Source organism: Streptomyces sp. NBC_01808 (genome assembly GCF_035917395.1).
GTDB lineage: Bacteria > Actinomycetota > Actinomycetes > Streptomycetales > Streptomycetaceae > Streptomyces.
In genome coordinates this window covers 4,820,001-4,876,290 of record NZ_CP109072.1, presented here as the reverse complement: position 1 = coordinate 4,876,290, position 56,290 = coordinate 4,820,001, and the positions used below count along the sequence as shown (strand labels likewise).

The 56,290-nt window shown below is 72.2% G+C and carries 53 protein-coding genes and 2 rRNA genes (2 of these 55 only partly in view); 29 read left to right on the top strand and 26 right to left on the bottom strand.

The annotated features are described in order from the left end of the window. A protein-coding gene (locus OG946_RS21560; RefSeq protein ID WP_326797692.1) for an enoyl-CoA hydratase/isomerase family protein crosses the window boundary here: on the bottom strand, positions 1–373 show its beginning. Its footprint begins 461 nt before the window's first position; the window shows 373 of its 834 coding nt (coding positions 1–373); it begins with the start codon at positions 371–373; its stop codon lies off the left edge, out of view. 122 nt (positions 374–495) lie between these two features. On the opposite strand from OG946_RS21560, the gene OG946_RS21555 reads away from it, so the two are divergent. Next, entirely contained in the window at positions 496–885 is a 390-nt protein-coding gene (locus tag OG946_RS21555) for a winged helix-turn-helix transcriptional regulator (protein ID WP_326797691.1), read from the top strand. A gap of 360 nt (positions 886–1,245) precedes the next feature. Here OG946_RS21555 and OG946_RS21550 read toward each other — a convergent pair whose 3' ends face one another. After that, positions 1,246–1,806, bottom strand: a complete 561-nt coding sequence (locus OG946_RS21550; RefSeq protein ID WP_173534870.1) for a hypothetical protein — start codon at positions 1,804–1,806, stop codon at positions 1,246–1,248. Between the two features lie 126 nt (positions 1,807–1,932). Between OG946_RS21550 and hemL the strand changes: the two genes are divergently transcribed. The 6 genes from hemL to ccsB all read left to right on the top strand — a co-directional run bounded on the left by hemL (position 1,933) and on the right by ccsB (position 8,585). After that, positions 1,933–3,303: a glutamate-1-semialdehyde 2,1-aminomutase gene (gene hemL, locus OG946_RS21545; RefSeq protein WP_326797690.1), complete on the top strand. Its 1,371-nt coding sequence runs from the start codon at positions 1,933–1,935 to the stop codon at positions 3,301–3,303. A 1-nt stretch (position 3,304) separates the two neighbouring features. Beyond that, positions 3,305–4,015: a histidine phosphatase family protein gene (locus tag OG946_RS21540; protein WP_442814440.1), complete on the top strand. Its 711-nt coding sequence runs from the start codon at positions 3,305–3,307 to the stop codon at positions 4,013–4,015. Positions 4,016–4,203: 188 nt separating this feature from the next. After that, positions 4,204–4,803: a TlpA family protein disulfide reductase gene (locus OG946_RS21535; protein ID WP_326797688.1), complete on the top strand. Its 600-nt coding sequence runs from the start codon at positions 4,204–4,206 to the stop codon at positions 4,801–4,803. A 9-nt stretch (positions 4,804–4,812) separates the two neighbouring features. After that, positions 4,813–5,568, top strand: a complete 756-nt coding sequence (locus OG946_RS21530; RefSeq protein ID WP_326797687.1) for a cytochrome c biogenesis CcdA family protein — start codon at positions 4,813–4,815, stop codon at positions 5,566–5,568. A gap of 3 nt (positions 5,569–5,571) precedes the next feature. Then, positions 5,572–7,491 carry a cytochrome c biogenesis protein ResB gene (resB, locus tag OG946_RS21525; protein ID WP_326797686.1) on the top strand — a complete coding sequence of 640 codons (1,920 nt, stop codon included), beginning with the start codon at positions 5,572–5,574 and terminating at the stop codon, positions 7,489–7,491. Beyond that, the gene (gene ccsB, locus OG946_RS21520; RefSeq protein WP_326797685.1) at positions 7,488–8,585 is read left to right on the top strand and encodes a c-type cytochrome biogenesis protein CcsB; all 1,098 of its coding nucleotides are present in this window, start codon (positions 7,488–7,490) and stop codon (positions 8,583–8,585) included. Before resB ends, ccsB begins: the two co-directional genes overlap by 4 nt. A 64-nt stretch (positions 8,586–8,649) precedes the next feature. Here ccsB and OG946_RS21515 read toward each other — a convergent pair whose 3' ends face one another. After that, on the bottom strand, positions 8,650–9,078 hold the full coding sequence (locus OG946_RS21515; RefSeq protein ID WP_326797684.1) for a MerR family transcriptional regulator: 429 nt from the start codon (positions 9,076–9,078) through the stop codon (positions 8,650–8,652). 79 nt (positions 9,079–9,157) lie between these two features. Here OG946_RS21515 and OG946_RS21510 point away from each other — a divergent pair, with 79 nt between their 5' ends. From OG946_RS21510 to OG946_RS21490, 5 genes are all read left to right on the top strand, one after another. Further along, entirely contained in the window at positions 9,158–10,342 is a 1,185-nt protein-coding gene (locus OG946_RS21510; RefSeq protein WP_326797683.1) for an MFS transporter, read from the top strand. A 38-nt stretch (positions 10,343–10,380) separates the two neighbouring features. After that, positions 10,381–11,259 carry an NADP-dependent oxidoreductase gene (locus OG946_RS21505; RefSeq protein ID WP_326797682.1) on the top strand — a complete coding sequence of 293 codons (879 nt, stop codon included), beginning with the start codon at positions 10,381–10,383 and terminating at the stop codon, positions 11,257–11,259. Positions 11,260–11,559: 300 nt separating this feature from the next. Beyond that, complete coding sequence (locus OG946_RS21500; protein ID WP_326797681.1) at positions 11,560–11,919, top strand: cupin domain-containing protein; 360 nt, start codon at positions 11,560–11,562, stop codon at positions 11,917–11,919. Between the two features lie 5 nt (positions 11,920–11,924). Then, a complete protein-coding gene (locus OG946_RS21495; protein WP_326797680.1) occupies positions 11,925–12,218 on the top strand; it encodes a hypothetical protein in 294 nt (97 codons plus the stop codon). 91 nt (positions 12,219–12,309) lie between these two features. Then, positions 12,310–13,101 (top strand): phytanoyl-CoA dioxygenase family protein, encoded by a 792-nt coding sequence (locus OG946_RS21490; protein ID WP_326797679.1) that lies wholly within the window; start codon positions 12,310–12,312, stop codon positions 13,099–13,101. Here OG946_RS21490 and thrS read toward each other — a convergent pair whose 3' ends face one another. The 6 genes from thrS to OG946_RS21460 all read right to left on the bottom strand — a co-directional run bounded on the left by thrS (position 13,102) and on the right by OG946_RS21460 (position 19,308). Beyond that, positions 13,102–14,349: a threonine--tRNA ligase gene (thrS, locus tag OG946_RS21485; protein ID WP_326797678.1), complete on the bottom strand. Its 1,248-nt coding sequence runs from the start codon at positions 14,347–14,349 to the stop codon at positions 13,102–13,104. A 356-nt stretch (positions 14,350–14,705) separates the two neighbouring features. Continuing rightward, positions 14,706–15,302 carry a TIGR03086 family metal-binding protein gene (locus OG946_RS21480; protein WP_326797677.1) on the bottom strand — a complete coding sequence of 199 codons (597 nt, stop codon included), beginning with the start codon at positions 15,300–15,302 and terminating at the stop codon, positions 14,706–14,708. Further along, positions 15,299–16,315: a sigma-70 family RNA polymerase sigma factor gene (locus OG946_RS21475; protein WP_326797676.1), complete on the bottom strand. Its 1,017-nt coding sequence runs from the start codon at positions 16,313–16,315 to the stop codon at positions 15,299–15,301. Before OG946_RS21475 ends, OG946_RS21480 begins: the two co-directional genes overlap by 4 nt. Positions 16,316–16,453: 138 nt before the next feature. Beyond that, the gene (locus tag OG946_RS21470; RefSeq protein WP_326797675.1) at positions 16,454–17,287 is read right to left on the bottom strand and encodes an NAD(P)H-binding protein; all 834 of its coding nucleotides are present in this window, start codon (positions 17,285–17,287) and stop codon (positions 16,454–16,456) included. Positions 17,288–17,452: 165 nt separating this feature from the next. Next, a complete protein-coding gene (locus OG946_RS21465) occupies positions 17,453–18,760 on the bottom strand; it encodes an MFS transporter (protein ID WP_326797674.1) in 1,308 nt (435 codons plus the stop codon). Continuing rightward, a complete protein-coding gene (locus OG946_RS21460) occupies positions 18,757–19,308 on the bottom strand; it encodes a GNAT family N-acetyltransferase (RefSeq protein WP_326797673.1) in 552 nt (183 codons plus the stop codon). Before OG946_RS21460 ends, OG946_RS21465 begins: the two co-directional genes overlap by 4 nt. 1,217 nt (positions 19,309–20,525) lie before the next feature. On the opposite strand from OG946_RS21460, the gene OG946_RS21455 reads away from it, so the two are divergent. From OG946_RS21455 to OG946_RS21430, 6 genes are all read left to right on the top strand, one after another. Next, the gene (locus OG946_RS21455; protein WP_326797672.1) at positions 20,526–21,275 is read left to right on the top strand and encodes an SDR family NAD(P)-dependent oxidoreductase; all 750 of its coding nucleotides are present in this window, start codon (positions 20,526–20,528) and stop codon (positions 21,273–21,275) included. Between the two features lie 108 nt (positions 21,276–21,383). Beyond that, positions 21,384–23,309, top strand: coding sequence for a glycoside hydrolase family 15 protein (locus tag OG946_RS21450; protein ID WP_326797671.1), 1,926 nt, complete (start codon positions 21,384–21,386; stop codon positions 23,307–23,309). Then, positions 23,302–23,913 carry a histidine phosphatase family protein gene (locus OG946_RS21445; RefSeq protein ID WP_326797670.1) on the top strand — a complete coding sequence of 204 codons (612 nt, stop codon included), beginning with the start codon at positions 23,302–23,304 and terminating at the stop codon, positions 23,911–23,913. The genes OG946_RS21450 and OG946_RS21445 overlap by 8 nt, the downstream gene beginning before the upstream one ends. 164 nt (positions 23,914–24,077) lie before the next feature. Next, complete coding sequence (locus tag OG946_RS21440; RefSeq protein WP_326797669.1) at positions 24,078–25,058, top strand: hypothetical protein; 981 nt, start codon at positions 24,078–24,080, stop codon at positions 25,056–25,058. Positions 25,059–25,193: 135 nt separating this feature from the next. Further along, positions 25,194–25,877 carry a DUF3558 family protein gene (locus OG946_RS21435; RefSeq protein ID WP_326797668.1) on the top strand — a complete coding sequence of 228 codons (684 nt, stop codon included), beginning with the start codon at positions 25,194–25,196 and terminating at the stop codon, positions 25,875–25,877. A 124-nt stretch (positions 25,878–26,001) separates the two neighbouring features. Next, positions 26,002–27,345: a DUF2637 domain-containing protein gene (locus OG946_RS21430; protein ID WP_326800327.1), complete on the top strand. Its 1,344-nt coding sequence runs from the start codon at positions 26,002–26,004 to the stop codon at positions 27,343–27,345. A 28-nt stretch (positions 27,346–27,373) separates the two neighbouring features. On the opposite strand, the gene lysS is transcribed toward OG946_RS21430, so the two are convergent. Continuing rightward, positions 27,374–29,095, bottom strand: coding sequence for a lysine--tRNA ligase (gene lysS, locus OG946_RS21425; RefSeq protein WP_326797667.1), 1,722 nt, complete (start codon positions 29,093–29,095; stop codon positions 27,374–27,376). 130 nt (positions 29,096–29,225) lie between these two features. On the opposite strand from lysS, the gene argS reads away from it, so the two are divergent. From argS to OG946_RS21405, 4 genes are all read left to right on the top strand, one after another. Continuing rightward, positions 29,226–31,007 (top strand): arginine--tRNA ligase, encoded by a 1,782-nt coding sequence (argS, locus tag OG946_RS21420; RefSeq protein WP_326797666.1) that lies wholly within the window; start codon positions 29,226–29,228, stop codon positions 31,005–31,007. A gap of 39 nt (positions 31,008–31,046) precedes the next feature. Continuing rightward, positions 31,047–31,304, top strand: a complete 258-nt coding sequence (locus tag OG946_RS21415) for a type II toxin-antitoxin system Phd/YefM family antitoxin (protein ID WP_326797665.1) — start codon at positions 31,047–31,049, stop codon at positions 31,302–31,304. Beyond that, positions 31,301–31,546 (top strand): type II toxin-antitoxin system RelE family toxin, encoded by a 246-nt coding sequence (locus OG946_RS21410; RefSeq protein WP_326797664.1) that lies wholly within the window; start codon positions 31,301–31,303, stop codon positions 31,544–31,546. The genes OG946_RS21415 and OG946_RS21410 overlap by 4 nt, the downstream gene beginning before the upstream one ends. A gap of 72 nt (positions 31,547–31,618) precedes the next feature. Further along, entirely contained in the window at positions 31,619–32,452 is an 834-nt protein-coding gene (locus OG946_RS21405) for an alpha/beta fold hydrolase (protein WP_326797663.1), read from the top strand. A gap of 22 nt (positions 32,453–32,474) precedes the next feature. On the opposite strand, the gene OG946_RS21400 is transcribed toward OG946_RS21405, so the two are convergent. Together OG946_RS21400 and OG946_RS21395 are read right to left on the bottom strand one after the other, a co-directional pair. After that, a complete protein-coding gene (locus OG946_RS21400) occupies positions 32,475–33,410 on the bottom strand; it encodes a DUF6924 domain-containing protein (RefSeq protein WP_326797662.1) in 936 nt (311 codons plus the stop codon). 82 nt (positions 33,411–33,492) lie between these two features. Further along, the gene (locus OG946_RS21395; protein ID WP_326797661.1) at positions 33,493–34,107 is read right to left on the bottom strand and encodes a helix-turn-helix domain-containing protein; all 615 of its coding nucleotides are present in this window, start codon (positions 34,105–34,107) and stop codon (positions 33,493–33,495) included. A gap of 55 nt (positions 34,108–34,162) precedes the next feature. Here OG946_RS21395 and OG946_RS21390 point away from each other — a divergent pair, with 55 nt between their 5' ends. From OG946_RS21390 to OG946_RS21375, 4 genes are all read left to right on the top strand, one after another. Next, complete coding sequence (locus tag OG946_RS21390) at positions 34,163–35,260, top strand: NAD(P)/FAD-dependent oxidoreductase (protein ID WP_326797660.1); 1,098 nt, start codon at positions 34,163–34,165, stop codon at positions 35,258–35,260. A 41-nt stretch (positions 35,261–35,301) separates the two neighbouring features. After that, positions 35,302–35,952, top strand: a complete 651-nt coding sequence (locus OG946_RS21385; RefSeq protein WP_326797659.1) for a class I SAM-dependent methyltransferase — start codon at positions 35,302–35,304, stop codon at positions 35,950–35,952. 165 nt (positions 35,953–36,117) lie between these two features. Beyond that, a complete protein-coding gene (locus tag OG946_RS21380) occupies positions 36,118–37,620 on the top strand; it encodes a hypothetical protein (protein WP_326797658.1) in 1,503 nt (500 codons plus the stop codon). A 15-nt stretch (positions 37,621–37,635) separates the two neighbouring features. Further along, complete coding sequence (locus OG946_RS21375) at positions 37,636–38,292, top strand: NUDIX hydrolase (protein WP_326797657.1); 657 nt, start codon at positions 37,636–37,638, stop codon at positions 38,290–38,292. A gap of 72 nt (positions 38,293–38,364) precedes the next feature. Here the strand turns inward: OG946_RS21375 and hemB are convergent, their stop codons facing one another. The 6 genes from hemB to OG946_RS21345 all read right to left on the bottom strand — a co-directional run bounded on the left by hemB (position 38,365) and on the right by OG946_RS21345 (position 44,991). Next, entirely contained in the window at positions 38,365–39,381 is a 1,017-nt protein-coding gene (gene hemB, locus OG946_RS21370) for a porphobilinogen synthase (protein WP_326797656.1), read from the bottom strand. Between the two features lie 145 nt (positions 39,382–39,526). After that, positions 39,527–41,260, bottom strand: coding sequence for a uroporphyrinogen-III synthase (locus OG946_RS21365; protein ID WP_442814438.1), 1,734 nt, complete (start codon positions 41,258–41,260; stop codon positions 39,527–39,529). After that, positions 41,257–42,303 (bottom strand): hydroxymethylbilane synthase, encoded by a 1,047-nt coding sequence (hemC, locus tag OG946_RS21360; RefSeq protein WP_326797655.1) that lies wholly within the window; start codon positions 42,301–42,303, stop codon positions 41,257–41,259. The genes OG946_RS21365 and hemC overlap by 4 nt, the downstream gene beginning before the upstream one ends. Further along, a complete protein-coding gene (locus tag OG946_RS21355) occupies positions 42,300–43,760 on the bottom strand; it encodes a glutamyl-tRNA reductase (RefSeq protein ID WP_326797654.1) in 1,461 nt (486 codons plus the stop codon). Before OG946_RS21355 ends, hemC begins: the two co-directional genes overlap by 4 nt. Further along, complete coding sequence (locus OG946_RS21350; protein WP_326797653.1) at positions 43,757–44,563, bottom strand: redox-sensing transcriptional repressor Rex; 807 nt, start codon at positions 44,561–44,563, stop codon at positions 43,757–43,759. Before OG946_RS21350 ends, OG946_RS21355 begins: the two co-directional genes overlap by 4 nt. Before the next feature lie 143 nt (positions 44,564–44,706). Continuing rightward, positions 44,707–44,991 carry a glutaredoxin family protein gene (locus tag OG946_RS21345; RefSeq protein ID WP_326797652.1) on the bottom strand — a complete coding sequence of 95 codons (285 nt, stop codon included), beginning with the start codon at positions 44,989–44,991 and terminating at the stop codon, positions 44,707–44,709. A 192-nt stretch (positions 44,992–45,183) separates the two neighbouring features. Between OG946_RS21345 and OG946_RS21340 the strand changes: the two genes are divergently transcribed. The 3 genes from OG946_RS21340 to OG946_RS21330 all read left to right on the top strand — a co-directional run bounded on the left by OG946_RS21340 (position 45,184) and on the right by OG946_RS21330 (position 48,746). Beyond that, positions 45,184–46,167, top strand: coding sequence for an HAD family hydrolase (locus OG946_RS21340; protein WP_326797651.1), 984 nt, complete (start codon positions 45,184–45,186; stop codon positions 46,165–46,167). A gap of 337 nt (positions 46,168–46,504) precedes the next feature. Further along, the gene (locus OG946_RS21335) at positions 46,505–47,311 is read left to right on the top strand and encodes an ECF subfamily RNA polymerase sigma factor, BldN family (RefSeq protein WP_326797650.1); all 807 of its coding nucleotides are present in this window, start codon (positions 46,505–46,507) and stop codon (positions 47,309–47,311) included. A 229-nt stretch (positions 47,312–47,540) separates the two neighbouring features. Then, entirely contained in the window at positions 47,541–48,746 is a 1,206-nt protein-coding gene (locus OG946_RS21330) for a DUF5667 domain-containing protein (protein WP_326797649.1), read from the top strand. 37 nt (positions 48,747–48,783) lie between these two features. On the opposite strand, the gene OG946_RS21325 is transcribed toward OG946_RS21330, so the two are convergent. The 8 genes from OG946_RS21325 to OG946_RS21290 form a co-directional block, all read right to left on the bottom strand. Continuing rightward, complete coding sequence (locus OG946_RS21325) at positions 48,784–49,950, bottom strand: lysophospholipid acyltransferase family protein (RefSeq protein WP_326797648.1); 1,167 nt, start codon at positions 49,948–49,950, stop codon at positions 48,784–48,786. After that, the gene (locus OG946_RS21320; protein ID WP_326797647.1) at positions 49,943–51,031 is read right to left on the bottom strand and encodes an NAD-dependent epimerase/dehydratase family protein; all 1,089 of its coding nucleotides are present in this window, start codon (positions 51,029–51,031) and stop codon (positions 49,943–49,945) included. Before OG946_RS21320 ends, OG946_RS21325 begins: the two co-directional genes overlap by 8 nt. A 145-nt stretch (positions 51,032–51,176) precedes the next feature. Beyond that, positions 51,177–51,275: a 30S ribosomal protein bS22 gene (locus tag OG946_RS21315; RefSeq protein WP_003948845.1), complete on the bottom strand. Its 99-nt coding sequence runs from the start codon at positions 51,273–51,275 to the stop codon at positions 51,177–51,179. A 125-nt stretch (positions 51,276–51,400) separates the two neighbouring features. After that, on the bottom strand, positions 51,401–51,610 hold the full coding sequence (locus tag OG946_RS21310; RefSeq protein WP_158691643.1) for a helix-turn-helix domain-containing protein: 210 nt from the start codon (positions 51,608–51,610) through the stop codon (positions 51,401–51,403). A 128-nt stretch (positions 51,611–51,738) separates the two neighbouring features. Beyond that, the gene (locus OG946_RS21305; protein ID WP_326797646.1) at positions 51,739–52,557 is read right to left on the bottom strand and encodes a phosphatase; all 819 of its coding nucleotides are present in this window, start codon (positions 52,555–52,557) and stop codon (positions 51,739–51,741) included. An 87-nt stretch (positions 52,558–52,644) separates the two neighbouring features. Further along, positions 52,645–53,814: an acetoin utilization protein AcuC gene (locus OG946_RS21300; protein WP_326797645.1), complete on the bottom strand. Its 1,170-nt coding sequence runs from the start codon at positions 53,812–53,814 to the stop codon at positions 52,645–52,647. 62 nt (positions 53,815–53,876) lie between these two features. Continuing rightward, positions 53,877–53,993, bottom strand: a 5S ribosomal RNA gene (gene rrf / locus OG946_RS21295). Positions 53,994–54,098: 105 nt separating this feature from the next. Continuing rightward, a 23S ribosomal RNA gene (locus tag OG946_RS21290) occupies positions 54,099–56,290 on the bottom strand; it runs 937 nt beyond the window's last position.

Here is a 56,290-nt window from a genome sequence, read left to right as displayed (position 1 = left end):
CCGTGACGAACTCCGCCCCTCCTCCGCGCGCCATCCCGGCAAGCTTGACGATGGTCACCTGGGGCTGGTGCCGAAGCAACTCCCCCAGCGCCTGGAAGACGTTGACGCCGTCTGGAAGGCCGGCCGCGAGCTTGTCGAAGGCGTCTGGCGTGTCAACGAGCGACATGTCGACGTGGGCTATGAAGAACTCCGGGCTAGCGCTGTCGAACACGATCACCCGAACCGAGTCGTCGTCGCTCAGCGCGGTCAGCAGGTGCCGTAGGTCGGCCATCATGGCGACGTTCAGGACGTTGACCGGTGGGTTGTCGAGGGTGACGCGGGCGATGCCGTCCTCAAGGCTCACCCGTAGGGTCGCGTAGGCGTCGTGGTTCATGGAGATCTCCGATCGGCACCTGGTATGCATCTAGGTTCCTGATGCATACTTACAGTGCGATGGAGGGCGACCGGCGTCAATAACGCACTTTCGGCATCGCAAGGATCGCGAAGGATACCGACATGGCCACTCCTGAAACCGGCGGCGACGCCGGCATCGACATCGTCTACCGGTCCGACTGCCCCAGCCGCCCGATCCTCGACCAGATCGCCGACAAGTGGTCGATGATGGTGATGGCAGTCCTTGAGAAGCCCACTCGGTTCAACGAGATCAAGCGCCGCCTTGAGGGCGTGACCCAGCGGGTCTTGACCCAGACCCTGCGCCGCCTGGAGCGCAACGGGATGATCGTGCGCCGCGTGCTGCCGACCTCGCCGGTCGGGGTCGAGTACTCCCTCACCCCGCTCGGCGAATCCCTGCGGGAGCCGTTCGGCCGGTTGTACGACTGGACGGTCGACCACGCGGACGAGATCCGGGCGCACCAAATGGACTACGACCAACGCGTTCAGAGCTGAGAAGGCGTGCCCGAGAACCCCATCGTCCTGAGCTGACTCGTTCCGGCACCGCTTCGGCGTCCGGGTCCCCCAGACCTGCGACGTCCAGGTGCGGGTCGAACGCGTCCGGCCGAACCGTCAGTTCCGTGGTAGCGCAGATGCCGGGAGGCAACCGGCAGTGCCATCACTTCTCATCAACAATCAACCGCCGTCGGAACCGGTGATAAACGCTGCCACTCGACATCGATGAAGCCACCGCCCTCATGCGCGCCGACGCCGGCAAGGACGAGACGGACACGACAGAGGGCACATCCCCCGGAGATCACTCCGGCGTGTGCCCTCTCTGTGCTCTGGCGGCCTGACCGCCGTCCCGGCCGGGCCTCAGGGCCAGACCAGGCAGTACGGCTGGTGGCCGGCCTCGTGGAGGCGGTCGGCGAACTCCTGCCACTCGTGGAGCATCCGGTAGACGTCGAAGGCGTCGCGGGGGCCGCCGCGGTCGGGAACCGTGGACCAGATGAAGGCGGCGGCGCCGACCTCCTCCTCGCCGATGCCGCGGAGGGGGTCGACCACCGTCATGGGGAGGCGGACCACCGCGTAGTCGGGGTGGAGGACGACGAGTTCCAGGGGCGGGACCTTGTGGAGCGGTATGCCCTCGATGCCGGTGAGGACCATCGCGGACATCGTCTCGGGCTTCACCTTGGCGAAGAGACCGCCCTGGCCGAGTTCGTCGCCGCCGAGTTCCTCCGGGCGCATGGAGATCGGCACGCGGGCCGCCGTCGCGCCGTCGGGCGCGCCGAAGTACTTGTACGTCACGCCGCCAGACCGGCCGTCGTTCTTGTTCACGCCCTCGCCGCCGTGGTTCACCCGGCGATGGCGTCCCGACCTGGCGCGCCGGGGCCCTCGGTCATCGGTCCCTTCGCCCAGTTCGCCACCGCGATGCATATCTCCACCCGACTGCTCTCAGATGTGCACTGCCCCCGCCGCGCAACCCGATCATCGTCTCAGCTACATCCCCAGCAGCGGGCCCGCGAAACACCCCGACGCGGGTCGCCTTGCGACTCTGAGACCATGGCTTGCGTGACTTATCCGTACCAGGCTCCAGTCTCGCAGAAGCTCTACGACCGTGCGGCCGCTGTGACGCCCGGCGGCGTGAACTCTCCGGTGCGTGCGTTCCGTGCCGTGGGCGGTACGCCCCGGTTCATGGTGTCGGGGAAGGGTCCGTACCTGACGGACGCCGACGGTCGCGAGTACGTCGACCTCGTCTGCTCGTGGGGACCGATGATCCTCGGCCATGCGCACCCCGAGGTGACCGCCGCGGTGCAGGAGGCCGTCGCGCGCGGGACGTCGTTCGGCACCCCCGGGACCGGCGAGGTGGCGCTCGCGGAGGAGATCGTCTCCCGGGTCACCCCCGCTGAGCAGGTACGACTCGTCTCCTCCGGCACCGAGGCGACGATGTCGGCGATCCGGCTGGCGCGCGGGTTCACCGGGCGGGCGAAGGTCGTGAAGTTCGCCGGCTGCTACCACGGGCACGTCGACGCGCTGCTCGCCGCGGCCGGCTCCGGGGTCGCCACGCTCGGGCTGCCGGACACCCCCGGGGTCACCGGGGCGCAGGCCGGCGAGACCCTCGTACTGCCGTATAACGATTTGGCAGCCGTCCGCGCGGCGTTCGAAGAGCACCCCGGGGACATCGCCTGCGTGATCACCGAGGCGTCCCCCGGGAACATGGGCACGGTGCCGCCGCTGCCCGGCTTCAACCAGGGGCTGAAGGGCCTGTGTGCCGAGCACGGCGCGCTGTACGTGTCCGACGAGGTGATGACCGGCTTCCGCACCTCCAGGGCCGGCTGGTACGGCGTCGACGGTGTGACCCCGGACCTGATGACCTTCGGCAAGGTCATGGGCGGCGGCTTCCCCGCCGCCGCGTTCGGCGGCCGGGCGGACGTCATGGCGCGGCTCGCGCCGGCCGGGCCGGTGTACCAGGCCGGCACGCTCTCCGGGAACCCCGTCGCCACCGCCGCCGGGCTCGCGCAGCTCCGGCTCCTGGACGACGCGGCGTACGACACGCTGGACGCCGTCTCCCGGCAGCTCCGCGGGCTCGTCACCGAGGCGCTGGCCAAGGAGGGCGTGCCGCACCGGGTGCAGACGGCGAGCAGCATGTTCTCCGTCTTCTTCACCGATTCCGACTCCCCCGTCGTCGACTACGAGGGCGCGAAGGCGCAGCGTACGGAGCAGTTCACGGCCTTCTTCCACGCCATGCTCGCCGAGGGTGTGTACCTGCCGCCGTCCGCCTTCGAGTGCTGGTTCGTCTCCACCGCCCTCGACGAGGGCGCGATGGAGCGGATCGCCCGCGCGCTGCCCGTCGCGGCCCGCGCGGCGGCGGAAGCGGGTGACGAAGCCGGGGGCGGGTCACCGGCCGGGGAGCAGGACGTCCAAAATGGCTGACATGCGCGGTAAAGATGAAGAGAATCTCACCGTCGTGCACGTCGTACGCCACGGTGAGGTCCACAACCCCGACGGCGTCCTCTACGGCCGCAACCCCGGCTACCACCTCTCCGACCTGGGCCGGCGGATGGCGGAGCGCGTGGCGGAGCACCTCGCCGCGCGCGACGTGCAGTACGTCGTCGCCTCCCCGCTGGAGCGCGCGCAGGAGACCGCCGCGCCCGTCGCGAAGGCGCACGGCCTGGAGGTCGCCTGCGACGACCGGCTCATCGAGGCGGCCAACGTCTTCGAGGGCAAGGCGTTCGGCGTCGGCGACGGCGCGCTGCGCAAGCCGGCGAACTGGAAGTACTTCACCAACCCGTTCCGCCCCTCCTGGGGCGAGCCGTACATCGAGCAGGTCGTACGGATGACGGGCGCGCTGCAGTCCGCCCGCGAGGCCGCCCGCGGTCACGAGGCAGTCGTCGTCAGCCACCAACTGCCCATCTGGATCCTGCGCAGCTTCGCCGAGGGCCGGCGGCTGTGGCACGACCCGCGGTCGCGGCAGTGCACGCTGGCGTCGCTGACGACGTTCACGTTCGACGGCGACGACATCGTCTCCGTGGGCTACAGCGAGCCCGCCCGCGACCTCGTGCCGCCGCACCTCCTCGCGGGGGCGCAGCGCAAGTTCGGCCGGGGCGCCATCCGCGGCGCGGCGGCCAACGCCCCGCGGGCGTAGCGCGCGGGCGGCCCGCCCGGGCCGGTACGCGGCCCAGCGGCCCGGCGTCCAGCGGCCCCTCGGCCCCGCGCCCCTCGGCCGCGCAGACCCGCGGCCCCGCGGCCCCGCTGAGCAGCCCCTCCGTCCCGTCGCGCGTCGCTAGAGGGGGGTGGAGAAGATCCCTCTCCGGGCCATGCGAAACTTTTCACATGATTTTTGCGAGGAGGCTCCACCGCCGGACCCTCGCGGCCGCCGCCGCGGCCGTCGCCGGCGCGCTGGCGCTGACCGCGTGCGGCGAGGACGCGACGTCGTCCGGTGGCAACACCCAGTTCGTCAGCGGCACGGGTCAGCTCACCGTGGTCAAGGCGAGCGACCGCCTCGCCGCGCCGGACATCTCCGGCGAGACCACAGACGGCGAGCAGCTCGCGCTCGCCGACTACCGGGGCAAGGTCGTCGTCCTCAACGTGTGGGGCTCCTGGTGCGCCCCCTGCCGCGCCGAGGCGCCGAACCTGCGCAAGGTCTCCGAGGACACCGCCGACCGCGGCGTGCAGTTCATCGGCATCAACACCCGCGACCTCGACGTGGCCAACGCCCAGGCGTTCGACCGCTCCTTCAAGATCGAGTACCCGAGCCTGTACGACCCGTCGGGGAAGCTGATCCTGAAGTTCCCCGAGAACAGCCTCTCGCCGCAGGCGATCCCCTCCACGCTCATCCTCGACCGCGAGGGGAAGATCGCCGTACGGGCCCTCAAGCCGCTCTCCGAGAAGGAGCTGCGCAAGGCGCTGGAACCGGTCATCGAGGAGAAGTGACGTAACGCCATGGAGCCGAACCAGACCGTGCTGACCGGGGCCCTGCTGCTGGCCCTGCCGGTCGCGGTGCTCGGCGGCCTGGTGTCCTTCTTCTCCCCGTGCGTACTGCCGCTCGTCCCCGGCTATCTCAGCTACGTCACCGGGGTCAGCGGCACCGACCTGGAGAACGCCCGCCGCGGCCGGATGGCCGCCGGCGCCGGCCTCTTCGTTCTCGGCTTCACCGCGGTCTTCGTCTCGACGGGCGCGTTCTTCGGCGGCGTCGGCAACAACCTGCTGGAGCACCGGGAGACGATCTCCAAGGTCGTCGGCGCGCTGACGATACTGCTCGGGCTGATGTTCATGGGGATACTGGGCCGCACCCTCGGCGGGTTCACGCAGCGGGAGTTCCGGATCCACAAGCGGCCCGCGGTGGGTCTCGCCGGGGCGCCGATGCTCGGCATGGTCTTCGGCATCGGCTGGACGCCGTGCATCGGCCCGACGCTGATCTCGGTGCTCGCGCTGTCCACGAACGAGGCCAGCGCCGGCCGCGGCGCGCTGCTCACGGTCGCGTACTGCCTGGGCCTGGGGCTGCCGTTCATCGTCGCCGCCATCGCCTTCCGGCGGGCGCTCGGGGCGTTCGCCTGGGTCAAGCGGCACTACGTGTGGGTCATGCGAATCGGCGGCGGCATGCTCGTCGTGACCGGCATCCTGCTACTCACGGGCGTCTGGGACCGCATCATCAACGAGATGCAGGTCTGGTCGTCGAACTTCACTGTGGGGATCTGAGCCATGACCACGACCGACGAGCGCGAGCTGACCGCCGCCGCGTCCCAGTTGTCCACGGCACCGGTCGACGACTCGCCGCAGAGCCCGCTGCCGCAGGGCGGCTCGTTCGGGCGCGAGCTGGTGGCGTGGGCGCGCTGGTTCTGGCGGCAGCTCACGTCGATGCGGGTGGCGCTGATACTGCTGTTCCTGCTGTCGCTCGGCGCCATCCCCGGCTCGCTGATCCCGCAGAACTCGGTCGACGAGATCGCGGTCGTCCAGTTCCACGAGCGGCACGAGACGCTGGGCCCGCTCTACGACAAGCTCCAGCTCTTCGACGTCTACAGCTCGGTGTGGTTCTCGGCGATCTACATCCTGCTGTTCGTCTCGCTGGCCGGCTGCATCATCCCGCGCTCCTGGCAGTTCGTAGGCCAGCTCCGCGCCCGCCCGCCGCGCGCCCCGCGGAACCTGACGCGGCTGCCCGCGTACACGACGTGGGAGACCGAGGCCGAGGAGGCCGAGGTACGCGAGGCCGCGGAGCGGATCCTGCGGCGGCGCCGGTTCCGCTACGCCGTGGCGCCGGCCGGCGACGAGGGCGCGATCTCCGCCGAGAAGGGCTATCTGCGCGAGGCCGGCAACCTGCTGTTCCACATCGCGCTCTTCGTCCTCCTCGTCGCCTTCGCCGTCGGGAACCTCCTGCGCGTCGAGGGCGGCAAGCTGATCGTCAAGGGCGACGGGTTCGCCAACACCCTCACGCAGTACGACGACTTCCAGGACTCCGCGTTCGGCGCCGACCTCGACTCGTTCGGCTTCACGCTGGACGACTTCACGGCGACGTTCGAGAAGGACGGGCCGCAGCGCGGCACGGCGCGCGAGTTCTACGCCGATCTGACCTGGTGGAAGGGCGCGGCGGGCGAGCAGCACAAGGCCCGCGTCGAGGTCAACCACCCGCTCCAGATCGACGACACCAAGATCTTCCTCATCGGCCACGGCTACGCGCCCGTCGTCACGGTCCGCGACGGCCAGGGCGACGTGGCGTTCAGCGGCCCGGTCGCGTTCCTGCCGCAGGACGGCAACCACACCTCCACCGGCGCGATCAAGGTCCCGGACTACCGGGACGAGAACGGCGAGAAGACGCAGATCGCCTTCCAGGGCTTCTTCACCCCGACGTTCGGCGGCTACAGCAAGGACGGCATGGTCTCGCAGTTCCCGGGACCCGAGTACCCCGCGCTGTTCCTCAACGCCTACCGCGGCGACCTCGGCGTGGACGCCGGCGTGCCGCAGAACGTGTACCAGCTCGACACCGAGCGGCTGAAGCAGTTCAAGCAGAAGAACGGCGAGCCGCTGCGGAAGTCGCTGCGGCCCGGCGACACGTTCACACTGCCGAACGGGGCGGGGTCGCTGAAGTTCGAGCGGCTGGAGCGGTGGGCCAGCTTCCAGGTCTCCCAGCAGCCCGGCAACTACTGGGCGCTGGGCGGGTCCGTCCTCGCCATCGTCGGCCTCGCCGGGTCGCTGTTCATCCAGCGCCGGCGCGTGTGGGTGCGTACGGCGCCGGGGGCGGACGGCCGTACGGTCGTGGAGCTGGCGGGGCTGGGACGCAGTGAGAGCGCGCGGCTGCCGGAGGAGCTGGCGGACCTGGCGGTGGCGCTGCAGACGGACGGGGCACCGGCGGTGGCCACCGCGGACGACGCCGAGGACGCCGAGGACGCCGAGGACACCAACGCCGAGGACACCAACGCCGAGGACACCGACGAGGCGGCGGCCGAGAAGAAGTCCGGGGGCGCCGGGGACAAGTCCGGCGCGGCCGGGGGTGGGTCCGCGGCGGCGGGTGCGAAGTCCGTAGAGTCCGAAGCCGAGCCCGCAGTCACGTCAGAAGAGACCGAGTCGCACGAAACCGACGAGCCCGAAGGGCCCGAAGCCAAGCCCGATGAAGGAGCGCGCGCGTGAACATCGCTGCCGCGACGGACCAGAACCTGGCGGACATCAGCAACGTCCTCATCTATTCGGCGATGGCCGTCTACGCCCTCGCCTTCTTCGCGCACGTCGGGGAGTGGATCTTCGGCAGCCGTAGCCGCGTGGCCACGACCGCCGCCGCGCTCACCCCGCGGCAGGCGGCCGGCGCGGACGCGCCCGCCGTGACCGTCACGGTCAAGAAGCGCGGCGGCGGCACCGCCGTGCTGGAGCGCCCGAAGGTCGTCACCCGCGGTTCCTCCGGTGCCCCGGCCGTGCCCGACGGTCCCGGGGCCGCGGGCGGCGACGAGCAGGGCGACGTCTACGGCCGCGTCGCGATCTCCCTCACGGTGCTGGCCTTCGCGCTGCACGCCGCCGGGGTGCTGACGCGCGCCCTGTCGGTGCAGCGCGCGCCGTGGGGCAACATGTACGAGTTCTCCACGACCTTCTCCATGGTCGCGGTGGCCGCGTACCTCGGCTTCCTGGCGGCCCGCAAGAACATCCGCTGGATGGGCCTGCCGCTGGTCACCACGGTCCTGCTCGACCTGGGCCTGGCGGTGTCGGTGCTCTACACCGACAGCGACCAGTTGGTGCCGGCGCTCGACTCGTACTGGCTGTGGATCCACGTCTCGCTCGCCATCGCCTGCGGGGCGCTGTTCTACCTCGGCATGGTCGCGACGGTCCTCTACCTCTTCCGCGACCGCTACGAGGCGAAGCTCGCGGACGCGAAGGGCCCGCAGCCCGGTTCGTTCGCGCGCTCGGTGCTGAGCCGGATGCCGGCGGCGTCGTCGCTGGACAAGTTCGCGTACCGGGTGAACGCGGCGGTCTTCCCGTTCTGGACCTTCACCATCGTGGCGGGCGCGATCTGGGCGGAGAGCGCCTGGGGCCGCTACTGGGGCTGGGACCCCAAGGAGGTCTGGTCGTTCATCACGTGGGTCGCGTACGCCTGTTATCTGCACGCCCGGGCGACGGCCGGGTGGAAGGGCCGCAAGGCCGCGTACCTGGCGATCGTCGCGTTCCTCTGCTTCCTCTTCAATTACTACGGCGTCAACATGTTCGTCGACGGCCTGCACTCGTACGCCGGCGTCTAGGTGTTGCGGGCCAGGAGGATATTGACGTTCGCCAGCGGTCAACCGTCCTGCCTATCGGGCGGGGTTACGCGGGTGGCGTCGTGGCCGTCGCGGGCGCTGGGGTGTGGGCCGTAGCGCTGGCGGCGGCGCGTTCGGCGACGTCTGCGGGAGCGGCGGCGATGACGTCGTCGAGTGCAGAACGGGATGTTTGCAGGTCGGTGATGGCCTGGGTGATCCGCTTGCGTTCGGTGAGCAGGTCGGCAAGGAGGTCGGAGCAGGTCGGTACCAGGCGCTCTTCCTTCTCGCGGAGGCAGGGCAGGATGGTGGCAATGGTGGTGGTGGATAGGCCGGCGGCGAGCAGGCTGCGGATGCGGCGCACGGTGTCGACGTCCGTCTCGCGGTATTCCCGGTAGCCGCTGGGGCGCCGCTCAGGGTGGAGCAGGTGCTGCTCTTCGTAGTAGCGCAGCAGCCGTTCGTGGACGCCGGTCCTGCGGGACAGCTCACCGATGCGCACGTGATCCTCCTCACGGATGCCTGGGGATGGGCAGCGCCTGTTGACTCTAACATCGGTGTGAGAGTTTAGCTTCCGATGCATGGACAAGAGCTTTGCCTCGCTCGCTGCCCTATGCGCGAGCGTCTTCGTTGTCGGCACGTCGGAATACCTGGTCGCGGGCATGCTGCCCGAGGTCGGTGCGGATCTTCAGGTGTCGCAGAGCACCGCCGGGCAGGCGGTGACCGCGTACGCGCTGGGCGTGGTGATCGGCGGACCGGCGGTGACCCTGCTGACCGCGCGACTGCCCCGCAAGGGGCTGGCGATCGCGTTGATGCTGCTGTTCGCCGCGGGCAGCGCGCTCAGCGCCATAGCACCCACTTTCGGGATGCTGCTGGCCGGGCGGGTGGTCTCCTCGCTCAGTCACGCCACATTCCTGGCGCTGGCGCTGGTGATGGCCACCAGCGTGGTGGACGAGCACAAGACCGGCTCGGCGATCGCCACGGTGGCGTCCGGGTTCACCGTGGCCACCTTGCTCGGGGTGCCCCTGGGCTCGCTGTTGGGGCACGCCGCCGGGTGGCGCGTTCCGTTCGCAGTGCTGACCGTACTCACCCTGGCCGCCGTCGCGTTGCTGGCGCTGGTGCTGCCCCGGCAGCAGGCGCCGGAGACGAGGCTGCGCGACGAGGTGCGGGTGGTGACCCGTAAGCCGGTGCTGCTGGCCATCGCCACCACCGCGGTCGGCTTCTCCGGCGTCGCGGTGGTCTTCACCTACATCGCGCCGCTGCTCACCCGCATCACCGGTTTCTCCCCGGCCGCCGTCTCCGCCCTGCTGCTCGCCTACGGCGCCGGCAGCTTCCTGGGCAACCTGGCCGCCGGCAAGCTGACCGACAAGTCCCTGTCCGCGACCGTGCGCGGGGTCTTCGGCGGCCTGACCGGCGTGCTGGCGGCCATGCCGTTCGCCGCTGCCTGGCAGCCCACAGCCGTGCTGGCCGTCCTCGTCCTGGGGCTGCTCGCCACCGCCACCATCGCCCCGCTGCAAGGTCTGATCCTGCGCCACGCCGGGGCCGCCCCGACGCTGGCATCTTCCGTCAACGTCGGCGCGTTCAACCTCGGCGCCGCCACCGGCTCCGCCCTTGGCGGGGCCATCGTGGCCGCGGGCGCGCTGCGATGGGCCGGCCTGGCCGGGGCGGTGCTGAGCCTGACCGGCCTGGCCCTGACCTATCTGATCCTGCCCCGCACCCAAACCACCCAGCACACCGACAAAACCACGGCCCCCACCACTGCCTGAACACCACCCGCCCGTTCCTGGAAGGACTCCTTTTGACCATGCGCGCTGTCCAGATCGACCGCCACGGCAGCCCCGACGCTCTGATCGTCCGCGAGGTGGCCGAACCCGCCGTCGCCACCGGCGAAGTCCTCATCCGCACCACGGCCACCAGCCTCAACCCCGTGGACTGGAAGACCCGGGCCTGGCAGGTCGGACCGCCGTTGCCGGCCACCCTCGGCTGGGACCTCTCCGGCCACGTCGTCGACGGCAACGACACCAGCTATGGGGTGGGTGTCCCGGTGATCGCGATGTCCGCACAGATCGCCACCGGCCGCGGCACCTGGGCAGACCTGGTCGCCCTGCCCAGCCACCTACTCGCCCCCGCACCCACCAGCATCTCGCTGGAACAAGCCGCGGCCCTGCCGCTGGCCGGTACGACGGCCCTGCAAGCCCTCCGCACCGCAGAGCTCGCTGCCGGTGAGCGCATCCTGGTCGTCGGCGCCGCCGGCGCCGTCGGCGGCCTGGCCGTCCAACTCGCCCGCCTGGCCGGTGCCCACGTCGACGCCCTGGTCTCCCGGCCCGAACACAAACCGGCCGCCGTCGAACTCGGCACGGAACACGTCTGGCACCGCCCGGACGACCTGCCCCGAGGCCGCTTCCCGGTCATTCTCGACACCGCCGGCGCCGAGGCGGCCGCCGCCCTCGTCCCCGGCGGGCGCTATGTCTCCATCGCCGACCATCCCCTGCCCGACCTGCCTGGCGCCCGCAAGAGCTACGTCCAGGAAAGCGCCACCGACCTCGCCCACCTCGCCAAGCTCGTCGACGCGGGCGAGCTGCGGCTTCGAGTCGCCGAGCGCTATCCGCTCGACGACATCCGCACCGCCCACGAGCGCTTCGAAGCCGGTGGCCTCCTCGGCAAGGTCCTCATCACGTTCTGACACCCATCCCGCCCCTCGGCTGCGAACGGTCACCCGCACTGCCACCTCCGCAGCCCAAGCATTCACGGACAAGAGAGACTCCCTTGCCGCACGCCAACGCACCCCTATCCACGGAAGGGCGCCGTCGCCTTATCGAACGATGCAAGAGCCGCCCAATCGCCCACGTCGCGGCGCCTGCGCGAAGGCGTAGCGAACGTCCTGGCCTCCTACATCTGGGTTCCCGTCCCGCGATACCTCCCTCTGGTTGCCGCCCTCGGCGCGCGAAGCGCACACTGGAAGGGCACAGAGGGAGGTATTGCGATGCTGGAAGTGAAAACCATCGAGAAGCCGGACGAACGACGCGACTTCCCGCGCGGTCACCTCGAAGCGGTGCACATGACCGGCCTGGATTTCGCGGTCGCGACTTTCGAGCCCGGCTGGCGCTGGTCGGAGTCGGTCAAACCCCTGGCGGGTACCGAAACCTGCATGGTGCACCACAACGGTTACGTCGTTCAGGGCCGCATGCGCATCCTCATGGACAGCGGCCAGGAGTCCGAGGTGCAGGCCGGCGACGCCTTTGTCTGCCCGCCGGGCCACGACGCCTGGGTCGTGGGTGACGAACCGGTCATCCTCTACGACTTCGCCGGCGGCATGGCGACGGAGTACGCGAAGGGAAGCTGAGGGCAATGACGTTCGTGCAGCTCATCGAGTACGAATCGGACCGCCCCGAGGAACTGGGCCGTGCCATGGACGAATGGATGACGGCCACCGAGGGAAAGCGCACGATGTCGCGGGAAATCCACGCACGGGACCGGGAAAGCAGCCGGCATTTCGTGGACATCGTCGAATTCCCGTCGTATGAGCAGGCGATGGTCAACAACGACCTGCCGGAAACACAGCGCATCGCGGAGCGGTTCCGCGAGCTGTGCACCTCCGAGCCCAGGTTCGTCGACCTGGACGTCGTGGACGACCGTTCCTGACAAGGGCACACGCCTGCACATGGACTGACGGCGCGCGCGCCGGTCGGAACGCCCTGTGGTCTCGGACGGCCCCCGCGGTCATCCTGGGGCCATGGTCACCTCCAACGGTTACGTGCTAGACGAGTCCCCGCGCCGCCTCGGCGAGTTGCGGCCCGTGCCAGACGCCGAGCGGGGTGACCGCGAGGCGCTGTGGGCACGGCTGCGGCGGGAGGGGTATCTGTGGCTGCGTGGGGTGCTCGACCCAGGCGGCGTACGGGAGTTCCGGCGCTTCTACTTCGCGCACGTGGACCCCGAGCTGCCCCGCAGCGACCAGCGCGCGGCGCTCTTCGGGCGGGTCGTGCCGGGGCCCGAGTACGCGGAGTTCTGCGCGCAGCCCGCGGTGCGGAACTGGTACGCCTGGTTCCTCGGCGGCGAGACCTTCCTGCACCGGCGCAAGATCCTGCGCCACACCCGGCCCGGCGAGGCCGGGATCGGCACCGCCACGCAGGCGCACTACGACCTCGTCTACCTCCGCGAGGGTACGGACCGGGTGCTCAGCTCGTGGATCCCCCTCGGCGACTGCCCCGTGGAGCTGGGCGGGCTGGTGTATCTGGAGCGCAGTCACGTACGGGTCCTCGCGGCCGAGGCGGCGGGCACGCTGAAGCACCCGGCCGCCTCGATCACGGCCGACCTGCCTGCGCTGGCGGAGGAGTACGACGCGCGGTGGCTCCTCGCCGACTACGCGGCCGGTGACATGGTCGTCCACTCGGCGCACATGGTGCACGCGTCGCTGGACAACACCGCGGCCACGTACCGGCTGTCGACCGACATCCGCTACCAGCGCGCCGACGAGCCCCTCGACTGGCGCTGGCAGGAGCACTGGCACGACCTCGACGGGCTCTGATCAAGCAGCGGCTTCCCCCTCGTCCGGCCACAGCTCCGGGCGCCGCGCCGCCACCGCCGCCGCGATCCGCGCCACCGCCTCCGCCGCCGGCAGCGGCGCGGGGCGACGCCCGTCGCGTAGCCGCAGCGCCGCCGCCCCGCCGGCCGCCTCCCGGGCCCCGACCACCACCTGGTACGGGGCCAGCCGCGCACCCCGTACCCGCGCACCGAGGGTGCCCCGCTCGGGCCCCGCCAGCTCCGCCCGCAGCCCGGCCGCCACGCACCGCCGCAGCAGCGCCTCCGCCGGGGCGATCTCCGCCTCGCCCACCGGCAGCACCACCGCCTGCACCGGCGCCAGCCACGGCGGGAACGCCCCCTGGTGCACCTCCACGAGCTGCGCCACCGCCCGCTCCGCGCTGCCGACGACGGAGCGGTGCACCATCACCGGGCGGTGCCGCCCGCCGTCCGCGCCCACGTACGCGAGGCCGAAGCGCGCCGGCTGGTGGAAGTCGACCTGCACGGTGGACAGGGTCGCCTCGCGGCCGGCCGCGTCCAGCACCTGCACGTCGATCTTCGGCCCGTAGAACGCCGCCTCGCCCTCCTCGGCCTCGTAGTCAATCCCAGCCGCTGCCAGCGCCTGCTCCAGCAGCGCGCCCGCCCGCCGCCACAGCCCGGGGTCGCGCACGTACTTCGCGCCGGGGCCCGGCAGCGACAGCCGGTAGCGGGCGGCGGCCAGGCCCATCGCGGCGTACGCCTCGCGGATCAGCCGCAGCGCGGCCAGCGCCTCGCCGGCGACCTGCTCCAGGGTGCAGAAGACGTGCGCGTCGTTGAGCTGGATGGCGCGTACGCGGGTGAGGCCGCCGAGGACGCCGGACAGCTCGGCGCGGTACATGCCGCCCAGCTCCGCGATGCGCAGCGGGAGTTCGCGGTAGCTGCGCTCGCGGGAGCGGTAGATGAGGGCGTGGTGGGGGCAGAGGCTGGGGCGGAGCACGACCTCCTCGCCGTCGGGGCCGCCGCCGAGGCGCATGGGCGGGAACATGTCGTCGCGATAGTGCTCCCAGTGCCCCGACAGCTCGTACAGCTCGCGCTTGCCGAGTACGGGTGAGTAGACGCGCTGGTAGCCGGCGCGGTGCTCGACGTCGGCGACGTACTCCTCCAGCGCCTGCCTTACGGCGGCGCCGGCGGGCAGCCAGTACGGGAGTCCGGCGCCGATGAGGGGGTCGGTGCCGAAGAGGCCGAGTTCGCGGCCGAGGCGGCGGTGGTCTTTCACGGTGGGGCTCCTCGCGGGTCGGTGGGGGCGGTGGCCGCCCGCGGGGGTGGTGCACGCCGAAGCCCCGGGGCGGTCGCCCCGGGGCTTCGGCTGGGTCGTGGGTCAGCGCGCCGGGACGGTGTCCGGCGTCGTCGTCTGCACAGCGCGCTTCATGCCCGGGAGGCTAGCAGGGGCGGGGGGCGGGTTCCGACCCGTTTTCCGGTGCGGGGACGGGCCCGGCGGGCCCCTCCGGTACGCGCCCAGCCCGGCGCCGGACGGCGCCCGGCACGCCTCGGGACGCCGGGCCCGTATCGTCCCCGCACGACCGCGCGCGGGCCGGCACCGTCACCGGCCGGCCCCGCGCCCCGTACGCCCGCTCACCCCGCCCAGTCCGGCCTCCTGCCCAGATACGCGACCAGCCGCTCCCCCGGTCCCGCCCCCTCCCGCACCCACTGCACCTCCGCGAACCGCGCCGGCCGGTCCTCCGCCGCCACGAACAGCGGGGCCAGCTCCAGCAGTTCCGCCGCGAGCGCCGCCGGCACCGGCTCCGGCTGCCCGGTGGCGCGGGCCAGGTCCCAGCCGTGCGCCGCCAGCTCCAGCGCACCCGTGCAGGACACCACCGCCGCCGCCAGCGGCAGCCGGCCGACCGTCACCAGCTCCCGCCGCCGCACCGCCGCCCACGCGCCGAGCAGCCGCCGGGCCCGGTCGCGTACCGCTCTGACCGGGTCGGCGAGGCTGTACGCGGCCTGCGGCTTGAGGGCGATGTGGCCCGTGTCCGCGGCCTCGTTGAGTGCCGCCATGGAGTCGCCGACGTGCGCGAGGAGCTGCCCGAGGTCCCACTGCGCGCACGGCGTGGGCCGCCGCAGATCGCCGGGGCCGATCCGGTGCAGCACCCCCAGGGCGTAGGTCACCGAGCGCTCCAGCAGCGCCACGCCGCCGAGCAGCGCCGGGGGCGCGCTCCCGTCGGGCCTCATCGGTTCCCCCCGTCGGTCAGGTCCCCGTCCGTCAGGACCTCCGGCAGGCCGGCGGTGGCGAACAGCGACGTGTCGAAGAAGCAGCCGACGTGCGAGATGCCGCGCCCGCCCGGCGCGACGGTCAGCACGTGCAACGCGAACGGATGATGGTCGCCGTCCGGGCCGCGGGTGTAAATGGCATACCCCGGCTGCCCGTTGAAGCCCGCCGGCAGCAGCCGCGCCTCCCCCGGCGCGTACGGGCACTGCACGGAGACAAGCGTCGCCACCTGGTCAGGACCGCGGAACCACTCGGGAACCGGCGGCATCTCCCAGACCACGTCCTCGGTGAAGAGGCGCACGATCTCCCGTACGTCCTTGGTCACGAACGCCTCGACGTAGCGGTCCAGCAGCTCGCGCTGCGCCGCGTCGGCCGGCTCGGCGACCGACTCCTCGCTGGGCGCGGCCTTCTCCAACTGCGCGCGGGCGCGCTGCAGCGCGCTGTTGACGGACACGGTGGAGGTGTCCAGCAGCTCGGCGACCTCCGCGGCCTTCCAGCGCAGCACGTCGCGCAGCAGCAGCACCGCCCGCTGCCGCGGCGGCAGGTGCTGCAGGGCGGCGACGAACGCGAGCCGCACGGACTCCCGCGACCCGACGACCGCCGCCGGGTCCGCCGCCGAGGGCTCGACCAGCACGTCCGGCACCGGCTCCAGCCACGGCACCTCGGGCCGCTCGGTCAGCTCTCCCGCCGGGTCGTCCCCGGGGCCGCCGAGGCCGGTGGGCAGGGGGCGGCGCCGGCGGCCCTCCAGGGCGGTGAGGCAGGCGCGGGTGGCGATGGTGTGCAGCCAGGTGCGCAGCGAGGAGCGGCCCTCGAAGTTCCCGTACGCCCGCCAGGCCCGCAGGTACGTCTCCTGCACCAGGTCCTCGGCGTCGTGTACGGAGCCGAGCATCCGGTAACAGTGCGCAAGCAGCTCGCGCCGGTAGGGGTCGGACAACCGGAGGAAGTCCTCCTCGGCCGCCGTGTTCACCGTAGCCATCGCCGCTCCGCCCTCTCTGGTCGCCTTGGCCGCACCCCGCTACGAGTACTGACTGTGTGATCCACGAAAACTCATCGCAGTCCGCACACGAGGGGTCACACGAAGGCGCAGCCGCCGGTCACAGGCGGCGGTGGCCGGTCAGGCGGCGAAGGCGTCGGCGTGGGTCCGGGCCCACTGCTCGAACGTCCGGGGCTCCCGCCCCGTGATGTCGTACACCGTCGGCAGCACCGGCGACTCGTCCAGCGCGCCGCCCCGGTAGAAGTCGAAGAAGGCGTCCACGTACTCCCGCGGCATCGCCGCGGTCATCTCCGCCCGGGCGGTCTCGTCGTCCAGCCCCTCGAAGCGCAGCGGCCGGTCCAGCACGTCGCCGAGGACGGTCACCTGCTCCCCGGGCAGCAGCGGCTCGGGGCCGGACAGCTCGTAGACCTTGCCCTCGTGGCCGTCGCCGAGGAGCGTGTCGGCGACGACCTCGCCCACGTCGTACGGGTCGATACAGGCGACCGGCACATCCGCGAAGGGCCCGCGGACGACGTCGCCGGCGCGCAGCTGGGGCCGCCAGCGCAGGGCGTTGGCGGCGAAGGCGCTGGGGCGGATCACCGTCCAGGGGATGCCGGCCGCGTGGACGGCCTCCTCGGAGCGGAGCATGTACGCGGTGACGGCGTTGCCCCTGTCGCCGCTCGCCGCGGAGCGGCCGGAGAGCAGCGCCACGCGGGCCACCCCGGCGCGTACGGTCTGGGCGAGGAGGCCGGGCATGTCGCGGTAGCCGGGGAGCAGGAAGACACCGTCGACGTCGGTGAGGGGGCCGGCGAGCGACTCGGGGTCGTCGAGGTCGCCGGCCACGGCGGTGGCGCGCGGGGGCAGCCCGGGCAGCTCGCCGCCGCGGGTGAGCGCGCGGACCTCGGCGCCCTGCTCGGCCAGCGCCCTGACCACCTCGGACCCGACATTGCCGCCGGCTCCCGCCACGAGATACATCCGGCACTCCTCCCGGCCCGACGCTGTCCGCAAGCTACGCAAGCCCACAGGGTCGCACGCCGGGACCGCCGCTGTGCAGCCCGTCTTGCGCCATGGCCGGATGCACGGACGGGCTCGCGCCGCGCACCGGCGGGCGCGCGAACGCAGCGGACGGGCGCACCGGACTCACTCCGCGGGAACCTTCTCCGGGGCGTCCGGGGTACCGGCGGTGTCCGCGGTGCCGTGCGTCGGCAGGTCCTTGACGTCACGCAGCCCGGAGGCCAGGACCCACAGGACGCTCAGCACGGCGCCCGCGGCACCGATCCACATGGTCGGCCGCAGGCCGATCGCCGCGCCCAGGGTGCCGGCGAGCACCGCGCCGACGGGGCGTACGCCGAAGTTGGACGTCTGGATCACGCCCATCACCCGCGAGCGCAGCGTCGGCGGGATGACGGCGATCAGGTAGCTGTTGGCCGCGATGTCCTGCACGGCGACCCCGCAGCCGGAGCCGAACTGCGAGACGGCCAGCAACGTGACCACCAGCAGGGTGGGTCCGTCGGCAAGCGGGAGCAGCGGCATGGGCAGGCTGAAGCCGGCGAACCCGATGATGACGGCCGGGCCGATCCCGATCCGCCGCACCACGCGCGGTGCGAGGTACGCCCCGGTCAGCCCGCCGAGCCCGAACATGGCGAACACCAGCCCCAGCAGTGCGGGAGCCAGGCCCAGCTCGTCGGTCGCGTACAGGACGAAGAGCGTCACCAGGAGCGTGCTGAACAGACTCAGCATCGCGACGCCGGCGATCAGCAGGCCCGGGGTGCGGTTGGCCGTCACCCAGTGCAGTCCGGCCGTGAGCCCGCCGCCCTCGTGGCGCGCGGGCGGCGCCTCCGTCGCCTTGATACGTCGCAGGCACACGGCCGACGCCAGGTACGTCACGGCGTCGAGGAGCAGCGCGACCGGTGCCGTCAGCGCCTGGACCAGCGCGCCGCCCGCGCCGGGGCCGGCGACCTCGGCTGCCGATCTGCTGCCGGTGAGCAGCGCGTTGCCTTCCACGTATCGGTCCTCGGCGAGAACGGCGACGTAGACGTGGTGTTTGCAGACGCGGAACAGCACGGTGAAGGCGCCGACGGTGAACACGGTCACGTACAGGTGCGTCATCGTCAGCGCGTCGAAGGCGTACGCCAGCGGCACGGAGACGACCGCGGCGAACCGGCCGAGGTCCGCGACGATCATCGCCCGGCGGCGGTTCGCCTGCCGGTCCGCCCAGGCGCCGCCGGGGATCGACAGCAGGAGCGAGGGCAGCAGGGCGACGGCGGTGAGCCAGCCCATTTCGGTGGGGCCGGCGTCGAGCAGCAGCACGGCGGCGAGCGGGATCGCCAGGAAGGTGATCTCGTCGCCGACGAGGGAGATGCTGAGCGCGGACCAGTAGAGGCGGAACCCCCGCTCCCGCAGCGGCCCGCTCCGGTTCGGTGGGTCGCGGGGGTCCACGGCGTTCACAGGGTCAGCAGCATGATGTCGGAGACGGGCTTGCCGTCCCCGGGCCGCCAACTGCCGATCCGGCGGTAGCCCCACGCGGCGTAGGCGGCATGGGCCGGTGCGGCCTCGGCTTCGGTACGCACCGCGAGCGTGACGCGCTCGACGCCGAGGCCGTCGTGGAGGTGGTGGTGTATCCGGGCGGCTATGCCCCGGCGCCGGCGGTCGGCGCGTACGGCGAGTTCGACGATGCCCAGGGTGCGGTGGCCGGTCTCGGCCGCGAACTCCGGGGTCGTCTCCTCCTCCATGGCCTTCCACCAGCCGGTGTCGGGCGGGAGCGGGTAGCCGAAGGCGTAGCCGACGGGCAGGCCGTCGGCCCGGGCGACGACGAGGCGGGCGCGGGGGAGGAAGACCTCCTGCGCGAAGCGGTCGACGAACTCGGCGATCTCCCTGGGGCCTTCGCGGTAGGGCGGTTCGACCCAGATCTCCTTGTACATCGGCAGCACGATGTCGAGCTGCGCGGCGCACTCCAGCCCTTCCCACCGCTCCACCGTGATCGACGGCTGTCCCATACGTTCCCTCCCGTCCCCCGCGACCGGCCGGACCGGCGCCGGCTAGGGCCGGACCGGAACGGCGGGAACGGACCGGCGGTTGCCGGCGGAAGGCCCGCCCTTCGCGGTGACCGCCGGCCGCACCGGGCGGCGCTCAGCGCTACCCGGGCCGCCCTTCGCGGTGACCGCCGGCCGCACCGGGCGGCGCTCAGCGGTACCCCCGCTGCCCTTCGCGGTGGCGGGGACCCGGACGGGGCGGCGGCCACCGACGCCGGAGCCGCCCTTCGCGGTGACCGCCGGCCGCACCAGGCGGCGCTCAGCGGTACCCGGGGCGCCGCCCTTGGCGGAAGCCGGGACCCGGACGGGGCGGCGGGTGCCGACACCGGGGTGGCCCTTCGCTGTGACCGGAGCGCGCACCGGTCGGCGGGTGCCGATGCCACCGCCGTTCTTCGCCGTGGCCGGAACGCGGACGGGCCGGCGGGTGCCGGCGGTGGGCCCGCCGCCCTTCGCCGTCGCCCGGCGCCGCGTGCCGGTAGTCGGGCCGCCCTTCATTGTCGCGGGGGCAGTGCTCACCTCGGGCTCAAGGAGCGTGATCATCTGTGCGGTCCTTTCGACATCGGACATCAGACGCCACACCCTCCCCCTCCCACCTGGCAGGAACCTTGTGCTCACCTGGAATCCCCAGCTCACCCCGCCCCCACCGCCCCGCCGGCACCGCGATCACCATCGGGCCCGCGGCCCGGTCCGCCCTCTCTGCTCAGCGGGGCGGAGTCAACGGACGGTGAGGTCCGGGCGCGGGAGCGAGGTGTTCCACCGTCACGGGAACCAGGCCGTTCATCCGCCGCTGCATCGCGGTCGCGACGGCCATGGACGATGCCGTGGCTGTGGCAGTCGGTCGGGCTGACGGGTGTCCTGGTCGTCATCGTGCTGATCGGGACCTGCGACGCGCTGACCGGCCCGAGCCTGTCGGCGCTGGTGCCGTCGATGGTGACCGGGCTGATGGACATCTCCAACCGGCTCTTCTGCGCGCTGGTACGCAGCCAGTTCGGCCGCGGGCGCGGGGCGAGGTGTCCGGCTGCGCCCGCGGACCGAATTGTCGGAGGGGCGGCATACCCTCTGAAAGCGTCGTTGGCCCTGCGACGACGACGGCCGGCGCCGCAGCCACCCGGAATCCGCGGCTCGCACCGCCCGCACCCTGCCCTGCCGGCACCCCCGCCCACCTGCTTATCCTGGGCCCCATGCCTACCGCAGTCGTCACCGGCGCGAGCAGCGGCATCGGCGCGGCCACGGCCCGCCAGCTCGCCGCCGCCGGTCACCATGTCGTCCTGACCGCCCGCCGCAAGGACCGTATCGACGCGCTCGCCGAAGAGCTGACCGCCGCCGGGTACGCGGCCACTCCGTACGCGCTGGACGTCACCGACCGCGCCGCCGTAGACGCCTTCGCCGCCTCCCTCGAAAGCTGCGACGTGCTCGTCAACAACGCCGGCGGTGCGCTGGGCACCGAGCAGGTCGAGGCCGGCGACCCGGCCGACTGGCGGGCGATGTACGAGGTGAACGTCATCGGCACGCTCAACCTCACCCAGGCGCTGCTGCCCGCCCTCGTCGCCTCCGGCGACGGCACGGTGGTCATCGTCACCTCCACCGCGGGCCACGCCGTGTACGAGGGCGGCGGCGGCTACGTCGCCGCGAAGTTCGCCGAGCACAGCATCGCCGCCACCCTCAGGCTGGAGCTGAACGGCCGCCCCGTCCGGGTCATCGAGATCGCCCCCGGCATGACCCGCACCGAGGGCTTCGCGGTGACGCGCATGCGCGGCGACGCGGAGAAGGCCGCCGCCGTCTACGCGGGCGTGAAGGAGCCGCTGACGTCGGAGGACGTCGCGGACACCATCGCCTGGGCCGTGACCCGCCCGGCGCACGTGAACGTCGACCTCCTCGTCGTACGCCCCCGGGCGCAGGCCGCGAACTACAAGGTCCACCGCGAGCCGTAAACCCGGCGAAGAACCCCCCGCACCCGAATGGCCGCGCCGCGGCAGCCGTCGCGCGCGCGGGGCGGGAGAGTCGACGTATCGCCGCCGCCAGGGGAAGGAAGTGCCGTCGTGACCCCGGGCCCGTACCCCCCGATCGCGGACCACGGCATCATCGGAGACCTGCAGACCGTCGCGCTGGTCTCCGCCGAGGGCGTGGTCGACTGGCTGTGCGCGCCGCGCTTCGACTCCCCCAGCGTCTTCGGCGCGCTCCTCGACGCCGAGCGCGGCGGGCGCTTCGCGCTCACCGCCGACGCCCCCGACGCCGTCCCCCGGCAGATCTACCTGCCCGGCACCGCCGTCCTCGTCACCCGCTTCCTGTCCACCGGGGGCATCGGCGAGGTGCTGGACTTCATGCCGGTGGACCATCCGGAGCAGCCCACGGACACCCACCAGGTGATCCGGCTCGTACGGGCCCTGCGCGGCCCGATGCGCTTCACGCTCGACTGCAGCCCCCGCTTCGACTACGGCCGTGACCCGCATCAGCTCGAACTCGAAGGAAGCACCGCCCGGTTCCGCTCCGCCACCGCGGACGGACACCTCCAGCTCCTCGGCCCGGTCGGCGACCTGACCCGCGAGGGCGACGACGTGCGGGCCGTGCTGGAGCTGGCGCAGGGCCGCACCGCGGCGGCGGTGTTCACCGTGTGCGCCCCCGGCGCGGACCCGCCCCCGCCCGCGTACGAGCGGGACGTGCACCGGGAGCTGAACAAGGTACGGGCCTACTGGCACCGCTGGGCCGCCCGCTGCACCTACCGGGGCCGCTGGCGCGAGGTGGTCACCCGCTCCGCGATCACGCTGAAGCTGCTGACGTACGCCCCGACCGGCGCCCCCGTGGCCGCCGCCACCATGGGGCTGCCGGAGCAAATCGGCGGCGAGCGGAACTGGGACTACCGCTACACCTGGATCCGCGACGCCTCCCTGTCCGTACGCGCCCTCCTCGACCTCGGCTACGCCGCAGAAGCGGACGCCTACCGGCGCTGGCTCGGCGAACTCCTCGGCGCCGCCCACGCCGCCCGCTTCGCCACCGGCACCGCGGCGGCCGCGGACGGCGCCGGCGACACCCCCTGCTCCTGCGGCACCGTCACCGGCGAGCCGCTCCAGGTCATGTACCGCGTCGACGGCGACCCCCACCTGCCGGAGGAGATCCTGCCGCACTGGGAGGGCTACCGCCGCTCCGCCCCCGTGCGCGCCGGCAACGCCGCCGCCGACCAGCTCCAGCTCGACATCTACGGCGAGGCCGTCTACGCCCTCGCCCAGGCCAGCCGCACCGCAGGACCCGCCGGGTACGACGCCTGGCGCTACCTCGCCGCCCTCCTCGACTGGCTCGCCGACCACTGGGACCGCCCCGACGAGGGCATCTGGGAGACCCGCGGCGGGCCCCAGGACTTCACCTACAGCCGGCTGATGTGCTGGGTCGCCTTCGAGCGCGGCATCCGCATGGCCACGGACCTCTCCCGCCCCGCCGACGTCGCCCGCTGGACCGCCGCGCGCGACGCCGTCTTCGAGCAGGTGATGGAGCGCGGCTACAGCCCGCGGCGGCAGGCGTTCGTCCAGCACTACGGCGCCGACGTGCTCGACGCCTCGCTGCTGCTGATGCCGCTCGTCGGCTTCGTCACGCCGGCCGAGCCGCGCTGGCTGTCGACGCTGCGGGCGATGGAGGCGGAGCTGGTCACCGACAGCCTGGTGCACCGGTACGACCCGTCCGCCGCCCCCGACGGGCTGCGGGGCAGCGAGGGCACGTTCTCGCTGTGCAGCTTCCTGTACGTGTCGGCCCTCGCCGGCGCGGGGCACGTGGACCGGGCGCGCTACGCGTTCGACAAAATGCTCACGTACGCCAACCACGTGGGCCTGTTCGCCGAGGAGATCGGCCCCACCGGTGAACAACTCGGCAACTTCCCGCAGGCGTTCACCCACCTCGCGCTCATCTTGGCCGCACTGACCCTGGACGAGGCGCTGGACGCCGCGGAGAAAGAAGGAGGCACGGCCGCCCATGGGTGACCTGCTGCTCGTACGGCACGGCCAGACCGAGTGGAGCCGCGACGGCCGCCACACGGGCCGTACGGATCTGCCGCTGACCGACGTGGGCGAGGACCAGGCCGGCGCGCTGGCCCCGCTGCTCGCCGGGCGGCGCATCGCCACGGTGCTGTGCAGCCCGCTGCAGCGTGCGGTCCGCACGGCGGAGCTGGCGCTGCCCGGCCGCCGCGGCGCGGTGCTGGAGCCGCGGCTGCAGGAGTGGGACTACGGCGGCTACGAGGGCCTGACCACCCCGGAGATCCAGGCGGAGCGGCCGGGCTGGGACCTGTGGCACGACGGGGTGCCCGCGGGCGGCCCCGGCCACCCCGGGGAGACGCTGGCGTCCGTCGGGCGCCGCTGCGACGAGGTGCTGGCCGTCGCCGACGCGGCGCGGCAGGAGACGGACGGCGACGTGCTGCTCGTCGCCCACGGGCACGTTCTGCGCGTCCTCACCGCCCGCAGGCTGGGCCAGCACCCGGCCGCGGGCGCGCTGTACCGGCTGGAGACCGCCACGCTGTCGGTCCTCGGTACGGAACATGACAGACCCGTACTTCTCGGCTGGAACATCCCGGCGGGCAGCGCGCGATGACGCGCGGCATGCCCGCCTCGCGCGCCCATGCGACAAGATAAGCGGGTCAACCGCCTTACTGCGGACACCCGACCGGACGAACCGGCAGGACGTGCGATAAACATTGTGGTCGTCCGCCATCCGCGGACGGCACCATGTCCTGGAGTCGGAAGGAGCCTTCTCCCGTGCAGCGAAGGGCACTCGCGCAGGCCGCCGCGACGGCCGCCCTGCTCGCGGTCGCGCTGGCCGGCTGCACCGGCTCCGACCAGAGCAGCGGCGCGGTCGACAGCCAGACCGGCGGGGCCGGCGCCGCCTCCGTACCGGTGCCGTCGGGGAAGTACAGCACGCTGCCCGAGCCGTGCACGGCGCTGAGCGCCGGGACGCTGGAGGACCTGCTGCCGGGGACGGCGGACGAGGAGAGCGACGAGGACGCCGAGGAGGCCCTTGCCGGCGAGCCGGACCTGACGTATGACGCCGACCGGCAGGTGGGCTGCCGCTGGGAGCGGGAGACCACGGAGGGCGGGCACAAGCTGGAGTTGCAGTTCGAGCGGATCGTGTCGTACGACGACGAGGTCAGCGACGACCAGCAGGCCGCCCAGATCTACGCCGAGCGGGCCGAGGAGCACGACGTCGACGTGAGCAGCGGCCGGCCCGACCTGCCCGACAAGGCGGAGACCGGCAACGCCTCGGGCGGCGTCCCGGCCACGGGCGAGAGCGGCCCGCCGGGCGGCGGCAAGGACGGGGACGCCGGAGCGAGCGACGAGCCCGGGTCGGGCGGGAGCAGCGGCGAGGCGGGCGGCGAGGACTCCGAGGGCGGCACAGGCGAGAGCACGCCCGGCAGCACGGACGCCAGCACAGACGGAAGCACGGACGACAGCACCGGCTCGGGCACCGGCTCCCCCGACGGCGACTCCAGCCCCGCCGAGACCATCGCCCCCCGCCTCCTCGACGACATCGGCGACGAGTCGTTCCTCGACGACAAGACCGCCGGCGCCTCCTCCGGGGTGCAGCGCAAGGTGACAGTGGTGTTCCGCACGTCGAACGTCGTGGTGACCGTCACGTACGACCAGTGGCACACCGCGGGCGCCGAGCCGACGGACGGCGCTGAGCTGCAACAGCGCGCCCAGCAGGTGGCCGACCGGCTCGCCGACCAGCTCGCCGACTGACGTCCCGGCCGCCCCGGTCGCCCGTACGCCGTCGGCGCCTGCGGGTACGCTCGCAAGCCGGCGCACGCGAGGCGCCTGGCCCAGGGCGTCGTGCCCCCACCACGCGCCGCCCGACGACCGAGTGATGAAGGACCCATGCACCGCTCTACGACCCGCATCCCCCGAGCCCTGGCCGCCGCGGCCGTGCCCGTGATACTCGTCACCGCCGGCTGCTCCTCCGGCGACGACGGCGGCGACAGCGGCAAGCCGGGCAGCGCCGCACCGTCCACGGAGAGCAGCGAGCCGCAGGTCGAGCCGGCGAAGTTCGCCAAGCTGCCCGACCCCTGCGCCGCGCTCGCGAAGGACAGCATCAAGGACCTGGTGCCGGGGGCGAAGAGCACCGCCGGCAAGGCGGGCAAGTCCGCCGACACCTCCCAGCGCAGCAGTTGCTCCTGGGACGGCCTCGACGGCTACCAGTGGCGCTGGCTCGACGTCTCCTACCAGCGCTACGACTCCGACCCGGCCGTCGGCAGCGGCGCCGACCGCGCCGCGGAGTACTACGGCAAGCAGGTCAACGCCGCCGAGGCGGCCGGGGGCGCCAAGGGCATGAAGACCTCCGCGCCGTCGGGCGTAGGCCAGAAGGCCGCGGCGTTCACGTACGAGACGACAGAGGACAAGCAGGACTACCGCAAGCAGACGGTCGTCTCCCTGCAGGAGAACGTCGTCGTCACCGTGAACTACCACGGCGCCGGTTTCCAGGGCACGGATCAGCCCAAGTCCGCCGACCTGCTGAAGGACGCCGAGAAGGCGACCAAGGAAGCCCTGGCCGCGGTCAAGTGAGCGAACCTGCCTACGCAAGCCCGTACAGCCGTGCGAGGCTAGCGTGGCTCCGGGCCGGGCCCGGAGCGGCCGGTGATCGCCAGCGGAGAGGGAACGGCGCGTGGACAGGGCTCCTGCGATACGCATGAACCGGACGCACCGCATGCTCATCACCGTCGTCGTCCTCGGCGCGGTGGTGATCGCGGCGATCGGCTTCGCCGGCTCCTACGCGGCCGTGCGCGACCTCGCCGAGAAGAAGGGCTTCGGCGACTTCGCGGTCTTCTTCCCCATCGGCATCGACGCGGGCATCGTGGTGCTGCTGGCCCTCGACCTGTTGCTGACCTGGATGCGCATTCCGTATCCGCTGCTGCGGCAGGCGGCGTGGCTGCTGACGGCGGCGACGATCGCGTTCAACGGCGCGGCGGCGTGGCCCGACCCGCTGGGCGTCGGGATGCACGCGATCATCCCGGTGCTGTTCGTGGTGGCGGTGGAGGCCGCGCGGCACGCGATCGGGCGGATCGCGGACATCACGGCCGACAAGTACATGGAGGGCGTGCGCGTCTCGCGCTGGCTGCTGGCCTTCCCCTCCACGTTCCGGCTCTGGCGGCGGATGAAGCTGTGGGAGCTGCGCTCGTACGAGGAGGTCATCCGCCTCGAACAGGACCGCATGGTCTACCGCGCCCGGCTGCGCGCCCGCTACGGCCGGGCGTGGCGGCGGAAGGCGCCGGTGGAGGCGGTCATGCCGCTGAAGCTGGCGCGGTACGGGGTGCCGCTGGCGGAGACGGCGCAGGCGGGTCTTGCGGCGGCGGGCATCGACGCCCCGCTGCGGCCGGCCGGATCGGTCGCGCGGACGGCGCACGCCCTGGAACCCGCACAGGACGTACAAACCACCCAAATTGCACAAAATACACAGACCGCACAAGCTGTGCCGCCTGTACAGACCGCACCGCCCGCCCCGGTCGCCTACCAGCCCGCGGCCGCCGCCCCGCAGGCCGAGCCGGCGCCGCCCACCACCGCAACCGCCCCCGCGCCCGTACCGGAGCCCGAGCCGCTGCCCGAGCCCGAGCCCGAGCCCGTCGCGACGATCCCGGGGCCCGCGCCGCGCCGCGATCTGCGCGCCCCCGCCGCCCTCAACGGCCACCAGCGGGCCGCGGCGCAGCGGCCGGCCGCCGCCGTCCCGGCGCCCCGGGAGCCCGAGCCCGAACCCGAGCCGGCCCCCGAGCCCGTCGCGCCGCCCGCCCCCGCCGACGACCGCGCCGAGGTCGTCGGGCTGCCGGACGGCGTGCCGTACGACGACGCGCTCTTCGGCTACTACCGCCAGTTCGTGGTGGACGAGGGCCGCTTCCCTTCCGCGCGCGTGTTCGCCCGCTACCTGCGCGACGTCCACGGCGTGCAGTACGCGGACGGCCGCACGCTCGACGAGCGCTACCTGCGCACGTACACCCACGAACTGAAGGCCCGCTACAACCAGGGCATGGGCACCGCCTGACCGGCCGGCGGCGCCCCGCCCCGCGGCGTCAGCCGCCCAGCAGCTCCCGCACCCGCTCCTGCCCGACCGCCAGCAGCAGCGTCGGCAGCCGCGGCCCGGTGTCGCGGCCCACCAGCAGCCGGTACAGCAGCGCGAAGAACGCCCGCTGCTCCGCCTTCAGCTCCGGCGTCGGCTTCGCGTCCGCGGGCAGCCTGGCGCGCAGCTTGGGCACCCCGTACAGCAGCGTCGTCAGCCCGTCCAGCGACCAGTGCTCGTCAAGACCGGCGAGCAGCAGCCGCAGCAGCTCGCGCTCGCCGTCGCCGAGCGACGCCAGCAGCTCCGCGTCCGCGTCCTTGCGTACCTGGGTGCGCTGGTCGGCCGGGACCTGCGTGGTGATCCAGCGCTCCGCCTTGTCCAGCCGCGGCCGGGCGTCGGCCAGCGACGTCAGCGGGTGCTCCGGGTCGACCTCGGCGAGGATCCGCAGCGTCTGCTCGTCGTCGCCGGCGGTCACGTCGGTCACGGAGGCGAGCATGCGGTACGGCAGCGGGCGCGGCGTCGCCGGCAGCGGCCCGGCGACGGTGCCCGCGGCGCGCTCGTACGCCGCGACGTCGCCCGGCTGCGCCGTGCCCGCGCCGACCTTGCGGACGAGGGCGTCCCACTCGTCGTACGTCCGCTGGATCTCCTGGTCGAAGGCGACCTTGAACGACTGGTTCGGCCGGCGCCGCGCGTACAGCCAGCGCAGCAGCATCGGCTCCATGATCTCCAGCGCCTCGGCGGGCGTCGGCACGCCGCCCTTCGACGACGACATCTTCGCCATGCCGCTGATGCCGACGAACGCGTACATCGGGCCGATCGGCCGCTCCCAGCCGAAGATCCCGACGAGCTTGCCGCCGACGTTCCACGAGGAGCCGGGCGAGTGGTGGTCGACGCCGGAGGGCTCGAAGACCACGCCCTCGTACGCCCAGCGCATCGGCCAGTCGACCTTCCACACGAGCTTGCCGCGGTCGTACTCGGCGAGCCGCACGGTCTCGCCGTGCCCGCAGGCGCAGGTGTACGTCAGCGCGGTGGTCTCGTCGTCGTACGCGGTGACCGTCGTCAGGTCGCGCTCGCAGACCCCGCAGTACGGCTTGTACGGGTAGTACGCGCCGCCGGCCGTCAGGCCGTCGTCCTCGTCGGCGGCCCCGGAGCCCTCGGCCGCGGCCAGCTCCGCCTCGTCCACCGGCTTCTGCTGCTGCTTCTTCTGCTGCTTCGGCTTCGTGCGGAACTCGGCGAGGACCGCGTCGATCTCGGCGCGGTGCCGCATCGCGAAGAGGATCTGCTCGCGGTACGCACCCGCCGTGTACATCTCCGTCTGGCTGATGCCGCGGTACGTCACGCCCATCTCGGCGAGCGCGCCCTCCATGGCCGCCTTGAAGTGCGCGGCCCAGCTCGCGTGCGGGCTGCCCGCGGGCGCGGGCACGGAGGTCAGCGGCTTGCCGATGTGCTCGGCCCAGGACTCGTCGACGCCCTCGACGCCGACGGGCACCTTGCGGAAGCGGTCGTAGTCGTCCCAGGAGATCAGGTGCACGCAGTGGACGCCGCGGCGGCGGATCTCGTCGGCCACCAGGTGCGGCGTCATCACCTCGCGCAGGTTGCCCAGGTGAATCGGTCCTGAAGGGGACAGGCCGGAGGCGCAGACCACCGGTTTGCCGGGGGCTCGGCGCTCCGCCTCGGCGATGACCTCGTCGGCGAAACGGGAGACCCAGTCGGCGGCCTCGGCGGTGGCACCCACAGTCCTGACTTCCTCTCTCCGCGCGTCTCTGCAGCGCTTGCGGGACCCATTCTCCCAAACAAAATCGTCTTGCCCTGCATGGGATACTGAGGGCTCATCCCACCTCCAGAAGGAAGCGGCGATCACGAACATGGCCTCAGTCCCGTCCCTCGCCACCCAGGTCCGGCAGCGCGTCGCGGACGCCCTTGCGGCAGCGCTGCCGCAGGAGGCGGCCGCCGACCCCCTGCTGCGACGCAGCGACAGGGCGGACTTCCAGGCCAACGGGATGCTGGCGCTGGCCAAGCGGCTGAAGACCAACCCGCGCGAGCTGGCAGGGCAGGTCGCCGCGCAGGTCGACGCGGGCGACGTGCTCGCGGACGTCGAGGTCTCCGGGCCCGGCTTCCTCAACATCGCGGTGACGGACGCGGCGATCACGTCGAACCTCGCCGCCCGCGCCGCGGACGACCGCCTCGGCGTGCCGTACGCGGACGCCCCCGGCACGACCGTCATCGACTACGCCCAGCCGAACGTGGCGAAGGAGATGCACGTCGGGCACCTGCGCTCGGCGGTCATCGGCGACTCGCTCGTACGGGTGCTGGAGTTCACCGGCGAGACGGTGGTCAGGCGGCACCACATCGGCGACTGGGGCACGCAGTTCGGCATGCTCATCCAGCACCTGGACGAGCACCCGCACGAGCTGGACCACGGCGGTGCCGACGGCGCCGCCGTCTCCGGCGAAGAGGCCGCCTCGAACCTCAACAGGCTCTACAAGGCCGCCCGCGCCGTCTTCGACGCCGACGACGCCTTCAAGGAGCGGGCCAGGCGCCGGGTCGTCGCGCTGCAGTCGGGCGACCCGGAGACGCGGGCGCTGTGGCAGCGGTTCGTGGACGAGTCGAAGCTGTACTTCTTCTCCGTCTTCGACAAGCTCGACATGGAGGTCAGGGACGCCGACATCGTCGGCGAGTCCGGCTACAACGACATGCTGGACGAGACCTGCGAGCTGCTCGCCGACGCGGGCGTCGCGGTCGACTCCGAGGGCGCGCTGTGCGTCTTCTTCGACGACATCAAGGGCCAGGACGGCCAGCCGGTCCCGCTGATCGTCCGCAAGTCCGACGGGGGCTACGGGTACGCGGCCACCGACCTGTCCGCCATCCGCGACCGGGTGTTCAACATCAAGGCGCGGACGCTGCTCTACGTCGTGGACCACCGGCAGTCGCTGCACTTCCGGATGGTCTTCGAGACGGCCCGCCGGATGGGCTGGCTCGACGGCGACGTGACGGCGACGCAGCTCGCGTTCGGCACGGTCCTGGGCAAGGACGGCAAGCCGTTCAAGACCCGGGCGGGCACGACCGTACGGCTGGAGGACCTGCTCGACGAGGCGATCGACCGGGCGTCGTCGGTGGTCCGGGAGAAGGCCGACAAGGCGGTGCCGCCGCTGACGGAGGCGGAGATCGCGGAGCGCGGCGCGCAGGTGGGCATCGGCGCGGTCAAGTACGCCGACCTGTCCACGTCCGCGGCCCGGGACTACAAGTTCGACCTGGACCAGATGGTGTCCCTGCACGGCGACACCTCGGTCTACCTCCAGTACGCGTACGCGCGGATCCGCTCCATCCTCCGGCGTGCCGGCGACACCGCGCACCCGGCGGCCCACCCGGAGCTGGCGCTCGAACCGGCGGAGCGGGCGCTGGGCCTGCACGTGGACGGCTTCGCCGCGGTGGTCGCGGAGGCGGCGGAGGAGTACGCGCCGCACAAGATCGCGGCGTACCTCTACCAACTCGCGTCGCTCTTCACGACGTTCTACGAGCACTGCCCGGTCCTGAAGGCGGACACCCCCGCGCAGGTGGAGAACCGCCTGTTCCTCAGCGACCTGACGGCCCAGACCCTGCACACCGGCATGTCCCTCCTGGGCATCCGCACCCCGGAGCGCCTCTGAGAACTTGCCGAAAGCAGCAGGTCACTGTACATTTTTCGCATGTCACTGACGCATACGGTAACGGAGGGGCGCAACCGCTTCGGGCAGCTCGTACGCCGGGCCTCCCACAGCCGGGAGCGCATCACCATCACCGACCATGGACAGCCCGCGGCCGTGCTGATCAACGCCGATGAGCTGGCGGATCTGGAGGAGGCCAACGCGGTCCTGGAGTACAAGCTGCGCCGGGCGCTGGGGCAGACCGGCGGCACGGTACCTGCTGCTGAAGCCCGCCGCCGAGTCTTTGACTCCGACGAGTGAACGTCGCCTGGGACCCCAAGGCCCTGGCCGCCGCCCAGCTCTACGCAAAGGAAGACCGGGAGGGCGTACTGACCGTCTTCGACGCCACCGACGCCCTCGCCTCGGATCCCCGGCCGCCGGGGTCGCTCTCGTACGGCGAGAACCTGCACCGGCTCCACGTGGGCCGTTACCGCGTCTGGTATGAGATCAAGGACGAGATCGTGGAGATCGCCGTCTTCCACCTCGGCCGCACCGGTGCCTGAGGGAGCACGACCTCCGCACATGGCGAAACCACCGCGCGATGGCCGCGGAACCGCTCCCGTACGCTGATCGTCATGAACGACTGGCAGTTGGCCCAGGTCTTCCCCAGCGCCGCCGGGGAGGTCCGCTGGGACCGGCTCGGCGCTCCCGGAGGGCGGCCGGTGGTGCTGCTGCACGGGACGCCGTGGTCGTCGTACACCTGGCGGGCCGTCGCGCGGGCGCTGGCGCGGGGGCGCGAGGTGTACGTCTGGGACATGCCCGGGTACGGGCAGTCGGAGAAGCACGCGGGGCAGGACGTCTCGCTCGACGCGCAGGGGCGGATCTTCGTCCAACTGCTGGATCTTTGGCGGTTGGACGAGCCGCTGGTCGTCGCGCACGACTTCGGCGGCGCCGTCGCGCTGCGCGCGCACCTGCTGCACGGCGCCGCGTACCGCGCGCTGGCCCTCGTCGACCCCGTCGCGCTCGCCCCCTGGGGCTCGCCGTTCTTCCGTCTCGTACGGGACAACGCGCCCGTCTTCGAGCAGCTCCCGGCGGCCCTGCACACGGCGCTGGTCCGCGAGTACATCACCACCACCGGCGGTCCAGGACTCCACCCGGCGGTCCTCGACGCCCTCGTCGCGCCCTGGACGGACGACGACGGCCGCCCGGCCTTCTACCGCCAGATCGCCCAGGCCGACCAGCGCTACACGGACGAGATCCAGCCCCGCTACGGCGGGATCGACCTGCCCACGCTCATCTGCTGGGGCACGGACGACACCTGGATCCCGGTCGCCAAGGCCCACGAACTGCACGCCCTCGTGCCGCACGCCGGTCTTGAGCTGTTCGAGGGCGCGGGCCACCTGGTCCAGGAAGACGCCCCGGCCGAACTGACCGCCGCCCTGCAGACGTTCCTCACCGAGCAGTCCTAGCGCCCGCGCCGCCGGTCCGCGCCTACGCGTCCTCCCACCACGGCTTCACGCCCTCCACGGCGACGTAGTCGTGGAAGTCCATGTTGGCGATCTCCAGGTTGCAGACCATGGAGCCCGCCTCGCGCCACGGCAGGACCGCGATGTGGCCCGGGACGTCGTCGAGGTCGACGGCGACCAGCGGCCGGCCCGCCCCGGCGAAGGTGCCGGCGTCGGCGAGCGCGACCAGCACGGTGTGCTCCCCGGGCGGGACCAGCGCCGGGACCGCGCCGGGCGGCAGGCCCGCGTAGGCGGGGTCGTCCACGACCAGCGCCGTCAGCGGGTAGTTGTCCACGTCGATGTCGTCCGAGTCGGCATCCGCACCGACCCAGCCCTCCGCGTCGGTCCCGCCCAGCTCGGCCAGCATGGCGCGCCAGCCGTCGTCGTCCTCGAAGCAGGTGCGGACCAGCAGGGCGCCGTCGGTGGCGGGCAGGGCCGGGAAGGCATGGGGCGGCGGTGTCGTCGGCGCGGGGAAGGCCGGACGCCCGGCGTCGCCCTGGTAGGTGCCCTGACCGTCCATCGCGCGGACGAGATCGTCGAACACGAGCGTCCCGCCGAGCAGGGCGTCCAGGATCTCGCCGAGCCGGTCCGCCGCTATCCGGGCCCCGCGCCCCGGTATCGCCGCCAGGTCCACCAGCAGCGGCTCGCCGCCGTACACCGTGGCGCTGTCCACCAGGACGGCGACGGGCGCGGCGGATCCGCCGTGCGGGAGGAGGGCGGGCACGTTCCCGCCGCGCAGGCCGTCCCAGCCGGCGTCGGCGACGCGGCGCAGCCGCACCGGGCCGCCGCCGCCCGGGACGGGCGCGGCGCCGTCCCCGGTCCGGTCGCGCAGCTCGCCCCAGCAGGGCTCGCCCTTGTCGTAGTACGTGCAGATCACCAGCACCTCGCCGGACGCGGTCCGGGGCAGCTCCGGGCAGGACATGACTTCCCTTTCGACGGTTCGCCGCAAGATGCCCGGGAAGCTATCGCGCCGCACTGACAGCGGCCGTCCGGCGGCTCCTCCCCTACGAGGCCGACTTCGGGCGGGCGCGCAGGTGGGCGCGTTCGCCCTGGCCGCCGAAGAGGCTGAGGAACTCCACGGGTTCGTCGTCCGCCGCGCCGAACCAGTGCGGTACGCGGGTGTCGAACTCGGCCGCCTCGCCGGGTTCGAGGATCAGGTCGTGCTCGCCGAGCACGACGCGCAGCCGGCCGTTCATCACGTACATCCACTCGTAGCCCTCGTGGGTACGCAGGTCAGGCTCCCGGCGCCCGCTGCCCGCGGGCAGGATCAGCTTGAACGCCTGGATGCCGCCGGCCCGGCGGGACAGCGGCAGCATCGTCATGCCGTTGCGGGTGACCGGGCGCAGGTTGATGCGGGGGTCGCCGGTGGGCGGGGCGCCGACGAGTTCGTCGAGCGTGACGCCGTGGGCGCGGGCCAGCGGCAGCAGCAGCTCCAGCGTGGGGCGGCGGCTGCCGGACTCCAGCCGGGACAGGGTGCTCACCGAGATCGCGGTGGCCGCGGACAGCTCGGCGAGCGTCTGCTCGCGCTGGCGGCGCAGCTCGCGCAGGCGGGGGCCGACGGCGGTGAGGGCGGTGTCCAGCTCGCCGTCGGGGTCGGGGGTGCTGTCGGTGTCAGCCATACGAAGAGTTTGCCATATCGGCAACAGAGTTTGCGCATCCGATGGCGCCGGCCGCATGGTCGTCGGCATGGAGGTGGTCGACGTGACCGAGAGGGCCGAGAGGGCCGGGATCGCCGAGTGGACCGGGACCGCCGCGTGGGTGGAGGGCCCCGAGGCGGCCGACGAGCCGGCGGAGAGCTACGAGGCCGTGGTGGTCGGCGGCGGCGCCGCCGGGCTGACCGGCGCGCTGATGCTGGCGCGCTCCCGCCGCTCCGTGGCGGTGATCGACGCGGGTGCCCCGCGCAACGCGCCGGCGGACGGCGTGCACGGGCTGCTGGGCCGCGAGGGCATGCCCCCGGGCGAGCTGCTGGCGCGCGGCCGGGCGGAGGTGCGCGGGTACGGGGGCCACGTGGTGCCCGGCGAGGTCACCGGGGTGGCCCGGGAGCCGGCGGACGGCGCCCGCGACGACGGGGCCGGGGAGGGGGAGGACGGGTTCGTCCTCACCCTCGCCGACGGCCGGACCGTACGGGCCCGGCGCCTCCTCGTCACCACCGGCCTCGTCGACGAACTGCCCGCCGTCCCCGGCGTGCGCGAGCGCTGGGGCCGGGACGTACTGCACTGCCCGTACTGCCACGGCTGGGAGGTCCGTGACCAGGCCATCGGCGTGCTGGCCACCGGGCCCATGGCGCTGCACCAGGCGCTGCTGTTCCGGCAGTTGAGCGCCGACGTCACGTACTTCGCCCACACCACGGAGCCTCCGGCGGGCGAGGACGCCGAGCAGTTGGATGCCCTCGGCGTGCGCGTCGTCACCGGCGAGGTCGCCGGCCTGGAGGTCGCCGCCGACCGGCTCACCGGCGTACGCCTCGCGGACGGCACCGTCGTCCCCCGCCAGGCGCTCGCGGTGGCCCCGCGCATGGTGGCCCGCAGCGGGCTCCTCACCGCCCTCGGCCTCACGCCCGTCGCCCACCCGTCCGGCATGGGCGAGCACATCCCCGCCGACGCCACCGGCCGCACCGACGTACCGGGGGTGTGGGTAGCGGGCAACGTCACCGACATGACCGCCCAGGTCCACGCCGCCTCGTCGGCAGGCGCCATGGCCGGCGCGCAGATCAACGCGGACCTCGCCGCCGAGGACGCCCGCCGGGCGGTCGCCGCCCGCCGGGTCGGCGTGTGACGCACGTACCGACCGAGACGACGACAGAGAGGGACACCAGGATGACGAACGCGACGGAAGAGTTCGGCGAGGCGTACTGGGAAGAGAAGTACCGCGCCCGCGACGCGATCTGGAGCGGCCGCCCCAACACCCAGCTCATGACCGAACTCGCCGACCTGCCGCCCGGCACCGCCCTGGAGGCCGGCTGCGGCGAGGGCGCCGACGCCATCTGGCTCGCCGAGCGCGGCTGGCGGGTGACGGCGGTGGACATCTCCGCCACCGCGCTGGACCGCGCCCGCGCCCACGCCGAGGCGCGCGGCGCGGAGGTCGCGGGACGCATCACGTGGGTACGGGCCGACCTGACCGGCTCCGCCCCGGACGGCGCCCCCTTCGACCTGGTCACCACCCACTACGTCCACACCACCGCCTCCCGCCAGGCGCTCTTCGGCCGCCTCGCGGCGATGGTGGCCCCGGGCGGCACCCTGCTGGTCGTCGGCCACCACGAGTCGGACCCCCGCGCCGCGGACATCGCCGAGGCCCACCCGGGCGTGCACTTCACCGCGGAGGACGTGGCGGCAGACCTTGCCACGGAATCGTGGGACATCGCCGTGGCGGAAGTCCGCACCCGCCGGGCCCCGGAAGGCCACGAACCCCACGGCCCCGGCCAGCCGGCCGAACACCACGACGCGGTGCTGCGCGCACGGCGGCGCTGACGGCGGCGGTCCCTCCCGGGGCGGCTCCTCCGGCCACGGAGGAGCCGCCCACGCCCGTCCCCGTACAGAGCGCACGCCCCTCCCGGGGATCCGGGTGTCGCGCGTCCCGCTATGCGGCAGGATGACCGCGCGGGGCGATCGACGGCGACCGGCAGGGTGGGGAAGATGGCGACGCGACAGTGGGAGTTCCAGGATCTCCGCGACCGGTACCCGGTCATGGCCCAGGCACTGGACAACCAGTGGCTGCCGCCCTCCGCCGCGGCGTCCCGGCAGGCGGCGACCGCCGGCGCGGGCCCGGACGACGCGCATCTCGCCGCGGCCTCCGCGGAACTCCGCCGGGCCCTGGTCAACAGCGGCACGCTGGTCGCCAACCGCGCCTACTTCCTCAACAACCCCGCCCTGTACGAGAACTTCGCGGCCGGCGCCGCCGCCGAGGAGCGCCGCGCGTTCGCCCGCCTCCTCAACGACGGCAGCCTCGTACCCTTCCTGCTCGGCGAGCGCGACCCCGCGGAGCGCCCCGCCTACCTCGACCGCGAGCGCGTGCACCGGTTCAGCATCGACGACCGGATCCACCGGAGCTGGCAGCGGCTCCTGGAGGAAGAGGCGGAACCGGCATGCGTCCGGCTGTCCTGGGACGACGAAGCGAACCGGGTGGCGGCGCGGCGGATAGGCGAGTACTTCGGCCGCAACGTCATCACCCTCAACCGGCTCGACCCGGTGCTGCTCGCCGAGGACCTCGGCATCCCGGTCGAGCAGGCGGACGCGATGCGCCGCGGCATCCTCACCGACATCGCCCGCTGGTCCGTCGAGCAGGATCCGGACACGGCCATCACGCGCAACGCGGTCTACGAGAACTTCTTCACCCGCCCCGGCACCCGGCCGCACGAGCGGCTGCTGCGCGACGGCGACCACATCCTGACCGCCAAGCAACTCGTCGACCTGCTCTACAACATCGGCGTTCCGGTCGCCGCCGACGTCGTCGCCGCCACCCCGCCGCAGTCCCCGCCCCGCAGCGCCCTCCAGGAACTGACCGCCGCGGCCGCCGACCCGGTCGCCGACCCCGAGGCGCTCGGCCGACTGTTACGCGGCGTCTTCGCCGACGCCCTGCACCGGGCGGTCGACGGACCCGACTCGTACGGCAGCCTCTCCCTCGCCGAGATAGTCGCGCTGCGCCAGGAGGAGGAGTGGCGCGCGTACATCGACGCACTCAGCGGCTTCGTCAACTCCGGCTTCACCCCCGACCTGCTGCCCTCGCCCCACGACTTCGCCGCCGCCACCGCGCAGATCGCCCGGCTCCACGCGCAGATGCTGCGCCGGGCGCGGAAGATCAGCCGCGGGCCCGGAGCCTTCCGCCGCGAGATGAGCGTCATGCTGATCCTTGAGTCGCCAGGCGTCGTCCTGCGGGTGCTGGCGGGTGAAGCCTCCCTGCTCAGCGGCTCACTGGACGCCGTCAGCGTGGTCGCGGGACCGCTGGTGATGCGCCTGGTGTTCAAGGAGGCCCGCGCGTCCCGGGGCGGCCTCGGGCACAGCATCACCCTGCCCGCGCTGCGCCTGCGCAGCCTGCGCAAGGACTGGGAGACGATACTCCGCGCCTACGGCCAGGAGACCCGCCCCGCCAGAGGCGACTCGGCGGCAAGCGAGGCAGACCAGCAGGTCACCGCAACCTAGGCGCCCGGAGGACGGATGACGGTCGAACACGATCCGCTGGAGCACTATCTGAAGCTGCGCCGCGACCACCCCGGGCTCTTCCTGAACGAGCCCGGCGGAATCGAGATCCTCGACGGCGTGACGGCGGTGGACGGGGTTCCGGTCGGGGTGGTCTACCGCGACCCGTACGTGACGGTCGTGCGCGATCCCGTCCGCTTCCCGGACGGCAGGCGCGGCACGTACATCCGGCTGCTCGACGCGGCCGGTGCCCCCGGCGTCGTGGCGCTGCCGCTGCTCGGCGGCGGCGCCGAAGTGGTGCTCCTGGAGCACTACCGCCACGCCACCCGCGCCTGGCACGTGGAGGTGCCGCGCGGCTTCGGCACCCCGGGGCTGAGCGCCCCAGAGAACGCGGCCAAGGAGGTCGCGGAGGAGATCGGCGCGACGGCCCGGGGGATCGTCCCGCTGGGGCGGCTGCACCCGGACACCGGTCTCGTGGGCGGGCACACGGAGCTCTACGCGGTGCACATCGACGGCTACGGCGAGCCCGGCCGGCCGGAGGGGATCCGCCGCGTGTTCAGCGTGCTCCCGGCGGAGGCGGAGGACCTGGTGCGCACGGGGCGGATCACCGACGCGTTCACCATCGCCGTGCTGGCCCGCGCCCGGCTGGCGGGGCTGCTGGCAGACACGGCGTGAAGGGGCCGGCAGCCGCGGCAACGGGCCGGCCTGCCCCCCACGTCACCGTGGCTGCCGCTCGGCCCCCGCGCGTCAGCCGCGTAGCTTCCGGGCCGCGTCCATCGCCCAGTACGTCAGGATCATCTGCGCCCCGGCCCGCCTGATCCCCGTCAGCGTCTCCATCATCGCCGCGTCCCGGTCCACCCAGCCGCGCTCCGCCGCCGCCTCGACCATCGCGTACTCACCCGAGATCTGGTACGCCGCCACCGGGGCATCCGACTCGTCGGCGACCCGGCGCAGCACGTCCAGATACGGCCCGGCCGGCTTGACCATCACCATGTCGGCGCCCTCCGCGAGGTCGAGGGACAGCTCCCGCAGCGCCTCGCGGGCGTTCGGCGGGTCCTGCTGGTACGTCTTCCGGTCGCCCTGCAGCGAGGAGTTGATCGCCTCCCGGAAGGGCCCGAAGAAGGCGGAGGAGTACTTCACGCTGTAGGCGAGGATCCCCGCGTCCTGGTGGCCCGCCCGGTCCAGGGCCTCGCGGATCACCGCGACCTGGCCGTCCATCATGCCGCTCGGGCCCAGCACGTGCGCCCCGGCGTCCGCCTGTACCACGGCCATCTCCGCATACCGCACGAGCGTCGCGTCGTTGTCGACCCGGCCCGCCGCGTCGAGCACCCCGCAGTGCCCGTGGTCGGTGGTCTCGTCCAGGCACACGTCGGACATGATCACCAGGTCGTCCCCGACCTCGGCGCGCACGTCGCGCAGCGCGACCTGGAGGATGCCGTCCGGGTCCGTGCCGGCCGAGCCGACCGCGTCCTTCTTGTGCTCCTCCGGGACGCCGAAGAGCATGATCCCGCCGATGCCCGCGGCGACGGCCTCGGCGGCGGCCTTCTTCAGGGAGTCGCGGGTGTGCTGCACGACGCCCGGCATGGAGGGGATCGGCGCCGGCTCGTCGATGCCTTCGCGTACGAAGGCGGGCAGGATCAGCTCCGCCGGGTGCAGCCGGGTCTCGGCGACCATGCGCCGCATCGCGGGCGTGGTGCGCAGCCGCCGCGGGCGGACGACGGGAACGGTGACAGGGCCGGGGTGCGGGGCGTCGGTGCCGGACACGTGTGCTTACCTCCGTGGTGCTCCGGGGCGGCCGGTGGCCGGCCCGGCAAGGGAGGGCACATGCGGACGCGCCCCCTACCGGGCCGCGGGGGGCCGGGTGGATTCCACCGTACGCCCCCGCGGTGACATCCCCGCCGGGCCCCCGTCAGCTCGTGGTCGTCGTCCGCGCCCGCCGCCGCGGCCTGCGCTCGCTGGGCCGGGTGACGTGCTCCCCGGCCTCGACCGCCGCCGCCCGGCGCCGCGTGCCGAACTCCGCCAGCGCCTCGGCCAGCCGGTGCACCGACGGCTCCGGCGCCATGACGTCGACGCGCAGCCCGTGCTCCTCCGCCGTCTTCGCCGTGGCCGGGCCGATACAGGCGATGACCGTGACGTTGTGCGGCTTGCCGGCGATGCCGACGAGGTTCCGCACCGTCGAGGACGAGGTGAAGAGCACGGCGTCGAACCCGCCGCCCTTGATCGCCTCGCGGGTCTCGGCCGGCGGCGGCGACGCCCGCACCGTCCGGTACGCGGTGATGTCGTCGACCTCCCAGCCGAGGTCCTTCAGCCCCGCCACCAGCGTCTCGGTGGCGATGTCGGCCCGCGGCAGGAACACCCGGTCGATCGGGTCGAAGACCGGGTCGTACGGCGGCCAGTCCTCCAGCAGCCCGTGCGACGACTGCTCGCCGCTGGGCTGCAGGTCGGGCCGTACGCCGAACTCCACCAGCGCCGCCGCCGTCTGCTCGCCGACCGCCGCGACCTTGATCCCGGCGAACGCGCGGGCGTCGAGCCCGTACTCCTCGAACTTCTCCCGCACCGCCTTGACCGCGTTGACGGAGGTGAAGGCGATCCACTCGTACCGCCCGGTGACCAGGCCCTTGACCGCCCGCTCCATCTGCTGCGGGGTGCGCGGCGGCTCGACGGCGATGGTCGGCACCTCGTGTGGCACGGCACCGTACGAGCGCAGTTGCTCGGACAGCGACGCCGCCTGCTCCTTGGTCCGCGGCACGAGCACGTGCCAGCCGAAGAGCGGCTTGGACTCGAACCAGGCCAACTGCTCGCGGCGGGCCGGCGCGCTCTGCTCGCCGACGACCGCTATGACCGCCTGCCCGGCGTCCGGCGACGGCAGCACCTTCGCGGACTTCAGCACCTGCGCGACGCTGCCGAGCGTGGCGCTGAACGTCCGCTGCCGCGTCGTCGTGCCCGCGAGCGTGACCGTCATCGGGGTGTCCGGCTTGCGGCCCGCGGCGACCAGCTCGCGCGCCGTCGCCGCGGTGGCCTCCAGGGACGTCTGCACCACGAGCGTGCAGTCGCTGGCGCCCGCCTCGCCCCAGATCTGCTCCGAGGCGGTCGCCGCGTCCACGACGCGCACGTCCGTACCCTGCGGGTCGTGCAGCGGCACACCGGCGTACGCGGGCACGCCGACGGCGGTCGCGACCCCGGGCACCACCTCGAAGGAGATGCCCTCGGCGGCGCACGCGCGCATCGCCTGCGCGGCACCGCCGTCGAGGCCCGGATCGCCCGCCACGGCATGCACGACCCGCCTGCCGGCGCGCGCGGCCTCCATGACAAGATGGCCTGCGTCAGCGGCCGTTGGCGGTTCGTCGTCCCCCGCGGCCGCCGACGTATGCGCCGCGGGCGCGGCCGCCGACGACGTGGGCGGCATGACCGCGCCGGCGCGCGCGTGGGCGCGTACGACGGCGAGGACCTTGGGGTCGGCGATCAGGACGTCTGCCGCAGACAGCGCTTCCACGGCGCGCAGCGTCAGCAGTCCGGGGTCCCCGGGTCCTGCGCCCAGGAACGTGACGTGCCCGCGGGCGGCGGGACCGGGCGGCCGGGCCGCGCCGGTCGCTGCGGTACGCGCCGACGCGCTGGCCTTACGGGTCGAAGGCGTGGGGCTCAAAGTCGCTCCCCCATCAGACCGGCCGCACCCTTGGCGAGCATCTCTTCTGCGAGCTCGCTTCCGAGCGCCACGGCGTCGTCGTACGACGCCGGCACGGGGCCGGTGGCGGACATCTGCACCAGAGCGGAGCCGTCGGGGGTGCCGACGACGCCGCGCAGGCGCATCTCGGTGACAGTGGACGCTGTGCCCAGTTCGGCCCCGGAGGGACCCTCCGCGTGCAGGTCGGCGAGCGCGCCCACGGGCGCGCTGCAGCCGGCCTCCAGGGCGGCGAGCAGCGTCCGCTCTGCGGTGACGGCGACCCGCGTCTGCGGGTCGTCGAGCTCCGCGAGCTGGGCGGCCAGGTGCGCGCTCGACGAGGCGCACTCGACCGCCAGGGCCCCCTGGCCGGGGGCGGGCAAGACTGTGTCGAGGGGGATCAGCTCGGTGACCTCGGCCAGCCGGCCGAGGCGGCTGAGCCCCGCCGCGGCGAGCGCGACGGCGTCGAGCTCGCCCTTCTGCACGTACCCGATTCGGGTGTCGACGTTCCCGCGGACCGGGACGGTCTCTATCGCGCCGCCGAGGGAGCGGGCCCAGGCGTGCAACTGGCAGGCGCGGCGCGCGGAACCGGTGCCGATACGGGGCCGGGCGCCGGCGGCGAGCAGTTGCTCGAAGCCGAGTCCTTCGCGGCCGACGAGCACGTCCCGCGGATCCTCGCGGGGCGGCACGGCGGCGATGACCAGCTCCTCGGGCTGCGCGGTCGGCAGGTCCTTCAGCGAGTGCACCGCGAGGTCCACCTCGCCGTGCACCACGGCCTCGCGCAGGGCGGCGACGAAGACGCCCTGGCCGCCGATCTCGGACAGGTGCTGCCGGGACACGTCCCCGTACGTGGTGATCGCGACCAGCTCGACGGGGCGCCCGGTGAGACGGCGTACCGATTCGGCAACCTGCTCGGACTGCGCGAACGCGAGCTTGCTGCGCCGCGTGCCGAGGCGCAACGGGCGCTGGAAGCGCGGGGCTTCCTGCTCCCCGGCTCCCTTCGCCTGCGTCGGCTTGGCTGCGGTCATGACGGCTCCCGTTCACTGCGTGCGCTGGCCGCCGCGCGGCCGGAGTCCGCGCGGCTGACGGCGTCGACGGTGGCCGGGTCGAGGTCGAAGAGCTCCCGCAGGGCGTCCGCGTACCCCGCTCCGCCGGGGGTGGCGGCCAGTTCCTTGACCCGTACGGTCGGCGCGTGCAGCAGCTTGTCGACGACGCGGCGCACGGTCTGCGCCACCTCGGCCCGCTGACGTTCGTCGAGCCCGGGCAGCCTACCCTCCAAACGGGCGATCTCGCCCGCGACGACGTCCTGGGCCATGGTCCGCAGCGCGACCACGGTGGGCGTGATGCTGGCGGCGCGCTGCGCGGCGCCGAAGTCGTCGACCTCGCCGGCGACGATGGCCCGTACCTGGTCCACGTCGGCGGCCATGGGCGCATCGGCGGAGGCCCCGGCGAGGGCCTCGATGTCGACGAACCGCACGCCGGGCGTCTCGTGCAGCGCGTGATCGATATCACGCGGCATGGCCAGGTCAAGCAGAGCGAGAGGGGTGTCCCCGTCCCGGCGGGCCAGTGCGCCGCGTACCTCGTCGGCCGTCAGCACCAGGCCGGTCGCGCCGGTACAGGAGACGACCACGTCCGCCGTCACCAGCTCGTCCGCGATCTCCTCCACGCGCACCGCACGGGCCACCGCCCCGGACCCAGCGGACCCGGGCTGCGACGGGATCGTCCCCGCCGCCGTTGATCCGGTGCCCGCGGCAGGCGACCCCGTACTCCAGCCGCCCGCGACCGCGGACCCCGCGTTCAGGCTCGCCGCCAGGCGCTCCGCGCGCTCGTACGTGCGGTTGGCGATCACCAGCTCCGCCGCACCCGCCCGCGTCAGCGTCGTCGCCGCCAGCGACGACATCGAGCCCGCGCCGATCACCAGCGCGCGGCGTCCCGCCACCCACTCGGCCACCGGGGCGCCGGCCGCGAGCTGCGCCAGGCCGAACGAGACCAGCGACTGCCCCGCCTTGTCGATCCCCGTCTCGCTGTGCGCCCGCTTGCCGACCCGCAGCGCCTGCTGGAACAGGTCGTTCAGCGTCCGGCCCGCGGTGTGCATCCGCTGCCCGAGCGCCAGCGACTCCTTGATCTGGCCGAGGATCTGCCCCTCGCCGACGACCATGGAATCCAGCCCGCAGCCCACCGTGAACAGGTGGTGCACGGCGCGGTCCTCGTAGTGCACGTACAGGTGCGGCGTCAGCTCCTCCAGGCTCACGCCCGCGTGCTGCGCCAGCAGCGTCGACAGCTCGGCGACGCCCGCGTGGAACTTGTCCACCGCGGCGTACAGCTCGATCCGGTTGCACGTGGCCAGCACCGCCGCCTCCGTGACCGGAGCCGCCGCCACCGCGTCCGCGAGCAGCTTCGCGCGCGCGTCGGGCGCGAGCGAAGCCCGCTCCAGCACGCTCACGGGCGCGCTGCGGTGGCTGAGGCCGACGACGAGGACACTCATGCGGGCATCACGGCGGGCACGTCCCCGTCGGGCCCCTGCCCGGTGCGCTTCTTCGCGGCGGCGGTGGGGCCCGCCGGCGCGTCCGCCTCGGACGCGCCGCCCCGTGCCGCCGCGGCCTCGGCCTCGCGCAGCTCGGCCTCCTCGCCGGCCTTGCGCTGCTCGTGGAAGGCGAGGATCTGCAGCTCTATCGAGAGGTCGACCTTGCGCACGTCGACGCCCTCGGGGACGTTCAGCACGGTCGGCGCGAAGTTGAGGATCGAGGTGACGCCGGCCTCCACCAGCCGGTTGCAGACGGCCTGGGCGGCGCCCGCGGGGGTGGCGATGACGCCGATGGAGACGCCGCTCTCCTTGATCAGCGGCTCCAGTTCGTCGGTGTGCCGCACGGTCAGGCCCGCGACCTGCTTGCCGGTCATGGCCCGGTCGGCGTCGATGAGCCCGGCGACGCGGAAGCCCCTGGAGGCGAAGCCGCCGTAGCCGGCGAGGGCGGCGCCGAGGTTACCGATACCGACGATGACCACGGGCCAGTCCTGGGTCAGGCCCAGCTCGCGTGAGATCTGGTAGACGAGGTACTCGACGTCGTAGCCGACGCCGCGGGTGCCGTAGGAGCCGAGGTACGAGAAGTCCTTGCGCAGCTTCGCCGAGTTGACGCCGGCGGCGGCGGCCAGTTCCTCGGAGGAGACCGTGGGCACGGAGCGCTCCGAGAGTGCCGTGAGGGCCCGCAGATAAAGCGGGAGCCGGGCGACGGTGGCCTCGGGGATCCCTCGGCTTCGGGTCGCCGTTCGGTGAGTTCGGCCAGTTGCCACAGTGCTCCTGACGCTAGCGCGGTGCCGCGTACGGCCCGCCGGGGCGAAACCGCACTGATGAGAGAAGGCTATGCCTTTGTGAACGCGTGCACAAAGATGGTGTCCGTTTTGTCCGGGCAAAGTGACGGGCGTCACCCCGCGGGTCACGACCGCAGCGCCCGCCGCAGCCTCTCCGGGTCGACCCGCCAGAAGTCGTGCTGCTCACCGTCCACGAGGACCACCGGGATCTGCTCCCAGTAGCGGCGGTACAGCTCCTCGTCCCGCGTGATGTCCCGCTCCTCCCAGCCGGCGCCCAGCTCCGCGCAGACGGAGACGACCACCTCGCGCGCCTCGTCGCACAGGTGGCAACCGGGCTTGCCGATGAGGGTCACGGTCCGGTCGGCGGGGGCGGGCGCGGAGACGGCGGTCTTACGTCGCAGCAGGCTCATGTCATCGATTGTGCCGTCCTCCACAGACATCTGGAGCCGCCCGTAAGCGAGCAGAACAGGACAGAGAGCGGGCGCACAACGAAAGAAGCCGGGCAAAGGACGTACAGAGGCGGGCAGGAACCACCCGGGAGTTCACGCGCGCGTCCGCGGAGGCCCCGCCCCTCGACACCGGTTGGCCCGCCTCGCACCGTTATGCTCATCGGCATGGCCGCATTCGGATGGCTCAGCCGCAGACGCCGCGCGACCGCGCGCAGCGTCGCGGCCGGCGAGGCCGCGGCCGAGGCGGCGCGCAAGACGTCACAGGAGCTGGAGCACGCGGAAGCCGTGCGCGCGGAGGACGTCACCGCGAACGGCGAGGCGGAGGCGGCAAAAGAGGACGAGGAACCGGACTTCCCCGTCCACGGCGACGTGCACGCGGCGGCCTTCTTCGACCTCGACAACACGATCATGCAGGGCGCCGCGCTTTACCACTTCGGCCGCGGGCTCTACAAGCGCAAGTTCTTCCGCACCCGCGACCTCGCCCGGTTCGCCTGGCAGCAGGCGTACTTCCGCCTCGCCGGCGCCGAGCACTCAGGACACATGGAGGACGCGCAGTCCAGCGCGCTCTCCATCGTGCAGGGCCATCGCGTCGCCGATCTCATGGAGATGGGCGAGGAGATCTACGACGAGTACATGGCCGAGCGCATCTGGCCCGGCACCCGCGCGCTGGCGCAGGCGCACCTCGACGCCGGCCAGAAGGTGTGGCTCGTCACCGCCGCCCCCGTCGAGACCGCGACGATCATCGCCCGCCGGCTCGGCCTGACCGGCGCGCTGGGCACGGTCGCGGAGTCCGTCGGCGGCGTCTACACCGGACGGCTCGTCGGCGAGGTGCTGCACGGCCCCGCCAAGGCCGAGGCGGTACGGGCCCTCGCCGCCGCCGAGACGCTGGAGCTGGCGCGCTGCGCCGCGTACAGCGACTCGGCCAACGACATCCCGATGCTCTCCCTCGTCGGCCACCCGTACGCGATCAACCCCGACGCGCGGCTGCGCAAGCACGCCCGCGAACACGGATGGCGGCTGCGCGACTACCGTACGGGCCGCAAGGCGGCGAGGGTCGGCATCCCGGCCGCGGCGGGCGTCGGCGCGGTGGCAGGCGGTGCGGCCGCGGCGGCCGCCCTGCAGCGCCGCCGCCGCTGAATCGGGCGCACTTGTCCACCCCCCGGCCGGCGCCCCCCACCCCGCGGTCAACGGGGCGCCGACAGCCCACCCGTGACCGATTCCTCCGGGAAACACACAACACGCCCGTGAACCAGGCAGTTCGTGTCACTTACCGATCAAACTCAATCCAGCGGCTGATACTTGAGGGGTCGCCAATAGGCTACAGATCGGACGGAAACGGTGATTTGAGCAACTGGAGGTAGCGTGCCCGACACGAAGCGTTATTCTCCTCAGACGCAATCCGGTGCCCGCGCATACCTACGTCGGTCAACGGTCCCGCACTGAACGTGATGGAAGCACTGCCTCTGGGAGTCCCGTGTACTCATACGTCGGGGTTGACGCCTCAGGCCTGGCTACGCTGCGCGCGCAGGTAATCGAGCAACTGCGCCTCTTCTCGCCCGCCCTGGCCGTCGCCGGCCCCGCCGCGAGTCCCGCCGCCGGCCCGGTCGCGGGCCCCGCCTACGCCCTCACCGACGGCAGCGCCGCCGTCGGCAGCAGACGCCGGCAGGCCGGCGGCGCGGGCACCCGCGAGCGTAGCGGCAGGCAGACCAGGCAGCCGCAGCCCTCGACCGGCGACAGCCGCCGGATGATGGACCTGGTCGAGCGCGCCCAGTCCGGCGAGACCGAGGCGTTCGGCCGGCTCTACGACCAGTACGCCGACACCGTCTACCGCTACATCTACTACCGCGTCGGCGGCCGGGCGACGGCCGAGGACCTCACCTCGGAGACCTTCCTGCGCGCCCTGCGCCGGATCGGCACGTTCACCTGGCAGGGCCGCGACTTCGGCGCCTGGCTGGTGACGATCGCGCGCAACCTCGTCGCGGACCACTTCAAGTCCAGCCGGTTCCGGCTGGAGGTCACCACCGGCGAGATGCTCGACCCCAGCGAGACCGAGCGCAGCCCCGAGGACTCCGTGCTGGAGTCGCTGTCCAACACCGCGCTGCTGGAGACCGTCCGCAAGCTCAACCCGCAGCAGCAGGAGTGCGTGACCCTCCGCTTCCTCCAGGGGCTGTCGGTGGCCGAGACCGCCAAGGTGATGGGCAAGAACGAAGGCGCGATCAAGACCCTGCAGTACCGGGCGGTGCGCACCCTGGCCCGGCTGCTGCCGGACGACGCCCGCTGACGGGAAGCGATCTCTTGACTCTTCCGATACCCGGGGCGCCCGCGCCCACCGAAGTAGTATCAACGCCACCGCGTAACCCGACTGCCCTGCCCGTCGTTGAGCGGATAGCAGGGCTTCTTCGGTCGCGGGTTGTCCACCCCGGCTCACCCCTTCGGGTGAAATGGGTCAAGGAGTACAACTATGCGGGCGGGATAGGGAGTCCCACACAGAGACCCCGAGTCGACAGGAGGTGCCGCCCGTGATCGGATCCGTATCGGCACACCGGCGGGCGAACGCCTTCGCCCAGGCCCTTGATGAGGAGTCTCGGGCGCAGCAGGCGGAAGCGCTGGCGGCAGATCCCGAGCAGGCACGACTGCTGGCCCTGGCGGGGCAGCTCGCCTCGGTGCCGGGTCCCACCCTCGACCCCGAGGTCAAGACCGTCCAGCGGACCCAGCTCATCGCCGCCATGGAGGCGATGCTCGCCGAGGACACCGCGGAGGAGACGGAAGCCCCGCTGATCCCCGCGCCCCGCAAGCGCGGCGCCCACCGCGCGGCGGGACCGCTGTCCCGGCTGCGCCCGCACTCCCGCCTCTCCCGCGGCGTGGCCATCGGCGGCGTCGGTGTCGGCGTCGCCGCCGGCGCGTTCAGCGCCGCCGCCGCGGTCAGCTCCGACGCCCTCCCGGGCGACACCCTCTACGGCCTCAAGCGCGGCATGGAGGACCTGCGCCGCGGCATGGCCGACGGCGACACCGAGCGCGGCCGCATCTACCTCGACCAGGCCAGCACGCGGCTGAACGAGGCGCGGCGGCTGATGGAGCGCGGCCGCGCCGGCGACCTCGACGCCGAGTCGATGAGCGAGGTCCGCGAAGCCCTCGACAACGTACGGCACGACGCCGGCGAAGGCCGCAAACTGCTGCGCGGCGCGTACGACGAGGACGGCTCGCTCGGCCCCATGCAGACCCTCTCCACCTTCTCGCAGAAGAACGAGCGCAGTTGGCAGCAGTTGCGCGAGCGGCTCCCCATCGAGCTGGGCGACCTGGGTGACGAGGTCAGCTCGGTGTTCGATGCCATAAAGCAGGACGTCGCCCCGCTGTCGTCGCTGCTGCCGGGCCCCGAGGACGACACCTCCCCCAGCGGCAGCGTGCCGGGCAGCGCGGGCACCGGCGGCGGCCGCACCGACACCGACGAGGCCGAGCCCGCCCCGTCGTCCACGGCCACCGCCGACGGCGAGGTCGGCGAGGACGGCGAGCCGAAGCCCAGCACCACCGAGGAGGACGGGCTGGTCGGTGAGGACGGCCTGATCGGCGGGGTCCTGCCCGACGAGGACGAGCCGGGCGGCGAGGAGACCGGCGACAGCACCACGCCCACGGAGCAGCCGCCCAAGAAGCCCGAGATCACCCTCCCGCCGCTGCTGCCGCTGCCCGACCTGGGCCTCGACTTCGGCGAGGAGGAGTAGGCGGCGCGGCGGAAGCAGGCGGAGCAGCGGTGACGGGTCAGAAGAAGACCGACCGCCGCTCGACGAGCAGCTTGTACAGCGTGTGCTGGATCGTCTCGCGCACCTGGTCGGTGAGGTTGAACATCAGCATCGGGTCGTCCGCCGCCTCCGGCGGATAGCCGTCCGTGGGGATCGGCTCGCCGAACTCGATCGTCCACTTCGTCGGCAGGGGTACGGCCCCGAGCGCGCCCAGCCACGGGAACGTCGGCGTCACCGGGAAGTACGGCAATCCCAGCAGCCGCGCCACCGTCTTCGCGTTGCCGAGCATCGGATAGATCTCCTCCGCCCCGACGATCGAGCACGGCACGATCGGCGCCCCCGCCCGGAGCGCCGTCGAGACGAAGCCGCCGCGACCGAAGCGCTGCAGCTTGTAGCGGTCGGCGAACGGCTTGCCGATCCCCTTGAACCCCTCCGGCATCACGCCGACGACCTCGCCCCGCGCCAGCAGCCGCGCCGCGTCGTCGGCGCAGGCCAGCGTGTGCCCGCCCTTCCGGGCGAGCTGGTTGAAGAACGGCATCATGAACACCAGGTCGGCCGCGAGCAGCCGCAGATGGCGGTCGGCGGGGTGGTAGTCGCGGACGGCGACCTGGGCCATCAGCCCGTCCCAGGGCACGACTCCGGAGTGGTTGGCGACGACGAGCGCGCCGCCGGTGTCGGGGATGTTCTCGACGCCCTTGACCGTCACCCGGAAGTACTTCTCGAAGAGCGGCCGGAAGAGCGGCACGAGTACCTGGTCGGTCAGCTCCGCGTCGAAGCCGAACTCGTCGACCTCGTAGTCGCCCGTCAGCCGCCGCCGCAGGAAGCCCAGCGCATCGGAGGCCCTGCGCTCCCAGCCGCCGCCGAGGAGCCGCGGCAGCGCGCTCATGAGGGCGCTCTGCAGCGCCGTGGCGACCGCGTCCGCGGCCTCGGTGCCCGGCGGTGCCGTACGGTCCGCCGACGGGGCGCTCGCGTCCCCTGCCGGGTCCCCCGCCGCGTCCGTACGGTCCGCGCCCTCGTCGTCCGCGGAGCCCTGCCCGCCGGGCAGCGCGGAGAGCGCCGCCTCCGCGCCCGCAGCGCCGCCGCCGTCCGCGCGCCGCGGCCGGCCGGCGCCGGACCGGCGCCGGGACTTGCCGCCTCCGCCGCGGGAGCGGTCGTCGTCGAACGGAATGACCTTCGCGTCAGCCATCGGGCACCGACTCCTTCGCAACACCGTCCCCCTGCGCCGGGGTCCGCGCCCCCGGCACCCCCAGCAGCTCGCCGACCGCGTCGACGGCCCGCCGCACCTCACGCGGCGGCAGCAGCCCCGCCGCCCGCCCGGCGGCGAAGTCGGCGAACGCCCCCGCCGTCGAGTACTCCGGCGTGAAGCCCAGCAGTTCACGCATCTGCGTCGTCTCCACGACCCGCCCGTGGGTCAGCAGCCGGATCTGCTCGGGCGAGAAGTCCGTCATGCCCGCAAACCGCAGCGCCGAGCCGACCCACGTCACCGCAGGCAGCGGCACCGGGACCGTGGGACGGCCGAGCCGCCGGGCGGCCTGGGAGAGCAGCAGCACGCCCTCACCGGCGATGTTGAACGTGCCGCTGTTGATCGTGCCGCGGCGCGGCTCGCCGGCCGCGAGCAGCAGCACCTCGATGACGTCGTCCTCGTGCACGAACTGCAGCCGCGGGTCGTAGCCGAGGACGGTGGGCAGGGCGGGCAGCGCCAGATACTCGGCGAGCGGCGTGTCCACGCGCGGGCCGAGGATGTTGGCGAACCGCAGCACGCACACGGCGACGTCCGGGCGGCGCCGGGCGAACCCGCGCACATACCCCTCGACCTCCACCGCGTCCTTCGCGAAGCCGCCGCTGGGCAGCGCCTTGGGCGGCGTGCTCTCGGTGAACACGGCGGGGTCGCGGGGCGCGGAGCCGTAGACGCTGGTGGTGGACTTGACGACGAGCCGTCGCACGCGCGGCGCCTGCTGGCAGGCACCGAGCAGTTGCATGGACCCGATGACGTTGTTCTCCTTGACCGCCCCCCGGCCGCCGCGGGTGAGCGGGGTGCCGGTGACGTCCATGTGCATCACGGTGTCGACGCGGTGCTCGACGAGGATCCGGGCGAGCACGGGGTGGCGGATGTCCGCCGGTACGAAGTCGGCGCCGCCGAGCTGGTGCTCGGGCGCCCTGGCGTCGACGCCGACGACGCGGTCCACGTCCGGCTCCCGCATGAGCCGGCGGACCAGGCGCCCGACGAGGGGGCGGGCGACGCCGGTGACGAGCACGGTTCTGCCCACTGGCCTTCGCCTTCCTCTCCTTGCCTGCCTGCCCGCACGCCCGCACGATCGCCCCACCGTATACGCAGGACAACGCGCCACCACGCACAACCGCCGTCCACCCGCCGGGAAGGCGGATGGACGGCGGTACGGGTGCGGGCTACCGCTACTTCTTGTTGCGGCGCTGCACTCGCGTGCGCTTCAGCAGCTTGCGGTGCTTCTTCTTCGCCATCCGCTTACGCCGCTTCTTGATCACAGAGCCCACGGGTACCCTCGCTCACTTCTCTCCGTCGGGGTGGGCGGGCAAGGGCCCACACGTCTTACAAGGGCCCAAGCCTACCCGGGCGAACTGGATTGACGTAATCGAGGGTGCGCAACCTGTCGGACCCGTCAGGCAGACTCCACCCCCACATACGACTCGCGGAGGTATTCGTGCACGGCCTGCTCCGGCACCCGGAAGGACCTCCCCACCCGGATCGCCGGCAGATGGCCGCTGTGCACCAACCGGTACACGGTCATCTTGGACACTCGCATCACCGCGGCTACTTCAGCCACGGTCAGGAACACAACCTCGTTGAGAGGCTTATCGCTTGCAGCCATGACACACCTGAACCTTCCGCACATGACGGACACCGGCTTCCCCTCCGGTGCCTCCTCCTCGCATGCGCGCTCCTCCCCAGATTAGGGGCGGGTGATGCAAGTGGGGAAGAGGAGTAGCGATCGCATGGCTACAGTGACAGACGGGCGTGTTTGAGCACATAGTCGGCCACCGGCCCGTAGCTGTCCGGTTGCACAGAGTCATCAAGTGGCACCACGACGGGCACCCGGCCCTCCACCTGGGCGACGAAGAGTGCCGGGTCGTCCGCGTCCGCCAGACCGATGGCCTCGATGCCCAACTGACCAGCCCCGCAGGCCCATCCGTGGTCCCCCACCACCAGCCCGGGCAGCGGCCCGCCCGCAGCCGCGGCGGCACCGAGTGCCGCACGCAGGGGAAGCGGAGAGTGAGTATGGACCCCCCTGGTCGAGGGCTCGGCGGAGGGGTCGGGGTCACCCAGAACGGCAACAGACCCGGGGTAGTTGAGGCGGTATGTACGTACGCCGAATCGGGTCGTTATGTCGACATCTCTGCCCTCACCGGGGGTGAGAACAACGCACCCAGCCGCCGAGAGCCCCGCAGCCAAGGGGGCGTAGAAGCCAAGGAGGCGGTCGGGGTGCCCGGTCCCGAACAGCACGGCCTCGCAGTCGCGCGCGGCGTCGCGCAGCCGCTCCGCGAAGGCGTGCAGGGCGTCGATCGTACGGTCCGGATCGATGACCTCGGTGCCCGAGATCCGGCCCGGATCCCCGCTCGTACCGCAGCGTTCCGCCATCAGCCGCAGCAACTCGGCCACCGACCAGTCGCGTTCCGGTTCCAGCCCGAGCAGCACCCGGGGGTCGCGGGCCGCGAACTGCTGATATCTGCGGAGGCTCTTGTCGCGGCTCGTCGCCACCGGCCCGGCGATCCCCGTCGCCAGCAGATGCCTACGCAACAAGGGTGCGTCGGTCAACACCCGACCCACTCTGGCCGCCCTTACGGGCGGAACGGGCGGCTTCGCGGATATTTCGCCCACAAGAAAGCCGCGGCGGGGCCGGCTCCTTCAGGGCAGCAGCCCGTGCGCCGGGAACGCCGTCCGCCGCGCGGCGCGCACCGCACGATCCAGCGGCGAGCCCGGGTCGTACCCCGCGTCCCAGTCCGCCCAGGAGGCGTCACGCCCGTCGGTCATCCGGTACGGGGCCTGCTGCCCGGTCCGCCGCAGCGCCTCGGCCCGCCAGCTCTCGGGGACCTCCGTGGCCGGAAGGACGGGGTGGCCGGCGGAGATGGCGCAGAGGTGCGCCCAGGAGCGCGGAACGACGTCCACGACGGCGTACCCGCCCCCGCCGAGCGCCAGCCACCGGCCGTCCGCGTGCTCGTGCGCCAGGGCGTGACACGTCTCCATCACCGCGCGCTGCGCGTCCAGGCTGACGCCGAGATGTGCCAGGGGGTCCTCGGCGTGCGTATCGGCCCCGTGCTGCGAGACGAGCACCTGGGGCCCCCACGACGCCAGCAGCTCCGGCACGACGGCATGGAACGCCCGCAGCCACCCCGCGTCCCCGGTCCCGGCCGGCAGGGCGACGTTCACCGCCTGCCCCTCGGCCCCGGACCCACCGGTCTCCTCGGGCCAACCGGTCTGGGGGAAGAGCGTGCTGGGGTGCTCGTGGACGGAAATGGTCAGCACCCGCGGGTCATCCCAGAACGCCGCCTGTACGCCATCGCCGTGGTGCACGTCCACATCTACGTACGCCACCCGCTCTACGCCCAACTCCAGCAGCCGCGCGATGGCCAGGGCCGCATCGTTGTAGACGCAGAACCCCGAAGCAGCACCGGGCATCGCGTGATGCAGCCCTCCGGCGAAGTTCACGGCGTGCACCGCCCGCCCGTCCCACACGGCCTCCGCCGCCGCCACGGACTGCCCGGCGATCAACGCCGACGCCTCGTGCATCCCCACGAACGCCGGATCGTCGACGGTCCCGAGCCCGTAGGTGGGATCGGCTTCCGCCGGCGCCTCGGAGGCCCGCCGCACGGCGTCGATGTAGTCCTGCCGGTGCACAAGCCGCAACGTCGACTCGCCGGCCGGGGGCGCGGCAACGACGTCTACGGCTTTGTCGATCCCCAGTTCCTCGACGAGGCGCATGGTCAGCGCCAACCGAACGGGATCCATGGGGTGTTCAGGACCGAAGTCGTACGCGGTGACTGCCTGGTCCCACATCAGGTGCGCGCGGCCGCTCATATCGGCCACCGTAACGCACGAAAGCCGCCCCGAAGCGTTCGGGACGGCTCTCATAAAGAATTGTTCGGCGGTGACCTACTCTCCCACACGGTCCCCCATGCAGTACCATCGGCGCGGTCGGGCTTAGCTTCCGGGTTCGGAATGAGACCGGGCGTTTCCCCAACGCTATGACCACCGAAACACTATGAAACTATCCCCCACACCCCTCATACCGGCAGAACACCGGTACAGGTTTGTGTGGGTGGGTTGTTGTTTCAGAACCCGCACAGTGGACGCAAGCAGCTATGGACAAGCCCTCGGCCTATTAGTACCGGTCACCTCCACCCCTCACAGGGCTTCCAGATCCGGCCTATCAACCCCGTCGTCTACAGGGGGCCTTAACCCCTCATGGGGGTGGGAGTCCTCATCTCGAAGCAGGCTTCCCGCTTAGATGCTTTCAGCGGTTATCCCTCCCGAACGTAGCCAACCAGCCATGCCCTTGGCAGAACAACTGGCACACCAGAGGTCCGTCCGTCCCGGTCCTCTCGTACTAGGGACAGCCCTTCTCAAGACTCCTACGCGCGCAGCGGATAGGGACCGAACTGTCTCACGACGTTCTAAACCCAGCTCGCGTGCCGCTTTAATGGGCGAACAGCCCAACCCTTGGGACCGACTCCAGCCCCAGGATGCGACGAGCCGACATCGAGGTGCCAAACCATCCCGTCGATATGGACTCTTGGGGAAGATCAGCCTGTTATCCCCGGGGTACCTTTTATCCGTTGAGCGACGGCGCTCCCACAAGCCACCGCCGGATCACTAGTCCCTGCTTTCGCACCTGCTCGACCCGTCAGTCTCGCAGTCAAGCTCCCTTGTGCACTTACACTCACCACCTGATGACCAACCAGGCTGAGGGAACCTTTGGGCGCCTCCGTTACTCTTTAGGAGGCAACCGCCCCAGTTAAACTACCCACCAGACACTGTCCCCGATCCGGATCACGGACCCAGGTTAGACATCCAACACGACCAGAGTGGTATTTCAACGACGACTCCACAACCACTGGCGTGGCCGCTTCACAGTCTCCCACCTATCCTACACAAGCCGAACCGAACACCAATATCAAGCTATAGTAAAGGTCCCGGGGTCTTTCCGTCCTGCTGCGCGAAACGAGCATCTTTACTCGTAATGCAATTTCACCGGGCCTATGGTTGAGACAGTCGAGAAGTCGTTACGCCATTCGTGCAGGTCGGAACTTACCCGACAAGGAATTTCGCTACCTTAGGATGGTTATAGTTACCACCGCCGTTTACTGGCGCTTAAGTTCTCAGCTTCGCCGGATCGAAACCCGACTAACCGGTCCCCTTAACGTTCCAGCACCGGGCAGGCGTCAGTCCGTATACATCGCCTTACAGCTTCGCACGGACCTGTGTTTTTAGTAAACAGTCGCTTCTCGCTGGTCTCTGCGGCCACCCCCAGCTCCCCGCGTAAAACGGATCACCAGAAGCGGCCCCCTTCTCCCGAAGTTACGGGGGCATTTTGCCGAGTTCCTTAACCATAGTTCACCCGAACGCCTCGGTATACTCTACCTGACCACCTGAGTCGGTTTAGGGTACGGGCCGCCATGAAACATCGCTAGAGGCTTTTCTCGACAGCATAGGATCATCCACTTCACCACAATCGGCTCGGCATCAGGTCTCACCCTCATGTTGCACGGATTTACCTGCACAACGGGCCACACCCTTACCCCGGGACAACCACCGCCCGGGCTGGACTACCTTCCTGCGTCACCCCATCACTCACCTACTACAAGCTCGGATCACCGGCTCCACCACACCCACCCTCACCCGAAGGATCAGACAGGGGGCTTCACGGGCTTAGCATCACCTGATTCGATGTTTGGCGCTTCACAGCGGGTACCGGAATATCAACCGGTTATCCATCGACTACGCCTGTCGGCCTCGCCTTAGGCCCCGACTTACCCTGGGCAGATCAACTTGACCCAGGAACCCTTAGTCAATCGGCGCACACGTTTCCCACGTGTGTATCGCTACTCATGCCTGCATTCTCACTCGCGAACCGTCCACCACTACCTTCCAGTGCGGCTTCACCCGGCACACGACGCTCCCCTACCCAACAACACACCCGTTAAGGCCATCTGTGCTGCTGACACGACTTCGGCGGTACGCTTGAGCCCCGCTACATTGTCGGCGCGGAATCACTTGACCAGTGAGCTATTACGCACTCTTTCAAGGATGGCTGCTTCTAAGCCAACCTCCTGGTTGTCTCTGCGACTCCACATCCTTTCCCACTTAGCATACGCTTAGGGGCCTTAGTCGATGCTCTGGGCTGTTTCCCTCTCGACCACGGAGCTTATCCCCCGCAGTCTCACTGCCGCGCTCAACTTACCGGCATTCGGAGTTTGGCTAAGGTCAGTAACCCGGTAAGGCCCATCGCCTATCCAGTAGCTCTACCTCCGGCAAGCAACACACGACGCTGCAC

What these genes read in the sequence shown, in the direction of transcription:
- OG946_RS21555 (WP_326797691.1), top strand. Translation starts at nt 496, where the DNA reads ATGGCCACTCCTGAAACCGGCGGCGACGCCGGCATCGACATCGTCTAC.
- OG946_RS21550 (WP_173534870.1), bottom strand. Translation starts at nt 1,806, where the DNA reads ATGCATCGCGGTGGCGAACTGGGCGAAGGGACCGATGACCGAGGGCCC.
- hemL (WP_326797690.1), top strand. Translation starts at nt 1,933, where the DNA reads ATGGCTTGCGTGACTTATCCGTACCAGGCTCCAGTCTCGCAGAAGCTC.
- OG946_RS21540 (WP_442814440.1), top strand. Translation starts at nt 3,305, where the DNA reads ATGCGCGGTAAAGATGAAGAGAATCTCACCGTCGTGCACGTCGTACGC.
- OG946_RS21535 (WP_326797688.1), top strand. Translation starts at nt 4,204, where the DNA reads ATGATTTTTGCGAGGAGGCTCCACCGCCGGACCCTCGCGGCCGCCGCC.
- OG946_RS21530 (WP_326797687.1), top strand. Translation starts at nt 4,813, where the DNA reads ATGGAGCCGAACCAGACCGTGCTGACCGGGGCCCTGCTGCTGGCCCTG.
- resB (WP_326797686.1), top strand. Translation starts at nt 5,572, where the DNA reads ATGACCACGACCGACGAGCGCGAGCTGACCGCCGCCGCGTCCCAGTTG.
- OG946_RS21510 (WP_326797683.1), top strand. Translation starts at nt 9,158, where the DNA reads ATGGACAAGAGCTTTGCCTCGCTCGCTGCCCTATGCGCGAGCGTCTTC.
- OG946_RS21505 (WP_326797682.1), top strand. Translation starts at nt 10,381, where the DNA reads ATGCGCGCTGTCCAGATCGACCGCCACGGCAGCCCCGACGCTCTGATC.
- OG946_RS21500 (WP_326797681.1), top strand. Translation starts at nt 11,560, where the DNA reads ATGCTGGAAGTGAAAACCATCGAGAAGCCGGACGAACGACGCGACTTC.
- OG946_RS21495 (WP_326797680.1), top strand. Translation starts at nt 11,925, where the DNA reads ATGACGTTCGTGCAGCTCATCGAGTACGAATCGGACCGCCCCGAGGAA.
- OG946_RS21490 (WP_326797679.1), top strand. Translation starts at nt 12,310, where the DNA reads ATGGTCACCTCCAACGGTTACGTGCTAGACGAGTCCCCGCGCCGCCTC.
- OG946_RS21480 (WP_326797677.1), bottom strand. Translation starts at nt 15,302, where the DNA reads ATGAGGCCCGACGGGAGCGCGCCCCCGGCGCTGCTCGGCGGCGTGGCG.
- OG946_RS21475 (WP_326797676.1), bottom strand. Translation starts at nt 16,315, where the DNA reads ATGGCTACGGTGAACACGGCGGCCGAGGAGGACTTCCTCCGGTTGTCC.
- OG946_RS21470 (WP_326797675.1), bottom strand. Translation starts at nt 17,287, where the DNA reads ATGTATCTCGTGGCGGGAGCCGGCGGCAATGTCGGGTCCGAGGTGGTC.
- OG946_RS21460 (WP_326797673.1), bottom strand. Translation starts at nt 19,308, where the DNA reads ATGGGACAGCCGTCGATCACGGTGGAGCGGTGGGAAGGGCTGGAGTGC.
- OG946_RS21455 (WP_326797672.1), top strand. Translation starts at nt 20,526, where the DNA reads ATGCCTACCGCAGTCGTCACCGGCGCGAGCAGCGGCATCGGCGCGGCC.
- OG946_RS21445 (WP_326797670.1), top strand. Translation starts at nt 23,302, where the DNA reads ATGGGTGACCTGCTGCTCGTACGGCACGGCCAGACCGAGTGGAGCCGC.
- OG946_RS21435 (WP_326797668.1), top strand. Translation starts at nt 25,194, where the DNA reads ATGCACCGCTCTACGACCCGCATCCCCCGAGCCCTGGCCGCCGCGGCC.
- OG946_RS21430 (WP_326800327.1), top strand. Translation starts at nt 26,002, where the DNA reads ATGAACCGGACGCACCGCATGCTCATCACCGTCGTCGTCCTCGGCGCG.
- argS (WP_326797666.1), top strand. Translation starts at nt 29,226, where the DNA reads ATGGCCTCAGTCCCGTCCCTCGCCACCCAGGTCCGGCAGCGCGTCGCG.
- OG946_RS21415 (WP_326797665.1), top strand. Translation starts at nt 31,047, where the DNA reads ATGTCACTGACGCATACGGTAACGGAGGGGCGCAACCGCTTCGGGCAG.
- OG946_RS21405 (WP_326797663.1), top strand. Translation starts at nt 31,619, where the DNA reads ATGAACGACTGGCAGTTGGCCCAGGTCTTCCCCAGCGCCGCCGGGGAG.
- OG946_RS21400 (WP_326797662.1), bottom strand. Translation starts at nt 33,410, where the DNA reads ATGTCCTGCCCGGAGCTGCCCCGGACCGCGTCCGGCGAGGTGCTGGTG.
- OG946_RS21395 (WP_326797661.1), bottom strand. Translation starts at nt 34,107, where the DNA reads ATGGCTGACACCGACAGCACCCCCGACCCCGACGGCGAGCTGGACACC.
- OG946_RS21390 (WP_326797660.1), top strand. Translation starts at nt 34,163, where the DNA reads ATGGTCGTCGGCATGGAGGTGGTCGACGTGACCGAGAGGGCCGAGAGG.
- OG946_RS21385 (WP_326797659.1), top strand. Translation starts at nt 35,302, where the DNA reads ATGACGAACGCGACGGAAGAGTTCGGCGAGGCGTACTGGGAAGAGAAG.
- OG946_RS21380 (WP_326797658.1), top strand. Translation starts at nt 36,118, where the DNA reads ATGGCGACGCGACAGTGGGAGTTCCAGGATCTCCGCGACCGGTACCCG.
- OG946_RS21375 (WP_326797657.1), top strand. Translation starts at nt 37,636, where the DNA reads ATGACGGTCGAACACGATCCGCTGGAGCACTATCTGAAGCTGCGCCGC.
- hemC (WP_326797655.1), bottom strand. Translation starts at nt 42,303, where the DNA reads ATGACCGCAGCCAAGCCGACGCAGGCGAAGGGAGCCGGGGAGCAGGAA.
- OG946_RS21355 (WP_326797654.1), bottom strand. Translation starts at nt 43,760, where the DNA reads ATGAGTGTCCTCGTCGTCGGCCTCAGCCACCGCAGCGCGCCCGTGAGC.
- OG946_RS21345 (WP_326797652.1), bottom strand. Translation starts at nt 44,991, where the DNA reads ATGAGCCTGCTGCGACGTAAGACCGCCGTCTCCGCGCCCGCCCCCGCC.
- OG946_RS21340 (WP_326797651.1), top strand. Translation starts at nt 45,184, where the DNA reads ATGCTCATCGGCATGGCCGCATTCGGATGGCTCAGCCGCAGACGCCGC.
- OG946_RS21325 (WP_326797648.1), bottom strand. Translation starts at nt 49,950, where the DNA reads ATGGCTGACGCGAAGGTCATTCCGTTCGACGACGACCGCTCCCGCGGC.
- OG946_RS21310 (WP_158691643.1), bottom strand. Translation starts at nt 51,610, where the DNA reads ATGGCTGCAAGCGATAAGCCTCTCAACGAGGTTGTGTTCCTGACCGTG.
- OG946_RS21300 (WP_326797645.1), bottom strand. Translation starts at nt 53,814, where the DNA reads ATGAGCGGCCGCGCGCACCTGATGTGGGACCAGGCAGTCACCGCGTAC.